Below are 57,442 nucleotides of genomic sequence, written 5' to 3'. Positions count from 1 at the left end.
ACCGGTAAAGGCTCACCAGAAGCCGAACCCGCCACGCTTTTCGCTTCCTGCCCAGACAATTCGAACCCCTCTTCTGTCGATCTCGGGAGTGATCCATGGTCCATTCATTCGTTTCTCGTTGCGGCAAATCCCTGGCCTGCATCGGCCTGCTGGCCGCCAGCGTCGCCAGCGTCGCCAGCGCTCAGGCTGGCACGCTGTCTATCGGGCATACCACCTGGGTCGGCTACGGCACGCTCTACCTGGCCAGGGACCTTGGCTATTTCAAGGAGCAAGGCCTGACAGTGGAGCTGACAACCATCGAGGAAGCCTCCATGTACATGGCCGCCCAGGCGTCCGGAAAGCTGTCCGGCTCGGCTTCGACACTGGATGAAATCCTCAAGTACCGCCCGCAGTTCTGCTTCAAGGCCGTGGCGGCGCTGGATGAAAGCCATGGCGGTGACGGCATCGTGGTGGGCAAGGAGGTGAACAGCCTCAGCGACTTGAAGGGCAAGGCGATCGCCGTGAACGAAGGCTCGGTGTCGCAGTTCTGGCTCAGCTACCTGCTCAAGGACGCGGGCATGCAGATGAGCGACCTGAAGGTGCAGAACATGACCGCCGACGATGCGGCTACCGCCTTCATCGCCGGACGAGTGCCCGCCGCGGTGACCTGGGAACCACACCTGTCCATGGTACGCAGCAAGCAGCAAGGCAAGGTGCTGGTGGACAGCAGCACTACCCCGGGCGTGATCGTGGACGTGGTTGCCCTGAGCTGCGACGTGATCGACAAGCAGGCGGGCGACGTCAAGGCTCTGGTCAATGGCCTCTACAAGGCGGTGCAGTACACCAAGGATCATCCCGACCAGGCCTACGCCATCATGGCCAAGGGCGTTGGCGGCTACCTTGCAGACCCCAAGGAACTGGCCGCGGCCGCCAAGGGCGTGCGCTTCTATGACCAGGCGATGAGCGAGAAGCTGCTTGGCAGCGCCGGCCAGCAGGGCGATGCCGCCGGCGTGATCAAGCTTGCCAACGAAGCCGCCACTTCCCTCCAGGGCAAACCCTTCGACGTCAGTTTCGACGACCTGGTCGACAACCGCTTCGTCACGCCCAAGTAAGGAGCCTGCCATGTCCAAGCGATCCTCCTGGATCAATCGCTGCGCCACCCCCAAGACTGCCTTGCCCGCCCCGGTAGTCTGGGGTGCCAGCGCCCTGGCCTGGGCCCTAATGATCGGCCTGTGGGCCGGGCTGTCCTACGGCGGCGTGGTGCCCGCCATGTTCTTGCCCACGCCTGGCGCCGTGGTGGATGCCGCCTTGCGCCTGTCCCGGGACGGTGCTCTGGGCGAGCACGTATGGGCCAGTGTCGAAGTGGTGATGGTCGGGTTCATCCTCTCCTCGGTAGTAGCGGTCCCCCTGGGCTTGCTGATGGGCAGCTTCCGCGTGGCCCAGGCGTTCCTGGAGCCGGTGGTGAACTTCATTCGCTACCTGCCGGTGACCTCCTTCGTGCCGCTGTTCATCCTGTGGATCGGCATTGGCCTAGAGCAACGGGTCTCGGTCATCATCTTCGGCGTGTTCTTCCAGCAACTGGTGATGATCGCCGATGTATCCCGCGGCATATCCAAGGACCTGGTGGACGCCTCCTACACCCTAGGCTCCAGCCGCCGGGATGCCCTGGTGCACGTAATCGCTCCAGCCTCGGTGCCGGGCATCCTCGACACCTTGCGGGTGACCATGGGCTGGGCATGGACCTACCTGGTGGTGGCTGAGCTGGTGGCCGCGTCCAGTGGCCTTGGCTACCTGAGCCTGAAGGCCATGCGCGGTTTCCAGGTAGATGTGATCTTCCTCGCCATCGCGGTAATCGGCCTGCTCGGCCTGATCACCGACCAACTGTTCCGACTTCTTCGCTTGAGGGTAGCAGCATGGGCTCAATAACCGCCGCGACCGACCGGCTCACGTTTCCCACGCAAGCACCCGCGCCGGGTGCCACCACCTGCCTGAAGGTCGAGGGCGTCAGCTTGCGTTACCCCACCCCCGACGGCGGAGAATTTTACGCGCTGGAAAACGTCTCCCTTGAAGTGAAGGACCAGCAATTCGCCGTGCTGGTGGGGCCTTCGGGCTGTGGCAAGTCCAGCCTGCTCTACCTAACGGCGGGACTTGCCGAAGCCAGCTCCGGGCAGATCCTGGTCAACGGCCGCCCAGTGGACGGCCCGGGCCCGGACCGGGGCATGGTGTTCCAGGCCTATACCCTGTTCCCTTGGCTGACCGTACGGCAGAACATCGAATTCGGGCTCAAGCGGCGCAAGGTCGGCGCGGCTGAGCGCAAGGAGATTGTCGAGCATTACCTCGACGAGGTAGGCCTGACACGCTTTGCCGACAACTATTCCAAGCAGTTGTCCGGCGGCATGAAGCAGCGAGTGGCCATTGCCCGGGCCCTGGCCAACGACCCTCAGATACTGCTGATGGACGAGCCCTTCGGTGCGCTGGACAGCCAGACTCGGCTGCAGATGCAGCAGTTGCTGCTCAAGGTATGGGAACACAGCAAGAAAACCGTGCTGTTCGTTACCCATGATATCGATGAAGCCATTCTCCTGGGCGATCAGATCTTCGCCATGGGCGCCCGCCCTGGGCGAATAAAACAGGTACTGAATGTGCCTATCGAGCGGCCGCGCCATCTCGATATGGTGATGGACCCCAGCTTCATCGCCATGAAAAAGAACATCTTCCACTTATTGCATGATGGCGGTGCGCATTAAATCTGACTTCATGGCACAACCACAACTTACCGATACTTAGCTTAATCATATACAACGTCCAGCTTAATACTATTTTCCCTCGATGACGGCATCTCTTAGTCTGGCCTTGTCGAAATCGGCTACTGCACGGACACTTGAACATGAGCTTGGATGATACTGTCATAGATACCCTGATAGTGGGCGCGGGCCAGGCGGGCGTGGCCATGAGCGAACACCTGGGCAAATTGGGCGTGCCGCACCTGGTGCTGGAGCGCAGCCGCATCGCCGAAGCCTGGCGCACGGGGCGCTGGGATTCGCTGGTCGCCAACGGCCCGGCCTGGCACGACCGGTTTCCCGGTATGGAATTCGCTGAGGTGCACCCGGACGCCTTCGCTGGCAAGGATCAGGTGGCCGAGTACTTCGAAGCCTATGCCCGGCAAATCGAGGCGCCTGTCCGCACAGGCGTTGAAGTCAAGAGCGTGACCCGCAACCTGGGCCGCGCCGGCTTCACTGTGCACACCAGCGCCGGCACCCTGCAGGCTCAACGAGTGGTTGCCGCCACGGGGCCCTTCCAGCGGCCAGTGATTCCGGCCATCGCGCCCCTCGATGAAAAGCTGCTGCAGTTGCATTCGGCCGACTACCGCAACCCGCAACAGCTGCCCCCTGGAGCAGTGTTGGTGGTGGGCGCCGGCTCATCCGGCGTGCAGATCGCCGACGAACTGCGCGCCGCGGGCCGACAGGTGTACCTCTCCGTCGGTGCCCACGACCGGCCACCGCGCGCCTACCGCGGACGAGACTTCTGCTGGTGGCTCGGCGTGCTCGGCGAGTGGGATGCCGAGGTGCGCCAGCCGGGGCGCGAACATGTGACCATTGCGGTCAGCGGTGCCCACGGCGGCCGCACCGTGGATTTCCGCGCCCTGGCTCATCAGGGCATTACCCTGGTCGGCGTTACCCAGGCGTTCGAGCAGGGCGTGGCGCGCTTCGCCCCGGACCTGGCCGACAACCTGGCCCGTGGCGATGACAACTACCTGGCGCTGCTCGACGCCGCCGATGCCTATATTGCCCGCAACGGCCTGGATCTGCCCGAAGAGCCCGAGGCGCGGCGTCGCTACCCGGACCCGGCCTGCGTGACCCAACCGCTGTCGAGCCTGGACCTGGCCGCGGCCGGGGTCGGCACCCTCATCTGGGCTACCGGCTATGCAGTCGACTTCAGCTGGCTGCAAGGCCTTGGCCTGGACACGGCGGGCAAGCCGGTGCATCAGCGCGGCCTATCCAGCGAACCTGGCATCTACTTCGTTGGCCTGCCGTGGCTGGCGCGGCGTGGCTCGGCCTTCATCTGGGGTGTGTGGCATGACGCCCGCCACATCGGCGAACACATTGCCAAGCAGCGTAAATATGAAGCCTACCAGGGCGGCCCCCGATGCGTGGGTAGCGCCGTCCCGGACGAGGCGCCTCTCATGCCAAAACGTTCAGCCGCAGCAGGAGTGTGACCATGGCGCAGCCAACCCATACCCGGATTCGCATGTTCAACACCAAGGACACCTACCCCAACCAGACCCTGGACAATGACCTTTGCCAGGCCGTGCGAGCCGGGAATACCGTATATGTGCGTGGCCAGGTAGGGACTGACTTCGAGGGCAACCTCGTCGGTTTGGGCGACCCCCGCGCCCAGGCTGAACAAGCCATGCGCAATGTCAAGCAGCTGCTGGAGGAAGCGGGCAGCGACCTGAGCCACATCGTGAAGACCACGACCTACCTGATTGACCCACGCTACCGTGAACCGGTGTACCAGGAAGTGGGCAAATGGCTGAAAGGAGTCTTTCCCATTTCCACCGGCCTGGTGGTCTCGGCACTGGGCCAGCCCCAGTGGCTGATGGAAATCGACGTGATCGCGGTGATCCCGCAACAGATGGAGGCCAGATGACCTTTTCCATAGTCGCGCGCTGCGCTGAAACCGGCCAGCTGGGCGTTGCCATCAGCTCTTCGAGCATCGCCGTGGGCGCGCGCTGCCCTTGGCTGCGTCCGGGGGTAGGTGCGGTGGCCAGCCAGAACATCACGTTGCCGGCCCTGGGTCCTGAGGTGCTGGACCAGCTGCAGGCCGGCCTGGCGCCGACCGAAGCGGTTGATGCGGCACTCAACCGCAACGGCTACAGCCAGTACCGCCAGCTCACCGCCATCGACCATCTGGGGCGCACCGCGCACTTCAGTGGCGGACAAACCCTGGGTACCCATCATGCCGTGGCCGGGGAGCAGTGCGTAGCCGCTGGCAACATGTTGGCCAATGCCACAGTGATCGTGGCCATGGCCCAGGCGTTCGAGCAGGCCGAAGGGCAATTGGCCGACCGACTGCTGGCTGCCCTTGAAGCAGGCCAGGCCGCGGGGGGCGAAGCCGGTCCCGTCCATTCGGCCGCGCTGCTAGTGGTCGGCGAGCTGACCTGGCCCATCGTGAACCTTCGGGTCGATTGGGCCGACCAGCAGCCTATCGCCGAATTGGCCCGGCTGTGGGCGGCATATCGTCCGCAATTGCAGGACTATATCGACCGTGCCCTCGACCCCTCCGGGGCGCCAGGCTATGGCGTACCCGGAGACGATAGATGATCGCGATGCCCTTTGACAGCCGGGGCCTGCTCGAGCGATTGGTGGCCTTCGACACAACCAGCCGAGCGTCCAACCTGGCGCTGATCGATTTCATCGAGCAGTACCTGGCAGGTTTCGGGGTAACGGTACAGCGGGTATACAACGCCCAGCGCAGCAAGGCCAACCTGTTCGCTACCTTCGGCCCCGGCGATCGCCCTGGCATCGTGCTTTCCGGCCATACCGACGTAGTACCGGTGGACGGTCAGGCCTGGACGCTACCACCCTTCGAGCTCACCGAGCGCGACGGCCGCCTCTACGGACGCGGCACCGCCGACATGAAAGGCTACATCGCGTGCGTCCTGGCGTTGGTACCGAAGCTGGTCGGCGCATCCTTGCGGCTGCCTGTGCATGTCGCCTTATCGTATGACGAAGAGGTAGGCTGCCTTGGCGTACGCGACCTGCTCACCGCCTTGGCCAGCCGACCGGTGAAGCCCATGCTGTGCATCATCGGTGAGCCGACTGGGCTCACACCCGTACTGGGCCACAAGGGCAAGCTGGCCATGCGTTGCGAGGTTCGTGGCCATGCCTGCCATTCGGCCTATGCGCCCCAAGGAGTGAACGCCATCGAGTATGCTGCGCGGTTGATCACAGAGCTTGGCCGCATCGGCGTGGAACTCCAGGCAAAGCGGGACCCGCGCTTCGATCCGCCGTATACCACGGTGCAGACCGGCGTGATCAGCGGCGGCCAGGCGCTGAACATCGTGCCTGAGGATTGCCGTTTCGACTTTGAGGTGCGCGCCCTCCCCGACCAGGACCCGACCCAGGTCAGCGACCGCCTGCAGGGCTATGCCCAGTCCGAGCTGCTGCCGCGCATGCGCCAGTCAAGCAGCCAAAGCGCCATTCGCTTCACCCCTTTGTCGGCCTACCCGGGCCTGGCCACCGATCCGCATAGCCAGGCAGCGACGCTGATCGCACGGTTCTGTGGGTCCGATACGTTCGCTACCGTCGCCTTCGGCACTGAAGGCGGGCTGTTCCATGCCGCGGGAATTCCCACGGTAGTGTGCGGGCCCGGCAGCATGGAGCAAGGCCACAAGCCCGACGAATACGTCAGCCAGGACCAGCTCGATGCCTGTGACCTAATGCTGGAACGGGTGCTGGCCTATGCCTGTGAAAGCGGGGCCTGAGCGCGACTTGACTCGTCTTTTTCGCCATGGGCGTTGTTCGGCGAAGTAGGCATTCCGCCGTTGGGGTCAGCGGCAGATGAGGAACGTCGCCTTTCAGATGCCCATGCTTGAAGGGCATCGATCGAGGGCTATGGTATCTGCACTGTCTCTTGCACATGGCCCCGCCCCACTGCCAGTTCCCTCTGACAATGGTCCACGAACAGCTGCGCCGGCTTGGTCAGCGGGCTACGACGCAGCCAGGCGGCGGACAGGCCGGAGCCGGTGACGGTTTCCGCCAAGGGCACGCACACTACCCGCTTGCCATCGTAGGCGAACTCCGAGAAAGGCTTGGTCACCAGGATAGAGAAACCGAACCCTTGGGCCACCATGCCTCTGACCATTTCGATGGAGGGTGAACTGAACAGAATGTGGGGCGTGAGCCCCTGCTCCTGGAAGATGCTGACGAAGTAGTGGCGACTGGGAAGTACGTCAAGGAGGATCATCGGCTCCAGCACAAGATCACTGAGCGATACCTTGGCCTGCTGGGCGAAGCGGTGCCCTTCCGGAAGCAGCGCATGGGGCTGCTGTGGTGGCATCAACGAAACGGTTTCGATGGTAGCGTCCAGCTCGTGCTCATAGAGAATGGCCAGGTCGATGCTGCCGGCGGTGAGGGCCTGCACAAGTTCCTGTTGCTCACCGTCCCGAATGCGAATTTCGACCCCCGGCCAACGATCACGGAAGCCGGCGATCAGCCTGGGCAGGTAAAGGGGCGCCACGGTTTCGAAGCAACCAATGTCGATCTGCCCTGCTACCAGATCGTTGTCGGCCAGCGCGTTCTGCTCGAATTCATGGGCGACTCGCAACAGCTCCAATGCCTTGCGATAGAAACGGGAGCCGCTTGGCGTCAGTGACATGCCCTGGGCATGGTGACGAATGAACAATTGCACACCGAAACTTTCTTCAAGTTGCTTGATGGCGGTAGAGACCGAAGGCTGCGCGATATAGAGCTTGCGCGAGGCTTCCGCCACACTGCCGCATTCTACGGTGGCGATAAAATACTTGAGCTGGCGAAGATTATAGGCCGCCATTTCAACTCCCAGACAGGCCAACGAAAACGTATAGCGATTCTAGGCGCGCCCGCGGCCGCGTTAAAGATTTAAATTGGCTTGCGCGCATCCAGGGTCTTTTATAGTGCAGGCGCCCCCGGAAAGTGCGTACTGAAGAGCATTTTTATTGTTCTTCAATATATTTTTAATATTTTATCCGGCTCCCCCGTTGCGCCAATATTCGCTGGCGATCCAATGACTCGAGAGGATAGTGAGCCTGATGAAGCACGCAGACTGGCAACGCCTGGCCAAGAACCAGGCCTTTATCGATACTGCCCTGATTGGCGGACGTGCTCGAACTGCTGCCGATGGCCAAACCTTCGATGTGATCGATCCCGCCACTGATCGCCTGCTGGCGCGCGTGGCCGCCTGCGGTACAGCCGAAGCAGACGAAGCTGTCAGGCTGGCGCGGCGTACCTTCGAACAAGGAACCTGGGCGAACAGGCCGCCTCGCGAGCGCAAAGCCGTACTTCTCCGTCTGGCGGACCTGCTGATGGCGCACCGCGAAGAACTGGCCCTGCTCGACGCCATGAGCATGGGCAAGCCGGTCATGGATGCCTACAACCTTGACGTGCCCGGCGCGGCCGGTGTCTTCGCCTGGTACGGCGAAGCCTTGGACAAGCTTTACGATCAGGTGGCGCCCACCGCCCGCACGGCCCTGGCCACTATTACCCGAGTACCACTGGGTGTGATCGCCGCAGTGGTGCCCTGGAACTTTCCGCTGGACATGGCCGCCTGGAAACTGGCTCCGGCCCTGGCCGCGGGCAACAGCGTAGTGCTCAAGCCGGCGGAGCAGTCGCCTTTCTCTGCCCTGCGCCTTGCCCAGCTTGTCCTGGAGGCCGGCTTGCCGGAAGGCGTTCTCAATGTACTGACCGGCTTGGGAGAGCAGGCCGGCCGTGCCCTGGGGATGCACCCGGACATAGACGCCCTGGCCTTCACCGGGTCCACCGCCGTGGGCAAGCTGTTCATGCAGTACGCGGCCCAGTCCAACCTGAAGCAGGTGTGGCTCGAATGCGGTGGCAAAAGCCCTAATCTGGTCTTCGCCGACTGCCAGGATCTGGACCACGCCGCTGAAAAAGCCGCCTTTGGCATCTTCTTCAACCAGGGCCAGGTATGCTCAGCCAATTCGCGTTTGCTGGTGCAACGCGAGATCCATGATGAGTTCGTCGCGCGCCTGGTCGACAAGACACGGCAGTGGCAGCCCGGCGACCCGCTTGACCCGGCCAGCCCGATGGGCGCGATCGTCAACGCCCGGCAGACCGAACGCATCCTCGGCTACATCGCCGGAGCCAAGGCCAGCTCGGCGCGGCTGGTCATCGGCGGGGAGCAGCTGACGATCAATGGCTCGAACAACTTCATCCAGCCCACCATCTTCACCGATGTCAGTCCGCGGCAGGCATTGGCCCAGGAGGAGGTGTTCGGCCCAGTGCTGGCAGTGACCGCCTTTGACCATGAGGACGAAGCTGTGGCCCTGGCCAATGACCATATCTACGGGTTGGCCGCCTCGGTGTGGAGTGACGACCTCAATCGCGCTCACCGCGTGGCTCGGCGCCTGAATGCCGGCACGGTGTCGGTGAACACCGTGGATGCCCTGGATGTGACCGTGCCCTTCGGCGGCGGCAGGCAGTCGGGCTTCGGCCGCGACCTGTCCCTGCATTCATTCGACAAATACACCCAGCTCAAGACCACCTGGTTCCAGTTCCGCCAAGGCTGACCCCGGGTTATCCCCTGGCCCTGCCGGCCATGAGCGGCCGGCACCGATCATCCAGCAGGAGCGCCGAATGGACACATTCGACTACATCATCGTGGGCGCGGGCTCGGCCGGCTGCGTGCTGGCCAACCGCCTGAGCGCTGACCCCGGCACCCGCGTATGCCTGATCGAAGCGGGCAGCCACGACAACAACCCGCGCATTCAGACGCCGGCCGGCACCATCACGCTCTACAAGAGCAAAACCTATAGCTGGAATTTCTTTTCCGCGCCCCAGAAAGGCCTGAACGGGCGGAGCCTGCACACGCCCCGGGGTAAGATGCTCGGCGGGTCCAGTTCCATGAACAGCATGATCTACATCCGCGGCCATGCCAGTGACTATGACCGCTGGGCCGCCGCAGGCTGTCCTGGCTGGGACTGGAACAGCGTACTGCCCTACTTCAAGCGCTCCGAGTGCAATCTGCTGGGGCAGAGCCCGGAGCATCATGGCACCCAGGGCGAGCTGTGCGTCGATGCCCCCAAAGACCCGAACCCGGTGTCCCGGCTGTTCGTGAAGGCAGCCGAACAAGTCGGTATCCGGCGCAATGACGACTTCAATGGGGCCACCCTCGAAGGGTGCGGCCTTTATCACCTCACGCAGAAGGACGGCAAGCGCCTGTCCAGCTTCCGGGCCTTCGTGCAGCCCATATTGTCTCGGCCGAACCTGACGGTGCTTACGGATTGCAGGGTGCTGTCGCTTGCGCTGGAGGGCCGGCGGGTCACGGGGGTGAACCTGTTATGCGACGGCCAGGCGCAAACCCTCGGCGTGGCGCGGGAGGTCATTCTCAGCGCGGGCGCCCTGGGCAGCCCCCACTTGCTGCTGGCCTCGGGCATTGGTCCTGAAGAAGAACTCAGGGCCGCGGGTGTGACGACGCGTCACCACCTGCCCGGCGTCGGCAAGAACCTCCAGGATCACCTGGACGGCCTGGTCACGGTTCGCTCCAGAAGCCCGCTGACCCTGGGTTTTTCCTTGGGCGCGCTACCGAGCATCCTCAGCGCGCCCTGGCGCTACCTGCGCTCGCGAAAGGGCTGGCTGACCACAAACTATGTGGAGGCCGGCGGCTTCGCCCGTACCCCGCTGGCCGAAGACATACCCGACATCCAGTTCCACTTCGTTCCCGGCTACCGCAGCCATCGTGGCCGACTGTTCGAATGGGGCCATGGTTACGCCGTGCACACCTGTGTATTAAGGCCCAAGAGCATTGGCGAGCTGCGCCTGCGGAACGACGGGGACCTGGCCATCGATTTCAACTTCCTGGCCCATCCTGAGGACGCCCAGGTGCTGGTGGAAGGTTTGAAACTGGCACGCAAGGTCTTGGCCGAGCCGCTGTTCGATGGCATCCGGGGCAAGGAAATGCTCCCCGGCGAGCGGGTTCGAACCGATCAGCAATTGCTCAGTTATATCCGGGAGCATGCCGCCACTGTGTTCCACCCGGTAGGCACGTGCAAGATGGGCCAGGACCCGCTGAGCGTGGTCGGCCCCGACTTGAAAGTCCATGGCCTTGAAGGCCTGCGCGTGGCGGACGCCTCCATCATGCCGTCCCTGGTCAGCGGCAATACCAACGCGCCCTGCATCATGATCGGCGAGAAGGCTGCGGCCATGATCCTGCAGGCCGGCTAGGCCCGCGCACAGCGAGGGTCCTGCCCGCTGCGCTGCAACCCTGCGGCCACCGTACCGTCTTCCAACTTGCGCCGGGCAAAATCGCGCACATAGGCCGCCGCCGCGTCCCGCCCCTTCGGCACGGCCATGGCCTGACGGATACTGGTGAAACTGTCCTGCAGCACCCGCAGGCCGGACTGGGCAGCGGCGACCTCGGCCAGAGGCTGGCGGACGCCGGCGGCGGCATCCAGGGCTCGCTCCAGGAAAAGGTCCACGGCAGCTGCGGAGGTATCGGCGCGCTCCAGCCCCGCCTGCTGCAAGCTGCGGCTGAGGAACAGGTCGTAGGCGGCCCCTTCCCCCACGGCGATACGTACCCCCGGCTGATCCAGATCAGCGACGCGCTGGAAGGGCGCCTCCTGCCGCACCAGGTAGGTACCCTCGATGACCACGTAAGGTTCGCTGAAGCTGATCTGGGCCTCGCGCACCGGCTCAATGGCCAGAAACGCCAGGTTCCACGTTCGCTGCTCCAGGGCCGCGAACACTTTGCCGGCGGCATCGAAGGTAACCAGGTTCAAGCTCACATCCAGTTCCCCGGCCAGGGCAGTGGCCAGGTCCACGGAAACACCGGCTGGCCGGCCATCCGGGCCACGCTGGGCCAGCACAGGATTGCCGTAGTTGATGGCCGCGGTCAGCACGCCAGCTGGGGCCAACTGGTCCAATACAGTGGTAGAACGGTCGAGCATGAGAATCTCCAGGGTTGATCGAGGCGCTGTGCAGCAGCCTGCTGGCGTTTGGATGACATTCAGCGCTCATGTCCAAATGCCCATTCTTGTCATAGCTGACTTACCTGGAAAACACCATGCACACCGGGCTGCCCACGGCCTGCCGGAAGCCGGTGGCGCTCAGTGCTCCGGTATCGGGGTTTACCGCAAAGGCCACCAGGGTGTCGCTGTCCTCGTTGAGGGCGAAGAGGAAGCGGCCGTTAGGGGTCAGGGTGAAAAAACGCGGTGTCCTGCCACCGCTGGACATGAACTGGCATGGGCTCAGACGTCCGCTGGCCGGGGCGATGGCAAAGACCGCCAGGCTATCGTCGCCCCGGTTGGAGGCATACAGAAAGCGACCGCAGGGAGAGACTTCAACTTCGGCGGCGCGGCTGTTACCCGTGTAGGTATCAGGTAACGACGGCAGCACCTGCAGTGGCTCAAGCGAGCCATTGCGCGGATCGAAGCGATAAGCGGTGAGGGTCGAGTCGAGCTCGTTGATCGCATAGGCAAACCCGACCTCGGGGTGCATTGCGATATGCCGAGGCCCGGCGCCTTCCCGGCTGAGGGTGAAGGGCACCTCGGCTGGGGACAACCGGCCGCCGTCGAAGCGGAAGCTGAAAATGCGGTCAAGGCCCTTGTCCGGCACCAGGACGAAGCGGCCCGATGGGTCGAACGGGTTGAAATGAGGCTTGGCGAACCGCTGCTCCACCCGGTGCGGCCCGACAGGGCCTTCCAGGGCTACCAGCTGGACCAGCTCACCCAGGCGACCGTCCTCGGCCAGCGCCAGCACTGCGAGGGTACCGCTGATGTGGTTGGAGACCAGCAGATAGCGCTCGCTGGGGTCCAGTGCCAGATGCACAGGGTTCTTACCGTGGCAGCTCTGCCGGTTGAGCAGGCTGAGGCGGCCGCTGCCAGGCGCCACCGTGAAGGCACTGACCTCGCTCTGGTCACCGTGCACCGTGTACAGCCGCGTACCGGCACGGTTGAGAGCCAGAAACGAGGGATTCACCAGACCGTCGACCAGCTGGATCAGGTCCAGTGTGCCCTGCTCCTGATCCACGTGAAAAACGGTGATGCCGTCGCCACGGGCGTTGCGTTCGCGGGTGGTGCGTGAACCGACATAGGCGTACATGGAAAACTCTCGTGAGGGAATGGAGGAAGCCTGTAGTGCCGGCCGCTCACGCAGTAAGCGCTACCACCTTGCGCACCACATAGGGCAGTACGCCCCCGTGGCGCAGGTAATGAAGTTCCTGCTGCGAGTCGATAGGCAGCTGCAGCGCATGTTCACTGTATCGCCCAGCGTGCCGGCGCACTCTCAGCCCTACCTGGTTCAGACCTACAGTGAGCTCGTCCAGTCCGATGAAGTCCAGCTGCTCCTGCCCGGTGAGCTGGAGGTCCTCGGCGCTGGCACCCGCCGGAAACAGCAAAGGGAACACCCCCATGCCGATCAGGTTGCTACGATGGATGCGCTCGATGCTCCGGGCCACAACAGCCTTGACGCCAAGCAGCGCCTGGGCCTTGGCCGCCCAATCCCGGCTGGAGCCGGCACCGTAGTTGATCCCGGCGAACACCACCATGGGCGTGCCCGCCTGGGCATGGCTTCGCGCGGCCTCGAACAATGGCAGGCACTGGCTGTGATCGGCATTCCAGGCCCAGGCGCCCTGGCCCGGCTGGGCATCGCCCAACAGCAGGTTCTTCACCGAGCGGTTGGTGAACGCGCCACGCAGCATCACCTCATGGTTGCTGCGCCGAGTCGAGTACTGGTTCAGGTCTCGCGGATCTTCGCCCCGTTCCAGCAGCCACTGGCCGGCCAGGCTTTCGGCAGGAATGGCGCCAGCGGGCGAAATATGGTCAGTGGTCACATTGTCGCCCAGGAGCAGCAGCGGTCGAGCTCCCGAAATGGCCAGGGTGGAGGGCGCCGCCGGTGGTACCTTGACCAGATATTGCGGTCGCCGCAGGTAGGTGGATGCCGGGCTCCAGGGGAAGCGCACGCTGCCTTCGGCCGAAAGCGCCTGCCAATGATGGGTTCCGTCCCAAAGCGTGGCCAGCCGCTCCCGGAAGAACCCTGGCCGCACTACCCTGGCCAGCTCGCCTGCCACCTCGGTGTCGTCCGGCATCAGGTCGGCCAGGTACACGGCGTTGCCTTGAGGATCCTTGCCCAGTGGCTCGGTGGTCAGGTCCAGATCGATACGCCCTGCGATGGCATAGGCTACGCACAGGGCTGGGGAGGCCAGGTAGCCGGCCGGCACCTTGGGGTTGACCCGCCCTTCGAAATTGCGATTGCCTGAGAGTACTACCACGCCCTTTAGGCCCTGGTCGGCGAAGGCTTCCACGCGCGGTTCCAGCTGCCCGGAGTTACCGATGCAGGTCATGCAGCCGAAACCCGCCAGATCGAACCCTAGCGCAGCAAAATCCTCCAACAGGCCAGCGGCGCCCAGGTAATCGGCAACCACTTGCGAACCGGGCGAAAGGGAGGTCTTCACCCAGGGCTTGCGGGTCAGTCCCAGGCGACGAGCCCTGCGGGCCAGCAAGCCGGCCTGGATCATCTGCGCCGGGTTGGCCGTGTTGGTACAGCTGGTGATGGCGGAAATCACCACGGCGCCGTGAGTGATGGGCTCGGCGAAGGCCGGTTCGAAGAACTCACGGGGCGCAGGACCCGCGATCAACTGCCCACCGCCGAGCACGCCCTCCTTGAAGGAGGCCGCGGCGGCAGACAGGGGCTGCCGCTGGTGAGGCTGATGGGGCCCGGCCACGCTTGGCTCGATACTGGCCAGGTCCAGTTCGATCAATTCGTCGAAGCGTGGCTGCGGCAGGTCATCCCGACGCCACAGTGGCTGCGCACGCATATAGGCCTTGACCTTGTCGAGCAGCGCCTGGGGCCGCCCTGTCAACTCCAGGTAAGCCAGGGTTTCGTCATCGAAGGGAAAGAACACTACGGTGGCGCCATACTCCGGCGCCATGTTGGCCACGGTTCCGCGCGCGGCCCAGCTCAAGCCGGACAGGCCCGGCCCGGTGAATTCCACGAACTTCCCTACCATCGGGCGCTGCCTGAGCACCTGGGCCACGTGCAGTGACAGGTCGGTGGCGGTGACGCCGGGGCGTAGGGCGTTGGTCAGACGGATACCCACCACCTGGGGAAAACTGATCGGTACCGGCTCACCGACCATGGCTGCCTGCCCTTCCAGGCCGCCCACCCCCCAGCCCAGAACGCCGATGGCATTGATCATGGGCGTGTGGCTGTCGGTGGCTACCATGTCATCCGGATGCAGCAACGGCTCGCCTTCCGCCGTGCGCCCTTCCCATACCACCTGGGCCAGGGCTTCCATGTTCATCTGGTGGATGATCCCGGTGCCCGGAGGAATCACGCCGAAATTGGAAAGGCTCTTCTGCGCCCATTTGATGAAGCGATAGCGCTCGGCGTTGCGGCGGAAATCGATATCCAGGTTGCCCTCCACCGCGCCAGATTCAGCGTACCGCTCGACAATCACCGAGTGGTCGATGGTCAACACCGCCGGGATCATGGGGTTCATGGCCTGAGGGTCGCCGCCCAGCTCGGCGACCGCGTCACGCATTGCGGCGAAGTCGGCCAGGGCCGGCAGGCAGGTGGTGTCATGGAACATCAGGCGGTTAGGCAGGAAGGGCACCTCGCAGTCCTGCCCATGGCCTTCGGCCCGAGCCAGCACCGAGGGTAGCGCTTGTGGCGAACAGCGCGCCACGTTCTCGAGCAGGATGCGAATGGCATAGGGCAATGTCGAAAGTACCTCGGAGCGCACCAGCTTGTTCAGGTCGACATAGGCATAACGGTGACCGTCCACCTGCAAGTGGCTGATCAGGGAAGCAACAATCTGGGTCATCGGCGGGCTCGTCAGGGCTGGATGTCCGCTCGTTGGGCAAGCGGTCTTTTATGGCCGCATGGTAGAGCCAGGCTGTCTTCGTGAAAATTGATGGTTTGGCAAGCCAGCGTTCTCCAACGGAGAACGCTGATCAGGGCTCGGGCTGCAAGCTATCGATGAGCGTTTTCAGTGTTGGCGAGGCCGCGTCGTACTTACGGTATACCAGCAGCAAAGACCGATGCGCCCAGGGCTCCTGTAGCCCGAGGGTCTTCAGCTTATGGCTGCGCAGGTAGGGTGTGGCGATACTGCGCGGCATGACGGCCAGGCCCAGCCCCGCCGACACCATCCGGCACATGCAGTCGAAACTGCTGATACGCACCCGCAGGCGCAAGGGCTTATCCAGGCGCTGCGCTTCACTCGCCAGCAGGCGGTAGACCGAGCTGTCCTGATGAGCCCCTACCAGCTCATAGTCGAGGGTCTGGGCGAAGGTGACCTGACGACGCCCTTCCAAGGGATGGCCCGCCGGGATCAACACGATCAGCTCATCGCTGCGGTAAGGGGCGGTTTCCAGGCCCTGGGCTGGCGTCTGCTGCGCAATGATCCCCAGTTCGGCCCGCCCTTCGGCCACCGCCCGCACCACCGCACTGCCCACCTGTTCCTCGATATCGAACTTGATCTGGGGATACAGGCGGGCGAACCGGGCAATGTCATCGGGAAGGAATTGCGACAGTGCAGAGGTGATGGCGTGTATATGCACGTGGCCCTTGACGCCGGCAGCGTAATCCTCCAGTTCATTGGCCAGGACGTCGAGGGTTTGCCTCAGTTGACGAGCATAGAAAACCATGGACTGCCCCGCCGGAGTGAGCTCCACCCCACGGGCGTTGCGAACCAGCAAGGGCGCGCCGGCTTGCTGCTCAAGTTCGCTTACCCGCTTGCTCACGGCCGAGACCGCCAGGTGACGCAAGCGCGCGGCGCGGGTCAGGTTTCGCTCCTCGGCCACGGTCAGGAAAAGGTCAAGGCTGGTAAGGTCGTAGCGCAACGGTGACGTCCTTGTGGTCAGTAGAAGCAAGGCCGAGCAGTATACGCTTAGGCCAAGGCAGCGGCTGGACAGTGAGTGTCGCTCCGGCAGCGTTCGGCTGGAAGCCATGGGCCCCGGACCGAAAACCCGAGTACTCTGCGCCTCGATAGCGACGACCTTGCCCGCTGCCTACTACGGGCCTGCCCATGGCACGCCCCAAACGATCTGGTTTCAGACGCAGGAGGCCCTGTGAACTCTACCACGCCTCATTTCTGGCGAGACCCGCGCCTGCCGTTCATCGAGGCGCGTGCCATCGAGGATGGTCGCCAGTTGAGCTATGGCCGCCATGCCCACGCGGTGTTTTCCATCGGCGCGGTGACCGCTGGGCAGAGCTGGTACCTGCATGAGGATAAACGACTGCGTATCGCTCAGGGCACCGTGGTGCTGATGAACCCGGACGCGGTCCATGCCTGCAACCCGATCGAAGACCAGCCTTGGTCCTATGTAATGTTTTATGTGGATGCCGCCTGGTTCGGGGGGATACAGCAGGCCTGTGAAGGGCGAGGAAATAGCCGGTTCAGGCCCCTGGTTCCTGTGCTGAGCCACGAGGCTGGGCTGTTCCGGGGGCTGATTGCGCTTTATGCGGACCTGCTGGCGCCGGACCTGGACCTATTGGACAAGCACGAGGCCGCGCTGAAGTTCTTCATGCAAGTACACTACACCCTCGGCGGCGCGGCGCCACGGATGACCAAGGCTAGCCCCAGAGTAGAAAGGGCAGCGGCCTTTATAGATGCTCATTATCGAAGCAGCCTGACACTTGCCGACATCTGTCATGCGGCGAATCTCTCGGAGGGTTATCTGATTCGCGCCTTCGAACAGCGCTTCCACCTCACGCCACACGCCTACCTGGTCAACCGACGCATCCAGCACGCTCAGGCGCGGCTGCGGGAAGGCGCGGCCATCACCGATTGTGCGCAGGAAGCGGGCTTTGCCGACCAGGCGCACCTGCAGCGCGCCTTCAAACGGCACCTGGCGGTGACGCCAGGGCGGTATCGGGCGTAGCCAGCCATGCTTAACCATGCAGCAGTGACAACGCACAGCCCCCCAGCACTGCGGCCATGCAACGGTTGAACAGGCGCACCTGGCCGGGGTTGCGCAAGTGCGCGGTCAGGTAGGCGCCGGCATAGACCCAGCAGGCTACCGACAGGTAGCACACCAGGAAATAGATGGCCGCGAAGCTCCAGATCAACCACGCCTGGCCGTCGCCGACCAGGGCGCCCATGCCGGCGACGGCCGCCAGCCAGGCTTTGGGGTTGAGCCATTGGATGGCCGCGCCACGCCAGAAAGACGGGGACGGTGTAGCGGCTCCGGTGCCAAGCTGGCCATTGTCACTGGCCAGTTTCCAGGCCAGATAGAGCAGGAAGAGCACACCCGCCCAGCGCACCAGTTCGACCAGCAATGGCCACTGCGCCAGCAGTTCGCGCAAGCCGAAACCGGTGAACAGCAGTAGGCAAACGAACCCCAGGGTGGCACCCAGGACATGGCCCTGGCTACGGAGAAAACCGAAGCGGGCCCCGCTGGCCAGGGCGACGATGTTCACCGGCCCAGGTGTGATCGAAGCGGCCAAGGCAAAGGCCGCCATGGAAACCAACACATTCATCCCTGACACTCCCATTGAACGAAGAGGCCAGGCTAAGGCGGTGGCCAGCCGGGGTATTGAACGAAACACACCCATGCACGCCTTGGCACACCTCTGACGGTGGGGTTCTGTGAAGCAAGGGCGGTTGCTGCTAGGGTGGCCGACCACCAATCGAACGAGAGCCTCGATGCCCGACGGTTTCACCTCCCTACCCTCGCTCAACGCACTGCGCGTGTGCAGCGACAGAAGAGCGGCGTCATCATCAACATTTCCACCGCCTGGGCCTTCGAACCCAGCGAGTTGTTCCCCACGTCCGCGGTGTTCCGCAGTGGCCTGGCCGCCTTCGGCAAGCTCTTCGCCGACACTTATGCCAGGGACAACCTACGCATGAACAACGTACTGCCTGGGTGGATCGACAGCTTGCCGGCCACCGAAGAGCGCCGCCGGGCCGTACCCTTGCAGCGCTATGGCAAGGCTGAGGAAATCGCTGCGACCATCGCCTTCCTTGCCAGCGAGGGCGCGGGCTATATCACAGGGCAGAACCTGCGCGTCGACGGCGGCATCACCCGGGCAGTCTGACTCAACGCCAGTGAATCAAGGGCTGGCCCGCCACTGGGGAGCGGAAGCAAGGAATCCGGGTGCCCATCAGGCTTCCCAGGTAAACCGTGCGCAGGTCCGGGCCGCCGAAGGTGATACTGGCCATCCAGGGCGCCAGGCTGCCCCGGGCCGCCTGCATCACCTCGGGCGTCAGCGTCCTGGCTCGGTAGTGCGCGTTGAGCGTCGCGGTCGCCTGGGGGTCGCCGTCGTCTAGCAAGGTGAGCAGATCACCGTCCGGCGTGAGGGCGATGAGCAGGTCGCTCATGATCAAGGTTACCCAAAGGTTGCCGAAGCTGTCGAAAGCGAAGCCATCGGGGAAACCAGGCAGTTCACGGGGCCCGAAGATCTCCCGCTCGCCCAGGCTGCCGTCCGGTCGCAGCCGCAGCCGGGAGATACGCCGAGCGTTGCTTTCCACCACATACAACCACTGCTCCTTGTCATCGAAACGGATCTCATTGGTGCCGGCGAAACCTTCAGCCGCAACCCGTACGCCCTGCTCGTCCATCACCGCGATATAGCCATCCTGCACACCCGAGTTTATGGAATCGGTCCAGGGCTGCTGGGTAGTGGTGACGGTGAACCAGAGCCGGCCGTGACGATCGAGCAATGGGAAATTGGTCTTGCCCAGGGGCTTGCCGTCCAGCTGGTCACAGAGCACTTGCAGGTTCCCTTGGCGATCCAGCTGTTCGACCCGGTCCAGCCCCCAGTTGCAGATGATGAAATCACCCGCTTCGGTAAGGGCCAGCCCATTGGGCAAGGAAGCCCCCGCGGACTGCACATAGCGCTGGTTGAAGTCGGCTGCCCCCTGGGTGGCGTTCAGTGGGGCCAGCAAGCGCTGCTGACCGTTGGGAGAAATCTCCATGACCCCGCCACGCGCGTCGGCGGTGAACAAACTGCCGTCCGGCTGGGCAATGATGCACTCAGGGCGCTCCAGGTCGTGGCCAACGAAGTTGATACGCTGGCGGTCCACCTGCCAGCCGTTGAGAGGGTTGGAATTCATGAGCACGCTACCGATGCCTTGGGTGTGCGCACTCTAGCCAGGCGACTACGGGATGGAACAATGTTTTATGGCGATGGCTTGCATCGTGTTGGCCGATACTTGCGGCCTGTCAGGCAGGCCACCCGTTGAAGGCGGGTCAGCCGCGAGCGTAGCCCTCGGTGGGAGCCAGCGGCAGCTGGCGAACCGGCCTTGCCGGCAGGGCAGACACAGTGCTCCCTAGCGACGACCGCCTGCTACATCCAGGAAGGTACCGGTGATGAAGCTGGCGTCATCACCGAGCAAGTAGAGGATCGCGCTGGCTACCTCTTCGGCGGTGCCCGGCCGCCCCAAGGGCGTATGCACACCCAGGGCCCAGGCGCGGTCTGGGCGCCCACCGGAAGCGTGGATCTCAGTATCGATCAGCCCAGGGCGCACCGCGTTCACGCGCACTCCTTCCGGGCCGAGCTCTTTGGCCAGGCCAATGGTCAGGCTGTCCACCGCGCCCTTGCTCCCGGCGTAGTCTACATATTCACCGGGAGAACCAAGCACCGCGGCCATGGACGACACCAGTACCAGGGAGCCGCCCTGCCCACCACGGCTGGTCATCATCCGCCGCGCAGCTTCCCGCGCACTCAGGTAGGCCCCAAGGACGTTGACATCGAACATGCGCCGCAGACGTTCCAGGGGCATGTCCGCCAGCAGAGCGCCAGGCGCAACTATGCCGGCGTTGGCCACCACGCCCGCCAATGTGCCCCGTCGCTCGGCCTCATCAAAGACCTGCAGCACATCGGCCTCGACAGCGACATCTCCCTGCACGGCCCAAGCCTGGCCGTCAGCGGCTCGTATCTGCTCGACTACTGATTCGGCAGCGACCTGATCATGCTGGTAGTTTACCACCACCCCCCAGCCTTGCTTGGCAGCACCCAGCGCGGTAGCCCGGCCGATACCTCGGCTGGCACCGGTGATCAATACAGTTTTGGCACTCATCCTTCGCCCTCTTTATAGTTGCCTCACTCGAACTCGGCAGGCGTCCACGGTCTGCTCACGCTTGTATCACAACTGCATGCCCGGGCGCTCGTCGCGGCAGGCGGGGCTGGGGCGTCAGCCTGGCGACGCGGTCGGGGCGAAACCGGCAATTGTCACAATCCTGTGCTGCACTGACAGGTCTCACTTTCCATCGAGAGGCCGCACCGTGCCGGATTCCGTTCTGAACATCGACCTAAACCACCGCCCGCGCCTGGCCGACCTGCGCCCGCTGGTGCCAACGCCGGCCTCGGTTTCTCCCACCGCTACCCTGCTCGAGGCCGCGGCTGGACCGCGGGTAACGCCGGCAACCTCGTTGAAAGACCGCGAAGGCTACCAGGAGGATTTCCTCGGCGACTTTCAAGTGCCCTGGCCTAGCCCAAGCGAAGCCTTGGCCGGGGATGTCCTTGCCCTGGCCGATGGCGGCAGCCGGCTGGACTACACCCATTTTTCCATCACCTTGTCCCGCGCCCGCCGGCTGGCCTTGTGCGTGGGGGTGAACATTGACGGCAGCCAGGCAGTGGAAGTGCCGCGCAGCCGCGACAGCTGGGCCTATGATGGTCGGGTACCGATCGAGGCGCAGATAGGCGACTCGCTGTATGCCAACAATGGCCTGGATCGTGGGCACCTGGTTCGCCGCCAGGACCCGAACTGGGGCAAGCAGGCCACCACCGCCAACGCGGATACCTTCCATTTCACCAATTGCTCGCCACAGATGAGCGCGTTCAATCAGAAGACCTGGCTGGAGCTAGAGGACTACATTCTCGACAATACCCAGCGCTGGAAGGGCCGGGCCACGGTATTCACCGGCCCGGTATTCAGCGACAGCGACCGCGTGTACCGGGGCGTGAAGATCCCCCAGGCCTTCTGGAAGGTAGTGGCCTATCTGGGCGACGACGGCAAGCCATCGGCCAGCGCCTACATGATCGACCAGAGTCGCGAACTGGACCAGCTGGACCTGGTGTTCGGCGCCCTGCGCACCTACCGCCGCAGCGTGCTGCAGATAGAACAGCTGACCGGACTGCGCTTTGGCCAACTGGCCAGCTATGACGGCTTCAGCAACGAGGAGCTGGCCACCGGCACCCGGATCGAAACCCTGATCACTGGGCCCGAGAGCCTGCGCCTTTAGGCTTTACAACACCCGCACGCCGGGGCGTCCAGCCTCCACCTGGAAACGTTTGAGCGTGGCCAGGGTGGCGGCCGGGTCGCGACGCTCGGAGATCGCCTGGAAGCGAACATCCATGACCTGGTCATCCAAGGTGACTGACACGTAGCCCCGGGGTCGACTGTCGAAGAACTTCACCTGCGGATTGAGCGGCAGCAGCGCGTTGAACGCCTCGAAAGGCGGGCCATCCGAAGTCACCGAGCTGGTGACGAACTCGGTGGCGACCACCTTGCCGTCGCCGACCTTGTCACCGAGGTACAGGTCCGTGGCCCAGAAGGAATGAATGTCCCCGCCCCAGAACACCGGGTTGCGCGCCCGGGTGTGCTCGATGGCCGCCAGCAGCCGCTGACGGGTCGCGGCATAGCCATCCCAGCCATCCGTCCAGTGCCCCAGGCCGCCGCTTGCAGGGTCACGCTGGAGCAAGGGTGACACCAGCAGATCCTGGGCGAACACATTCCACAGCGCCGTGGATTGCGCCAAGCCCTGGTGGACCCAGGCTTCCTGTTCCCAACCCAGCATGCTGCGGGCCGGGTCCTGAAGGTCGCGACAGTCGGCGCTGGCGACATGCCCACGGTGGCTGCCACTCGCTGGGATACAGGGTTGCTCGCTGCGGTACTGGCGCCCGTCGAGCACATGGAAACGGGCCAGACGGCCGTAGTCGAGCCGGCGATAAAGCCGCATGTTCGGGCCGCGGGGTGCATGGCTTCGACGTAGCGGCATGTGCTCGTAGAACGCCTGGTAAGCGGCTGCCCGTCGGCGCAGGAATGCCTGGGGGTCGACACCGGCGTCCTGGGACCAGCGATTGGCATAGTCATTCTGCACCTCGTGATCATCCCAGGTAACCACGCAGGGGGCTGTGGAATGCAGCAGTTGCAGGTCCGGGTCCCGCTTGTACTGGGCGTAGCGGCGTCGGTAGCCGGCCAGGTCAGTGGCTTCCGGCAGGTCATGGGCGCGTAGCAACTTGGCCGACCCGGGCGCCAGGGAGTACTCGTAAATGTAGTCTCCCAGGAAGAACACCAGGTCCGGCTGCTCCGCCGCCAAGTGCCGGTAGGCGCTGAAATGGCCCAGCTCGTAGTGGGAACAGGAGACGAACCCGAATCGCGCTGGCGCCAGGCTGCGGGAGCTTGGCGCGGTATGCGCGCGGCCTACGGAGCTTAGCTCGCCAGCCGCCTCGAAACGGTACCAATAGGGGCGGCCAGGCTGTAGGCCTGCCACTTCCACGTGCACACTGTGGGCCCCGCCTGGCTCGGCAATGACCTCGCCTCGCTTGACCACCTGCCGCATGTTTTCATCGCTGGCGACCGTCCAGCGCACCGGGACGGCCGAGGGTAACGGAACCTCAAGCCCCCCTGCCCCTACCGGCGCCAGGCGGGTCCAGATCACGAAACCGTCGGGCAACGGGTCGCCGCTGGCCACGCCCAGCGAAAAGGGAGAGTCCAGGCCGCTGGCCCACGCACGGCTGCCCAGTAGCGCCAAGCCCGCCCCGGCTACCATGCCACCGAGGAATTGCCGGCGGGCCGGGTCGAAAGGCGAAGCTTTGCTGGTCATCACTGTTATCCGCTCAGTCAAATGGCCCGAGCATGGCCAGGCCGGATTGCTGCTTGATGACAACTTCAAAGGTTCACGAAAACGTCGCCAAAGCCTGCTGCAGAGCCTTTTAATCGTAAATTTCTGTTAACAAATTTTTCATGAGCCATTGCTAGTGTCCCGGCTTCATTCAGAGCAAGGGGGCCCTATGAGAGCCTGGGACGAGCCAGAAAAACGCAAGGCCCACATCGAACTGATTCCGATGATCGATGTGATGATGTTCCTGCTGGTGTTCTTCGTGCTGGTCAGCCTGAACGTGATTCCGGCCCTGGGCATGAAGACCCAGCTTCCCGCCGCCAGCAGCGCGCAACAACTCAAGCCTCAGAACAAGGCGATCCTCACCCTGGGCGTTGATGGCCAGCTTCAGCTCGACGGCCAGGCTATGACCGTGGAGGGCCTGGTGCCCGCCCTCAAGGCGCAGCAGAAGCCGGATACCAAGACCACCATCATCGTCAACAGCGACAAGGGCGTGGATGTCGATCGCCTGGTGCAGATCATGGACACCCTGCGCGCGGGTGGCTTTACCTCCGTCTCCATCGCTACTCGTAAGTCATGAGCCTTTATCTTTTCTATCGCAATCGCCAGTGGCTGGGCGCCATGCCTGCGGCCATTGCCGTGGCTGCGAGCCTGATGGTCCTGCGCACCACACCGCTGAAGATCGAACCGGTCTACGACGAATCCGCCGTACAGCTTGCCCTGGTCGAGCCCGAGCCCGTCAGCGAACCGGCGCCTCTGGAGCCCCCACCACCGGTGGCGCCGGAGCCGCCACCGCCGCCTGTGGAGGAAGAACCGGAGGCCGCCTTGCCGCCACCGCCAAAGCCGGTAGCCAAGCCAGAACCCAAGCCCAGACCCAAGCCCGAGCCGGCCAAGCCTACGGCCAAGCCCGTGCCGCCCCAGCCCAAGCCCACGGCGGTGGCCAGGTCGACACCGGTCAGTCCGGCGCCAACTGTACAGACGGCTCAGGCCACGCCCGCGCCCTCTCCGGCGCCAGCCAAGCCGGCACCCGTGGCGCCGCGGGTCGACAGCGCCGCCTTGGATGGCAGCTACATGCAGGGGCTGCGCAGTGACATCGACCGCTTCAAGCAGTACCCCACCGGCCGCCAGGCCTCCCTGGAGCGCCCGAAGGGCGACGTGGTGGTGTGGCTGCTCGTCGACCGCGCCGGCAACGTACTGGATTCAGGCATCGAAACACCCGCCTCGAGCATGCTGCTCAATCGGGCGGCGGCCGGGAGCCTCAAGCGCATCAAGCAAGTCAAGCCTTTCCCTGAGCAAGCCTTCGGTGGCCGCAACCAGCAGCGCTTTACCGCCACCTTCAACTACAGCGTGCAATGAAGCACGGACGGCATAGGAAGCATGTGATGAAGTTCAGCAAGACTACCCTGGCCCTGGTGACCGCTGGCCTGGCCCACGGCATGGTGTTCGCCGCCGATACCGAGGACGCCGATATCGGCGCCATCAAGGTCGAAGGCAAGGCTACCCAGGGCGGCGGTTACATGGTGCCAGAGGACAGCGCCAAATCCCGCTCCACGGTGACCAAGGAAGCCCTGGACAAACAGACGGCCACCGCCAATGCCATCGACAAGCTCAAGTACACGCCAGGCCTGAACATTTCCAGCGAGGATGCCACGGGCCTCTCGGGCTTTCGCTTCACCATGCGGGGGATGAACTCGGACCAGGTCGGCATGAGCGTGGACGGCATGCCCATCAACGACTCCGGCAACTACGCGCTTTATTCCAACCTGCTCGGCGACCCTGAGAACATCGACCAGATCTTCGTCACCCAGGGCGCGTCTGAAGCGGACGCGCCTCACATCGGTTCCAGCGGTGGCAACATCGGTATCGTGACCCTGCGGCCAACCAAGGATGCGGGCGTGTTCGTCAAGCAGACCGCCGGCAGTAACGCCACCTACAAGACCTTCGCTCGGGTCAATACCGGTGAGTTCAACGGGCTGAGCAACTGGCTTTCGGCGTCCCACGAGGAAGGTCAGAAGTGGCGGGGCAATGGCGCGGTACGCGCTGACAAGGTGGAATGGAACAGCTTCTTCGAAGCCGAGAACGGCAATACCGCCAACCTCATCCTCAAGTACCACAAGCAGGAAAACAACAGCTACAGCCAGCTGACCAAGGCCCAGTACACCCAGTATGGGCGCGACTACGACCCCTACCCGGCCGTGGCCACCCGCAATGCCAATGGCAAGATCACCAGCTACTACGGCCTGGCCCAGAACCCCTTCGAGACCTTCACAGCTGTACTGAACACGCATTTCAAGCTGGCCGATAACCTGTCCATGGACGTTATCCCGTATTACTACTACGGCAACGGTGGAGGCGTGGGCAGCTCCAGTTATGCGCTCAACAGCGGCTCCAGCAGCAGCGGGGTGTATGACCTGAGCAACCTCGGCTCAGCAGCCGACTACAACGCTGACGGCACCGCCAATAGCGGCGTGTATTACCGCTCCTCACGCACACAGACCTGGCGCCCGGGGGTCACGACCAAGCTGAACTGGGACCTCGGCGACCATAGCCTGCAGTTCGGCTACTGGTACGAGGATGCGCGGCAGCGGCAAACCCAGCCCTTCATCGGCATCGACAGCAGCGGCAATCCAGACAGCATCTGGCCTGATAGCGATGAGGTGACAGACGCCAACGGCAACATCGTCCAGGGCCGCAACCGCTTCACCGAAACGCCGGCGCAGAAGGTCTGGGCACAGGACACCTGGTACCTGGCATCGGACTGGACCCTCAACGCGGGCCTGTCTTTCCTGAACGTCGAGCGTAAAGGCACCAACCACGGCAGCCTCACCGAGGCGCCGGAGAAGCGGAACAAGACCTACGATAAGTTCCTGCCCAACGCCGGCTTGAAATACCAGCTCGATGACCGCAACCAACTGTTCTACAGCCTTTCGCGGAACATGCGGGTGCCGCAGAACTATGCGCTCTATGACGCCTCCGAAGACGCCATCGACCTCAAGCCGGAAATCAGCTGGAACCACGAACTGGGTTGGCGCTTCGTCGAACCGGACATGACGCTCTCGGCCAGCCTGTTCTACATGCACTTCAAGAACCGCCAGGTTTCCTCCAAGGATGTCAACGGCGACGCTACCGACATCAACGCCGGTACGGTCAACAACTACGGCCTGGAACTGGAATGGAGCGGGCTACTGCCCCACGACTTCAATTACTACACGTCCTACACCTACACGCGGGCCCGCCAGCAGGACGACCTACAGGTCTACAACAATGGAACCCTGGTCACCCTGCCTACCTCCGGCAAGCAATTCGCCAACGTGCCCGAGCATATGCTCGCCGCCAACATTGGCTGGGACAATGGCCTCTACTACGCAACCTTCGGCGGCAAGCTGACCAGCAAGATGTACGGTGACCTCACCAACGACGAAAGCATCCCCGGACGAACGGTGTTCAATCTGGGCGCTGGCATCTACCTGCCGGTGGACAAGCGCGTATTCAAAAGCGCCACCTTGCGCCTGAACGTGGACAACCTGTTCGACAAGGAATACCTGGACGGCGTGTATACGGTGAAAACCAACTCCGCCACCTATAACGGGTTCCGTGACGGCGACCCGGCGTACATAGTCGGCGTCGAGCGCACCATTACGGTCGCCCTGGAAGCCAATTTCTAGTTTTGCCTCTGGAGGCTTGAATGAATACCAACCTGCTCCATGATGTAACGTTCTACGTGATGTACGGCGCCGTCGCCATCGCGCTGTTCATCATTGTCGAACGCGGGCTCTACTTCGCCTATGTGAAGCGCCAGGCGCGTCAGCTCTATGAGCAACTGGGCCCGGCGGGCAATGACGATGCTGGCCTGAGCCCTGGGCAGCGCGGCCGACCCAGCCTGCCGCTGACCATGGTGGAAGAAGTATTGCGGCAGAAAAGCGCCGGCGGTACCAGCAAGGATCTGGACGATGTGATCGAAACCCAGTACCTGAGCTCACGGGCGCCGCTGGCCAGAAGCCTCTGGATCATCGAAACCATCGTGACAGCCGCGCCCCTGCTTGGACTGCTCGGTACCATTCTCGGCATCATCGATACCTTCAAGGCATTGGCCAGCGCCGGCGTGTCTGACCCGGGCCAGATAAGCGCGGGTATCGGTACGGCCCTGTATGCGACGGGTCTCGGTATTGCCATCGCTCTGTTCTGCGTGGTCTTTCACAACCTGTTCCAGGACCGCCTGGCCCGCATCAATGATCAACTCAAGATGCTACTGATCCGGGCCGCCATGGGGGGTGTCGACGATCAACCGGCGCAACGCCCGCTACAAGGCGCCCAGTACCGTACCGCCTGAGAGTAGGCGCCCCTGCTCGAGGGGCGCCTTGGCTACGCTTCGTACCCTCCCCTGAACAAACCGCGGCCTTTTCATGATGAAGATGCTTTATCCCCGCCTGGCGGGCTTGTTGCTGTCCTTGCTCGCCGTCGGCTGCAGTCGGACACCAAGCGAACCACCGGTGCCTGTACAAGTGAATATCGTCGCCATCAATGACCTGCACGGGTACCTGCAGGCCAATCCCTGGCGAGTCAGCGACCCGCAGGGGAATCAGCGCACCCTGAACCTGGGTGGCATCGCTACCCTGGGTGGCATGCTCGACCAGCTGCGCAGGCAGGACCCGCAACTATTGTTCATCGGCAATGGCGATCTGATCGGTGGCAGCCCGGCCATTTCCTCCATGTGGGCCGACGAGCCTACGCTGCTGGCCTTGCATGCGATGGGCTTGCGGTTGAGCAGCCTCGGCAATCACGAACTGGACGCAGGCAAGGTCGAGCTTCTACGCCAGGTCAACGGTGGCTGCCAATCTCCCCGGCCGCGCAAGGCCTGCAGTTTCCGAAAGGATTACCCAGGCAGCGGCTTTCCCTACCTGGCCGCCAACCTGATCGATACCGATACAGGCAAGCCCTTGCTACCAGCCTACCGTGTCGAGGAAAGTCATGGAGTGAAAGTCGCCTTCGTGGGCGCGGTGCTCAAGGGTGTATCGGACGTTGTCAGCGCCGCGGGCATGAAGGGGCTGCGCGCCACGGATGAAGCCGAGGCCATCAACCGCCTGGTTCCTGAGCTCAAGGCACAAGGCGTCGATGCCATAATCGCCGTGGTTCATCAGGGCGGGGGAACCCCGGAGCCCTTCGACCAGGCCGATTGCTCACAGCTCAAGGGGCCGATCGTCGAGGTGGCGCAACGACTCGACCCGGCGGTCAACGCGCTACTGAGCGCGCACTCTCATCAGGGCTACCTGTGCAAGGTGGGCCATTTGCTGGTAACCCAGGGAGGCTCCTATGGCCATCTGCTGACGCGCCTGACCCTGACCATCGACCCCAGGGCGCATCGAGTGACCGCCATCACGGCGGCTAACCTGCCGGTCGACCCGCAGCGCTATGCGCCGAACCCTGCGTTGGCCGCGCTGCAACAGGAAGTGGAAGCACGCAGCGACAAGGTCTTGAAAGCGCCCGCCGGGCGTATCGCGGTGTCCTTGGTCAGCAGCCGCGTCGAGGCCAACGGCGAGTCGCCCATGGGGGACCTGGTCAGTGATGCCCAGCTTGAACAAACGCGGCCCTGGGGCGCTCAGCTCGCCTTCATGAACCTGGGTGGCATCCGCGCGGAGTTGTCCCAGAGTCCCGGCGGGTCGCTAAGCTTCGCGCAAGCCGCCAGCGTGCAACCCTTTGGCAATACCCTCGTGCTGGCGGACTTCACCGGTGAGCAGCTCGTTGCCCTGCTCAACCAGCAATGGCAAGGCAAGGGTTTCAACCCGTTGCAGGTGTCCTCGGGCTTTACCTACCAGTGGGATGCAGCCCGCCCGCTCGGCCAGCGGGTAGTCCCGCAAAGCCTGCGCCTGGACGGCAAGCCGGTCAGTCCAAGCGGTATCTATCGGGTGGTGGCCAATGCTTTCCTGGCCGAAGGCGGTGATGGTTTCACTCTGTTCAAGGCTGGCTCCGCCCGGCAGGACACGGGCCTGGTCGACGTGGATGCCCTGGTCGGTTACCTGCGTACCAGTGCCGAACTGAACCAGTCCGTAGGGCAGACGGACAGTGCCGGTCGTATCGTGCGGCTCCATTGACTGACTGACGACCAGCCAGGGTCTGCGGCGCTGCTGATGGAGCGCTGGCAGACGCTGGCATCGGCCCAAACATTGTCATACAAATGACATATTTCCGAAGCAAAATCGTCACGCTTGCCCTAGCGCACTGCCGCATCGCTCTGGGCGCCTGACGAACCCGCACACGGAGGTGGAAATGGATACATCCCTGGCCGAGCGCCGCGCCCGCATCGAGCGCGCACAACCCGCCTTGCAACACCTGGACGTGGCCATGCAACACCTGCGCTACGACCCCGCCCTCCCCGCCAGCGTCACCGCCGCCCGTGCCCAGGTGGAACGGCTGACCCAAGAGCTGCTGGCCGATTTCCACGAGGATCCTCTCCTGGGGCAGATTGCCGCCTCGCTCAAAGCTCAGTACCTGGACAGTATCCAGCCGGCACGGGCATCGGACCGTAGCGCGGCCTGATCCTTACCTAAAAGGTATTGCTATCGCCACTCGCCGTTTCGTCGGCACACCTGCCTCACAGCGTGGTCATTACTTCGACAACGTTCCGTTTGGAGGGCATTCGATGGCATTTACCGATGACTACGTGGCAACCATCCTGCGCCTGCAGGTGACGCTATGGGGCGCGCGCGCGCGACTGCGGGAAGGTTCGGACGCCGACGCCTTGCATGACCTGCGCATTGCGGTGCGCCGCCTGCGCAGCCTGCTGGTACCCGTGCGCAAACTAACGGAAATGGCGCCCCTGCGCGAGGCCGCCGCCGAGGTGGGGCGGCTGACAACTCCCTCGCGGGACCTGGAAGTAATGGCCGGTGAACTGAACGACCGTGGCTTGGACGAAGCCGCCGCGCATCGGCTGGGCAGGCTGGAAGCGGAATATCCCCGCATCGCCGCCTCCCCTACCCTGGACGCGCTCTTCAGCGCCCTTGACCAATGGCCGGAGCGCTTTCGCGCCAGCCCGCTGGGAGACGACCCCAAGGCACTGACTCGTACTGTGGTCAAGTCCCTGGACAAGCACCTGGCCAGGCTCCGGCAGGCCGTGGAAGATCCGACGTTCGACCGCCATCAACTGCGCATCCTGGTCAAGCGCACCCGCTACCTGACCGAAGCCTTCCCTCGATTGTCTCCACTCTCGGCCAAGGGCGCCAAGGCGCTCAAGGCGGTGCAGGGGGCACTGGGCTCCTGGCACGATCACCATCAGTGGTGCCTGAAAGGGGAAAGCGAACCCGATCTGCAACCCCTGCGCCCGCTCTGGGAGCAGGCTTCCGCTGCGGAACTGGCCCAGGCTGAAGTCGCCTTGGGTGAGCTCAAGGCGTTTCTGCCCGACCCGGCAGGCTAAGAGGATGCGCGCGGATCACTCGGCCTCGACGGCAAGGGACGGCCGCCTTTCGCGCTGGACGAAACTGTGACGCGCGGCTTCGATGCGGGCCTGAAGGGTGGCCACATAGGCCTGAGCCGCATCCAGCGACGGGAACGCGATAGCCTGCTGATTCAGCCACACGGTGACGCCGCCGGTGTCGGCGTTGGTTTCAATACTGACGTCCATCGTCCAATTCCTCCCAAAAAAGTGCGCGCAGGATAGCGCAGGAAGGATCGAGGTCAAATGAAATCGCTCTAGCACGCGGGTTCCAGAAACTCTACGGCGCCTCGGCGCCTAACAGATCGGCTACCTTCAAACGCCGCATCAGGTCGCGTTTCTTGCTGTGATGGGTCCGCATGCGCCCGAGCAAATCCTGCAAGGTGGCCAGGGCCCTGAGGATGTAGGGCCCTTTGTTCAGCATCACGCATTCGGCGCGGGCACTCATGGCGGCATCGGTGATCTCGGCCCGGGTGGGCGCCCCGTTTTTCGCCTGGGTTTCCAGCACCTGGGTAGCCCAGATCACTGGTACATGGGCCGCCTCGCACAGGCAAAGGATTTCTTCCTGCAATTCAGCGGTGCGTTCGAAACCTGCTTCCACCGCCAGGTCGCCGCGCGCGATCATCACGCCGAAGCGAGGGCCGCGCATGCCGGCCAATAACAATTCAGGAAGGTGCTCGAAGCCTTGGCGCGTTTCGATTTTCAATACGACGCCCAAGCGCTGGCCGCCCAGATCCTCGATACGTTGGTACAGCGCACGCACGTCCGCGGCCCGGTTGGCGAATGACAGCTGAACGATATCCGCATGTTCCACAGCGAAGGCCAGAGCCTGGAGATCCTCTTCGCCCAGGGCATCGAGCCCCAGGTCCGTGTCCGGGAAGTTGATGCCTTTGTCGGCCCTGAGCTTGGCACCACCGGGGGCATGGGTGATCCGCACCTGGATGCTGGCAGGGGTGACCGCGAGCACCTCGCCGCCGATCTTGCCGTCGTCGAACCACACCGGCTCACCTGGCCGCACGCGCTCGAAAGCCGCCGCCAGGCTGCAGCCGATACGGGCAGCACTGGGTCGCTTGCCCGCTTCGCTCTTGCGTACAGGCACGCCAGGCTCGAGGGCACGCGTCAGTACCAGGGTATCGCCCTCTTCGAGCTTGATCCGCTCGACGCTTGCCGGTACCGCAAGGATGCTGCCCTTGATCCGGGCACTGCCGCGCTTGAGTTTCAGGCGCAACCCGGCCGTGAGGTAGGCCGTCTTTACGAGTTCCGCCCAGCAGCCCTGCTCGTCACGCTCGATCACCTGCAACGCCCTCTTGGCGCCCCGGGCGTCACGAAAGCCCAGCGTATCCCCGGCCCGCAGTTCCGCCAGGAGCGCATCGGACACTTGCACAGCCGGCCCTTGGGGCTCCGCCTGCGCGCTCAGGTACAAGCGGGCAGGCATCAGCACCGCGCCTGTCTCTCCCCGCTTGGGCTTGACCTTGAAGGCCGCGCTGCCTGCTCCGATCGGGCCCGTGCGCAGTTTCGGGCCCGGAAGATCCATGGCGACCTGGCACGGCTTGCCGAGCTTGCGGCTGGCCAGACGCAGATGCTCGATCATCCGCTGCCACTGCTGCGGACCGTCATGGGCGCAATTGATGCGCTGGCAGGTCATGCCCGCCGCCAGTAGGCCCTCGACCAGCCCTGCATCGTCAGCCGCTTCGCTGGGCATGGTCACCATGATATGCCCATGATCGCCGCGTGGCGGCAGGCCGAACAGACTTTCCAGGTGCGCTACCAGTCGCCCTTCCATGTCTCCCCAGGGTGTTTGCACTGGGCCGGCGGCCTCTGGCGAGCCGCGACCGGAGAGTGCCTCGAGCACGCTGATGAGTTGGTCTACCGCGCGCAGCACATCGCTTTCGCAATGCCCGAGGGAAGCCAGGCCCAGCTCGCTCAGGCTGGCCTGGAGCAGGCGAATGTCATGCCGCCGCAAGGCGAGGTAGCCCAGCAGGTTGGCAGCGCTGGCCCTGAAGGTCGGCGCCAGTTGCTCTAGATCGATGGCACCGGCCGCGCCCAGGATTTCCTTGCGCAGGAAGCGCAGGGACCGCAGCGTGGATTCACTACCGGCCAGGTGGGCGACAGGGCTCAGGGGGGCGGATGCTTGCAAGGTAGTCATTCAAGGTCTCCAGGCGCCGGCAGGAAACCATCGCCTGCGGCCGCTCTACGCTAGCGCCCCGGCATGACGAAATTCTTACAGCAAGCAATCCAGTCCTGTCTCCATGCTGACACAAAGCGGAAACATCGCTTCGTTATACAGATCGGCCCGATACAAGGCACGAGGCCACTTCCGCATGTCAGTCAGCCCCCAACGGTCAGCGATCGCGGCCGCCGTCGCCGTCGTCATCGCCGCGCTCGGCGCGCCAAGCACCCTGGCCGTCACCCTCAGCGGCCCCAGCACTACCTCGCAGTCGCTCAGCGGTAGCGATAGCCTCAGCATTGCCCCAAGCGGCACGCTCAGCGTCAGCGGCGACCCCGCCGTGGACCTTTCAGGCGCCACCACCGGCGCTGGGGTGACAGTGACCAATCAGGGCCTCATCACTTCGGACGATCGCGCCATTGACAGTGACGGCGCGGCTTCTGCCATCCATCGAGTGACCATCGTCAACGCCGCGGGGGCAACCATCGACAGCCTGGATGACGCTGTCCGGTTCAAGGCCAACTACGCCAGCGGCAGCCTGACCTTGACCAACAGCGGCACTCTGCGCTCCAGCGAAGGCCGCGCGCTGTCCCTGGACAAGCTGCGCTCGGCGAACTGGACCACCACCCTGACCAATACAGCCAGCGGAGTCATCGCCTCGGAACTTGAAGACGGGATGAAAACCGGCGCCAACGCCACCATCCTCAACTACGGCAACATCACCAGTGGCGCCTTCCTGGATCCGGACACCAAGCCCGACGGCATCGACATTGACTCGGCCACGGGGGTGCGCATCTATAACTACGCAAGCGGCACCATCTCAGGCGGTCGCCACGGCATTACCACCGATGAAGGGGCATACCTGTACAACGAAGGCCTGGTCATCGGCCGAAACGGCTCGGGCTTCGGTTCGGACAATGACGGCACGGTGATCAACCATGGAACCATCACCGGTGCGGTGAATGGGCTCATGGCCACCGGCGACGGCGATGGCGTGGACATCGACAAGCTCGCCAGCATCGTCAACTACGGGACCATCGAAGGTACTGGCGCCGTGGGCGATGGCAACAACAGCGAAGGCATTGCCGCTGGCGGGGGTAGCCTGTACAACGCCGCCGGTGCCTTGATCAGTGGCGCCACCAATGGCGTCCTCATCGACGATGGCAACCAGACCAGCGCCTATTACGCCACTACCCTGGAAAACCACGGTCTGATTCAAGGGGTCAGTGGGTATGGCGTGAAGATGATCGGCGAGTTCGCTGATACGGTGATCAACAGTGGCGCCATCAACGGCGGCGACGGTCTTGCCCTGGACCTCGGCGGCGGCGATGACAGCCTTGCAGTACTCAGCGGAGGGACCTTTGCCGGCACCGTAAACGGCGGCAGCGGCGTCGATAGCCTGACGCTCTCGGGTGAACCCGGCGGCAGTTTCGGCGACAGTCGCAATTTCGAGCGCCTGACGGTGGCCTCGGGTAACTGGACACTGCAGGGTAGCGGTGACTTCAGCCAAGGCGGAACTATCCTGACCGGAGCCAGCCTGGTGAACTTGAGCACGATCACCGGTGCGGTCACCGTCGCCGAGGGTGGTCGTTATACCGGCGGTGGCAGCGTCGGCGGCCTGCAGGTGGACGGCGTGCTGGAAACCGGTACAACCTGGGGCAGCGCCCAGGTGAATGGAAACCTGGCTTTTGGGAGCACCGGTTCACTGGCCTATGGCGTCAACCCGGACGGCACCAGCGCGCCCCTGATAGTCAGCGGTACGGCCACCCTGAACGGCGCCGCCCTGAACCTGGTACCCGCTGCCGGCGACTATCCTTGGAAAAACCGCTACGTCGTGCTCCGCGCCGGGGCGATAGACGGTACCTTCGCCAGCGTCACCAGCGACTACGCCTTCCTAACCCCCACCTTGAGCTATACCCCGACCCAGGTAGAGCTCCAGTACGACCGCAATGACGTGCAATTCGCCCGCTACGCACGCTCGGCCAACGCGGCAGCGGCGGCATCGGCGGTATCCCTGGCCGGCACCGGTGCCCTGTACGACGCCGTGCTCAATACCTCCAGCGGGTCCGCGGGCACTGCTCTGGAACAGCTGGCCGGCGGTAGCACAGCCAATCTGAGCGCGGCGACCCTGGCGGGTACCGCCCAGGTAGGTTCCAGCATGCTGAGCGCCATGCGGGCCCTGGGCAGCAGCGGGGGGCTGTTGGTGGGCCTGACTGACACGGAGGCGCCCTACCTGGCCGCCGTGGGTGTACCCGCTTCGGCACGAAACCTGAACGATCCCAACGCCCAAGGGCGCCTCTGGCTGCAGGGCCTTGGCAGCTATGGCAAGCTGGACGGCAGCCACGGCAGCGACGCCACCGAGCAACGTAGCGGCGGCGCCGTGCTGGGCGCCGACTGGTCGCTCAACGAACGATGGCGAGTAGGCCTGCTCAGTGGTTATTCGCATACACGCCTGAGCAGTAGCGGTGCCGAAGGTGATATCGATAGCCTGCACCTGGGTGTCTACGGCAGTCGGGTAGCCGGGCCTTGGGCAGTGCGACTGGGCGCCGCCTATAGCCTGCATGATGGCGATAGCCAGCGTTCCGTGGCCTTCTCCGGGTTCACGGACCGTCCCAAGGGCGATTACCACGCCGACAGCCAGCAGGCCTTCGCCGAACTCGCCTATGCCACCGGCAGCGGACGGCTGGAAGTCGAGCCCTTCGTTGGCCTGAACTACCAGCGCTACCAGCGGGACGGTTATCGGGAAAAAGGCGGTGCCGCCGCGCTGGCCGTCGACAGTACCCGTACCGACAACCTCAGCCACAGCCTTGGCCTGCGCATCGCCAACCTCGCTACCCTGGACTCAGGCATGAGCCTTACCCCTCGTGCCAGCCTGGCGTGGCGCCATACCTATGGTTCGCTCAGCGATAGCACGCGACAAAGCTTCCTGTCCGGGGCTAGCGCTTTCAGCGTGGAAGGCAGCGCTCTGGACCGCGACAGCTTGCTCGCTGAAGCCGGGGTCGACGTCGGCCTTGGCCCGCGCAGCACCCTGGGAGTCGGTTACAGCGGCGAATACGGTGCCAACAGCCGGTTGCATGCGCTGGTCGGGCAGTGGCAGTTGCATTTCTGACCCACTTCATCAGGGTTCATAGCGCTGTCGCTTATCGCAGTGGCTTGCGACAATCTCGAGGCAGTGGCACAGGCCAACCTGGTAAGGCTGCGCCAGGACGTTGAAATCTAGCTGCCCGCAGGCAACCGCCGATATAGCAGTTCATAATGGGTCTCCTGCGCTGCATTCCACAATCCCACGGCCGCGCTGACCCATCCACCCCTGGAGGCCCCTTGGGCAAAGAGATCGAGAACCCCTGCATTTCCGAATGCAAGATCAATGATGGCGTTTGCCGGGGCTGTGGCCGTTCAAAGGAGGAAATCAAGGCCTGGAAGAAGCTCAAGCGACCGGAACGGGCGGCGGTTGTGCAGCGCGCCCGGGAGCGCCTGAAGGGCATGGAGAAAAAGAAAGCAAAAGGCCGTTAGCCAGCCCGGCATGGCGCGCCATCGGCCGGGACGCTAGACTCTGGGCTTTCCCGCCCCGCCGAGTGTCCCATGGCTACCGATACTTCCAAACTCGACCGCATCCTTGCCGAAACCCAGCGCGAGCGCGAGCGCGGTTACCGCGACAAGGCCCTGAAAATGTACCCCCACGTGTGCGGCCGCTGTGCCCGGGAGTTTTCAGGCAAGCGTCTGAGCGAGCTGACGGTCCACCATCGTGACCATAACCATGACAACAACCCCCAGGACGGCTCTAACTGGGAGTTGCTGTGCCTGTATTGCCACGACAACGAACACGCCCGCTACACCGACCAGCAGTACTTCACCGAAGGTTCCCTGAGCAGCCCCTCCGTAGCCAAGGCGACCCACAATCCCTTCGCGGCACTGGCCGGCATGCTGAAGAAGGATTGACCCCTCCGGAATTCGCCGTGCCGTATTCAGTAGGAGCCAGCGAAGCTGGCGAACATGCCTGAGCTTCACCCCAGAGCCAGAGCCATTCGGCAGCTGCCGCTGCCTCCCACCGGCTGGTCGAGTTACATCCTTCAGTAGGTTACATCCTTCAGTAGGAGCCAGCGAAGCTGGCGAACATGCCCTGAGCTTCACTCCAGAGCCCTGAGCCATTCGGCAGCTGCCGCTGCCTCCCACTGGCTGAGTCGAGTTACATCCGAGTCACCCGCCACACGGTGTTGGCCAGGTCATCGGCGATGATCAGGGCGCCTTTCGGGTCCAGGGTCACGCCCACCGGGCGGCCGCGGGTCTTGCCATCCTCGCCGCGGAAGCCCGTGGCGAAGTCCACCGCCTCGCCGCTTGGCTTGCCATTGGCGAACGGCACGAAGACCACCTTGTAACCCACCGGATTGTCTCGGTTCCAGCTGCCGTGCTCACCCACGAATACGCCGTCGGCGAACTGCTGCCCCATCACTGGGCTGGAGAAGGTCACCCCCAGGGCCGCCACATGGGAGCCCAGGCCATAGTCCGGCTTGATGGCCGCGGCGACCATGGCCGGATTCTGAGGCTGGGCGCGGGGGTCCACGTTCTGGCCCCAGTAGCTGTAGGGCCAGCCATAGAAAGCGCCTTCCTTAACCGAGGTCAGGTAATCAGGCACCAGGTCCGGCCCGAGTTCATCCCGCTCATTGACCACTGCCCACAACTGGCCGGTACCCGGCTGGATCGCCAGGGCCGTGGGATTGCGCAGGCCGGTGGCATAGGGGCGATGGGCACCGGTCGAGGCGTCGATCTGCCAGACACGCGCGCGCTCGAGCTCCACTTCCATGCCCCGTTCGGTGACATTGCTGTTGGAGCCGATACCGACATAGAGGAAGCGCCCATCTGGACTAGCCGCCAGGGCCTTGGTCCAGTGATGATTGATCTCGGCGGGCAGGTCGGTCACCTTCACAGGCGCGCCGCTGGCCTTGGTCTGGCCGTCTACGTAGTCGAAACGCACCACCGCGTCCTGATTGGCCACATAGAGCTTGCCATTGACGTAAGCCAGGCCGTAGGGCGCATTGAGCCCCTCAGCGAACACTTCCTTGACCTCATAGGTGCCATCGCCGTCGGCATCTCGCAACAGCGTCAAGCGGTTGCCGCCCTTGACCTGGGTATTGCCCTTGGCCTTGATGTAGCCAGCGATCACATCCTTGGGCTTGAGTTTGGGCGCGCTGCCCCCTCGGCCCTCTGCCACCAGAATGTCACCGTTAGGCAGCACCAGGGTCTGCCGTGGAATCTTCAGGTCAGTGGCGATCGCGGTGATCTTGTAGCCCTCTGGCACCTTGGGCGTGCGATCGCCCCATTGCTCAGGCTCGGCGATCTTCATGCTGGGCAATAGACCGCGCTGGGCTTCGGGCAGCTTGGGATCCGGGCCAATGGCCTGGGTACTATCACCCTCCCCACCACAAGCAGTAAGCAGCAAGGCCAGGCTCAAGGCCGACAGTGTAAAGAGGGTCTTCATGCTTCAACCTCCGAGCGCAGGTTGGTCAGGCCAGTCCAGGCCGCCACCAGGGCCAGCAGCGTGACCACCACCGACAACGCCAGCCCCGCGGGCATGACTGCCCAGGCATCCTTGGCATGCTGGAAGGCATTGATCAGCCCCAGCACCCAGGCCGCCAGCGAGAGCAGCACATACACCAGCGGGCGGCCGGCCTTGTGTCGAGCGCGGGCAAGATTGGCCAGGGCGAACAGCCCGGCCAGGCCACTGAACAACAAGGCTCCGGCGATCAGCCAGGAAGCGAAGTTGCTCCATTGGATTTCATAGGTTTGGTAGTAGGCGATATCGCTGAGCAATGCACCCAGAAACAGCGCGACGCCGCCGCCCAACAGGATCGCATGCAGCGGGCCTGGGCGGCAGCGGTAGACAGCAGAGGCGGTAACGGTCACGGTGGCTCCTTGTCATGGGCATGCCCGGGCTTTCACGAAGGCGAAGGCGCCAGGACTTGCGCAGGATGCGCCATGAGAATGATCACCGTACCGCTACCTTAGTTCACGCAAATATGCGACGCGGCCCTTGTCTAGGTAAACGCGCTTCTAAGCCGCCGAGGCTCTGCTAGCCTGATCTCCTGCCCGGATCGTTCAACCTGCCTTATTCATTCACTGCGAGCGCTTCGCGGCAATGGAGATAGCCATGGCTATGCAATTGAACGTAAGGGATTTCGGCGCCCGTGGTGACGGCGTCACCGACGACACCCAGGCCATTCAGGCCGCCATGGATGCGACGGTAGCGGTCGGAGGCGGCGAGGTGGTGCTACCGAAGGGCATCTATCGCGTCAGCCCCAGCGCTGACGCCCAGGGCGGCTGCCTGTTGTTGGGCGCCAATGTGACACTGGTAGGCGCGGGCATCGGCGCGACGGTGATCCAGCTGGCCGATACCGAAGGTGATGTGGCTGGCATCGTGCGTGGCAACGGCGACAACATAGGCGCTCGCGATCTGACCCTCGATGGCCTGGGCGACCAGGTGACCGGCTCGGTGGATTGCTGGGTCAGCGCCGACAGCGACCAGGTGCGCCTGGAAGCGGTGGAGGCGTTCCGCGGGCGCGGGTATGGGTTCGACCTGCGCAGCCCGGATAACACGGTCACCCTACTGGACTGCATTGCCCACCAGAATGGGCGCGATGGCGTGATATCGGACAACTCCGGCAGCAGTGTGATCCAGGATACGGTCGCTTCCTGGAACCAGGGCTCGGGGTTCAACCTGGCGGGTTCGGTGCAGTTGCTCGACAGTGACGCCTTCCAGAACGCCATCGCCGGAATGCGGGTGACCGAAGGTGCCTCTACCGACCAGGGCGGGGTCCGCATCCGTGGCGGCAGCGTTCACGAGAATAGTCAGGACGGGGTTCACATCGAACGTACCGACACTTTCAACGTGAGCGGCCTGGACATCTACGGCAACGTCAACTTTGGCGTCCATGTAGACCTGAGCGCCAACGGTGTGCTCGAGTACAACAGCGTGCACGGCAACTCGCTGGAAGCCCCGTTGGCCGAGATCTACCTGGAAAACGTAGCTCCTGGCCTCTCGGGCGCGGTCATCGTGCGAAATAACCTGGTAGTGAGCGAACAGGCCTACAACGGCGCTATCGTGCAACCCGGGCATGCGTCCGGGGCGACCCTGGTATACGACAACATTGCCAGCTCAGACGGGGCCAATGTCATTCTGCAGCCGCCCTCCGCACAGGCGCGCAACAACACCGAGTTCGTCCGCCTTCAAGGTACCTCGGGCAACGACCTTGTCGAAGGAAGCTTGACCCGCGACATCCTGCACGGCGACGCGGGCGCCGATCAGCTATCAGGGGCCGGCAACGACGATGTGTTGATGGGAGGCACCGGCGCGGATCGCCTCAGCAGTGGTAGCGGTCGTGATGTGTTCCGCTTCGATGCACTGACCGACAGCTATCGCACCGGCAGCAGTGGCCATGCCGACCGCATCCTGGATTTCGACCTGGGGAGTGACCGCCTGGATCTCTCCGCCCTCGGATACAGCCGCTTGGGTAATGGGCATGGCGATACCCTGCGTCTGATGTACGACGCCAGCCGAGATGTCACCTACTTGAAGCACCTGGACACCGACGCCAGCGGCAACCGCTTCGAGCTGGCGCTGTCAGGCGACTACCGGGGTCTTACCGACGCTCATCTGCAAGCCCTGGTGAAAGGCAGCGGCAGCGCTGATAGCCTTCAAGGCAGCGGGACCGCCGAGACGCTGCAAGGCCTGGCCGGCCGGGACCGGCTCGACGGGGCGGGGGCAGATGACCTGCTCTGGGGCGGCGCCGGTGGCGATGAACTCCACGGCGGCGCGGGTGCCGATACCTTCGTTTACCGGCAATTGAGCGACAGCTTGCGTAACGCCAGCCTCAGTGACGACCCCGCCCGCGATACCCTGACCGACTTCAACGGCAGCGACGGCGACCTGATCGACGTCTCAGCCCTCGGCTTTACCGGGTTAGGCGACGGCCACAACGGCACACTCAAGCTGAGCTTCAACGCGGCCGGTAACCGCGCGATCCTTAAATCGCTGGACGAAGACGCCGCAGGTTACCACTTCGAACTCGCAATCACCGGCGCCCAGGTGGCTTCAGTTGGCGAGGCCAACCTGGTCTTCGCCCGATCCGCGGGCAGCGAAGTGACCAGCAGCGCCCCCAGTCGCGACCTCAAGCTTGCCGGCACGTCGGGCAGCGATGCGCTCCATGGGGGCTTAGGGCAGGACGTGCTTGAGGGGGCGGCTGGGGCCGATCGCCTCGAGGGCAACGTAGGCAGCGATCTGCTGATCGGCGGACTGGGCGCTGACCGCCTTACCGGGGGTTCGGGTGCTGACCGGTTCCGCTTCGTCAGCCTGGCGGACAGCGCGCGTACCGACGCTGAGCTATCGGTGGATACCATCACCGACTTCTCAACCGCACGGGATGTACTGGACGTTTCCCGCCTCGGCTTCATCGGCCTGGGCGATGGGCACGATGGCACGCTGCGCCTGAGCTACGACGCGGACCTGAACCGAACCTACCTCAGCAGTCTGGACAGCGGTGCCCAGGGCTTGCGCTTCCAGGTGCGGCTGGTCGGCGACCTGACCGATAGCTTCAGCGAAGACAATCTGATCCTGGCCAACTCCGCCGACGTCGAGGCGCTACAGTTGCTGGGCGCATCCATCAGCACCTAGGATCCGCGGTAGGTGCTGAACCCGAACGGGCTCAGCAACAGGGGGATGTGGTAATGCTGGTCCGTCTGGCGAACCTGGAAAATCACCGGAATTTCCGGGAAGAAACTGTCCTGGCGCAGGTTTCGGTAGTACGCGCCTGTCTTGAACACTACCCGGTATTCCCCTGGCTCGATGGCTTTGTTGGCTGGGAAGAGCTCAGCGATGCGCCCCTGCTCGTTGGTGGTGCCCTCGGCAAGGGGTTGCCAGGTGGTCCCCGCATGCCGTTCCAGGGTGACCTGCACCCCTTGGGACGGCGTGCCGGTTTGCAGATTGAGCACATGCACGCTCAATGGATTGGGCGCGGCCTGGGCAAGGCACGCCAGTGAGGCGAGGCCCAGGGCGCAGAACAGTTTGGTCAGGGTCATGGAAAACTCCTTGAAATCGAGGTTCAGGGTATGGGAAAGACTCAGGGATGCAGGCCAAGGCCCAGCTTGGCGGCCGCCTCGGCCGCGCACTGTTCGTCCTGCCGGGGGCCGCCGGCACCAGCCACGCCCAACGCGCCGACCAGCTCGCCACCTTGGTAGAGCGGCACCCCACCTCCCAGGAGCAACAGCCCAGGCACGGTCGCCAGATTGGCCGTTTCCGGGTTTTGCCCGGCACGCTCGGCCAACAGGCGCGTCGGCGTCTTGGTGGAGAGCGCGGTATAGGCCTTGAGCCGCGCCGCTTCCAGGTTATGGGGCCCGGTCAGGGCCGGGCGTTGCAGCAACAGCGGATTGCCGCCCCGGTCAAGGGCCGCCATGGCTGCGTTACAGGAGGCTGCGGCCAGCAACTGGCGGGCGGTCGCCAGGTCAAGCTCCGGGTGTTGCGGCAACGCGGCCTGGGCCTGAAGCGCCAGCAAGGTGGTGAGTGCTGCGCAAAGGGTTTTACCGATCATGGAGAGTCCTTGCAGGGGTGTTTCGAAGATGCGCTCTACCCTAACCAAGCGCCCCGGTCGAACACCGCTCACGCGGATTACAAGTTTGTAATGGGCAATACCGGCCAATGCGCTTAGCCTGTCAGCCTGCTGATGAGGTGGTGGATGCGTGTACTGCTGGTGGAAGACGAAGCCAAGACCGCGGGCTTCCTGGCCAAGGGCCTGAGCGAAGCGGGCTACGGGGTGGACGTGGCCCTGGAGGGCTTCGAGGCGCGGGACCTGATCGAACATGAGCGCTACGATCTGATCATCCTGGATGTCATGGTGCCTGGGCTGGACGGCTGGCAGTTGCTCAAGCTGGTACGCCAGCGGGCCGACACGCCGGTACTGTTTCTCACCGCCCGGGATTCAGTGGAAGACCGGGTCCAGGGCCTGGAGCGCGGCGCTGACGACTATCTGGTCAAGCCCTTCGCGTTCATCGAGCTGCTGGCCCGGGTACGCACCCTGCTCCGGCGGGGCCCACCCCGGGAACTGGACCATTACCGAGTCGCTGACCTGGAGGTGGATGTGCTGCGCCGCCGCGTCATCCGCAACGGTCAGCGGCTGACGCTCACCAACAAGGAATTTGCCCTGCTGCACCTGCTCATCAGCCGGCGCGGTGAGGTGCTTTCCCGGACGCTCATCGCTTCCCACGTGTGGAATTTCAATTTCGACAGCGATACCAATATGGTCGATGTGGCCGTACGGCGGCTTCGCGCCAAGCTGGACGACCCCTACTGGCCCAAGCTGATCCACACGATTCGCGGCGTTGGCTACCAACTGGACAGTGAAGACAACGAGACGCGTGCAGATGCCACCGACTAAGCCAGGACGACGCACCTCTATCGCCTGGCGGGCGGCGCTGGCCTTCGCGGTGGTGGCCGCCGGGGTCCTCAGCGCCGCGGGCGTCTACCTCTACGGTAGCCTGGAAGCCGAGCTGGCTTACCGGGACGACCTGGCCCTCATGGGCCGCCTGGAGCAGGTCCGCGCCCTCCTCCAGGACGCCGACAGCCTGGGTGCGCTGCAACAGCGCCCGACGCTGTACCAGAACATGCTGGGCAACCAGGACAGCCTCCTGCTCGTGGGGCGAGGCGCAGCCGATGACCTTATCGCCATCAACCCTCACGCCGACCGGCTCCCGGCGCTCGATACCCTGCCGGCGAGCCCCATGGGCGAAATGCCCACACGAGGTCAGGTAAGGGCCTGGCGGCCCGAGCAAAAGCCTGGGCTGCTGCTGCTCGCCGGCCAGGCCCGAGGGCGCAACGGCGAAGCTTTGCGGGTTACGGTGGGCAAGCGTCTGGCTGAGCGCGACGCCATGCTGGCCAGCTACCGGCTGCGGCTGTATGCCACCGTGGCCGCCGGCGCGCTCAGCGCGTTCCTGCTCGGCCTGATGCTGCTTCATCGCGCGCTCAAGCCGGTGCGGGACATTGCCATGCGAGTCGCGCAGATCGGTCCCCGAACCTTGGGGCAACGCCTGAGCCTGGGGCCAGTACCGCGGGAACTGCATGAACCGGTTCAGGCGCTCAACAGCATGCTCGAACGCCTGGACGACAGCTTTGCCCGGCTGACAGGTTTCTCGGCCGACCTGGCCCATGAAATGCGCACGCCCTTGCATACCCTGCTCACCAGTACCGGCCAGATGCTCAGCCAGCCCCGTGGCGCGGAAGAATACCGGGAGCTGTTGGCGTCGAATATCGAGGAGTTCGAGCGCCTCAACCGGATGGTCGCGAACCTGCTGTTCCTTGCCCGCGCCGACCATGGGCAGTGCCTCCTGCAGCGGGAAGGCATCGACCTGGCGCGCCTGGGGGATGAGCTGTGCGATTACTTCGAGGCCTTGGCGCAGGACCGCAACCTGAACCTGGCCCACAGCCTGGACGGGCCGCTCTGGGCCGACCCTGCGCTGGTCCAGCGGGCCCTGGCGAATGTGCTAGCCAATGCGGTACGCCACGCCAGCGAAGGCAGCACCATCACTATCCAAGGCCAGCGCGGCGCCGATGCCGTGACCCTGACCGTGCGCAATCACGGCAAAACCCTGCCTGCCGACGTAGTGCCACGGCTGTTCGAGCGCTTCTACCGGGTAGACGAACCTCGTGCCGACCCCAGCGATTCCGGCGGGCTGGGCCTGGCCATCGTGCAATCGATCATGCATCTGCACGACGGCCGCGCCAGCCTGGAGAGCGAGGCAGGAATCACAGCAGTTTCGCTGCGCTTTCCCTTGGTCACGCCAGCCTAGGCGCCGGAAGGCACTCCCGTGGTAGCCGTGGTCGGCGCCCTGGCCGCCGGCTCCTTCAACAGGGCGTAATAGGCAAAGGCCGAGCAGGCCGCCACGCCGGCGCTGATGACGAAGGCCGATGAGAACGAGCCGCTTTGTTGCACGCTGAAGCCGGTGAGGATAGGGGCGATGGACCCGGCCAGGTAGCCGCCGAAGTTCTGGATCGAGCCGAACGACGCGACCCGCTCCGAAGGCACCAGGGTATTGACGATCATCCAGGCGGTGGCGCTGGAAATGCTGATGAAGAACATCGTAAGGCACAACAGCACCACGCAGGCCACCACATTGGTGGTGAAGGCCACGATCAGAGTGAAAAGCGCGCCGCCGATCAGGCCGAGAATCACCATGAGCTTACGACTGGCCAACACCTTCATGCCCCGCGCCACGAGCCGGTCGCAGGCCTTGCCCGCCACTATGGTACCCAGGGCACCGAACAGGTAGGCCAGGGAGACCACCCAGGCGGTACGGTACAGGTCCAGGCCATGCTCGCGTTCGAAGTAGCCCGGCAGCCAGGTCAGGTTGAGCCAGATCATGTAGATCACGCCCATGAAACCCAGGAAGGCGCCCCAGGTATTGCGCTCCTTGAACAGCGCCGTCCACGACATCCGCGGCCCGGTGGTGGCGCGCTGACGAGGAGCGGGCTCGGCGCGGCCGGTCTGGGCCATGTACTGGGCCTTGCTCTTGTAGAAGGCGAACCAGCAGGCGGCCAAGACCAGGCCTATGACACCAGTGAGGATAAACATCCCGCGCCAGCCTAGGTGCACCATGAATAGCGTCAGCAAGGGCGGCGCCAGGCACGGCCCCAGGCAGGTGGACGACCATACCCAGCCGGTGGCTGTACCGCGTTCCTGGGTATCGAACCATTCGGACAACGCCTTGGCCGCCGAAGGAAATACCGGCGCTTCGCCGATGCCCAGCAACACACGAAGCCCGACCAGCTGCTGGAAGCCACTGAACAAGCCAAAGGCAGCCTGGGCCAGGGACCAGAGGATCAGCGAACCGCCAAGGGCCAGCTTGCTGCCCAGGCGGTCGATGAGGGCCCCCATGGGCAGTTGGGCGAAGGCATAGGCGATGGAAAAGGCGGACAGCATCATGCCCATTTCCAGCGGAGTGATGCCCAGGTCTTTCTGTACGGAGGTATTGGCGATGGACAATGCACTGCGGTCGAGGTAGTTGACCACGCCAATCATGAAGAGAAACCCGATGGTCATTGTCTTGTAGGCTTTTATTGTTTTCATGCGCGCCTCGGTGAGCGTTAGGGGCCTGAACCCTGCTGACTCTAGCCGCGCCACGAGGCCGCGCCCAATGACGGCTTTGGATCAAGCGATAACTACCCGTTATCGGCCGGTCTGCCATCGTGGTTGCGAGCCTGTACGTCGCTGCGCAAGGCCTGGATGAACGCCTGGGCGGCCCAGCCGGGTGTTTCCTGACGGCGAGTGATGATGCCGTAGTCGGCCAGTACCAGTGGAAACGGAAGTGCCAGCCGGGTCAGCCGCCCCGCCTGGACGTCGGGCGCCACCATGGCTTCGGCCAGCATCGCTACCATGGGTGCGGTTTGCAGCAGTTGCAGGGTGGTCTGCAGGGAGATGGTTTCCACCGTGTTCTCAGGCGTGCGCATGCCGGCCTCGGCGAAGGCCCGCTCCAGGCGCGCACGCATGGGCGTGCCAGTGGGAAAGACGATCCACGGCCAGTTGGCCAGCTCGGCCAGAGGAAGGTCATCAGCCCCCGCCAGCGGATGCTGGCTGCCAGTCACCAGGCACAACGGCTCCGGTGCCAGGGGCTGGAACTCGAACAATTGACGGTGACGATCCAGGGTGAAGCGGGCAATCACCAGATCCAGCTCTTTGTGCTCGAGCATGGCCAGCAGGCTTGCGCTGGTACCTTCCAGGACCTCCATCGTCAGTAGCGGCCAGCGGGTTTTCACCGCCACTATGGCTGCGGGTAAGGCCACCGATGTAGGCGCGAAAATGCTCCCGATCTTCAACAATCCATGGCCACCCTGACGCAGGTGGTTGACCTGCCCCACGAAGTGCCGGGCGTCATTGAGGGCGATCTGCGCGTAGCGCGCTACCTGGCTACCCAGGTCGGTCGGGGTCATGCTGCGTGGAAGCCGCCGAAACAGGTCGAAGCCCAACTGGTGCTCGATCTCACGCAGCATCTTGCTCACCGCCGGTTGGCTGATGTTCATTTCGGTCGCGGTGGCGTGCATGTTCTGAGTGCGCGCCAGCGTATCGATGAGCACCAAATGGCGGAACCGCAGCCAGTTGCTCAGCTGAGCGAAGCCCAGATCAGCCATGTGATAACCCTCGGTTATTGACCATTGAGAATATCTCATTGGCGCTTATCGAGTGCCCATTCTAGGGTAAAGCGGCGTTTCGTTAACAGAATAAGAACAAGGGGCACGCCCATGGACCAAGCAACCCTCAGCCTCGCCAATAAGCGGGTGCTCGTGACCGCCGCCGCTCAAGGCATCGGGCTGGCCTCGGTATTGGCCTTCCAGAACGCCGGCGCCGAAATCGTCGCCACAGATCTCAACCTGGAGCCGCTGCGTAAGCTCCCGGGGGTGCGAGCTCTTAGGCTGGACGTCACTGACGGGGCGGCGATCGAGGCCGCTCGCGAGCAGGTCGGCCCTGTAGACGTGCTGTTCAACTGCGCAGGCTACGTGCATGACGGCCCACTGCTGAATTGCGATGAAAAAGCCTGGCAGCTCTCCTTCGACCTGAACGTTACCGCCATGTACCGGATGATCCGCGCTTTTCTGCCGGCCATGCTGGAGGCCGGGGGCGGCAGCATCATCAACATGGCGTCGGTGGCCTCCAGCGTAAAGGGCGTGCCGAACCGCTTCGCCTATTCGGCCAGCAAAGCCGCGGTAATCGGCCTGACCAAATCCGTAGCCACCGATTACGTCAGCCAGGGCATACGTTGCAACGCCATCTGTCCCGGCACTGTGGACTCGCCTTCCCTGCGCCAGCGCATCGCCGCCCAGGCTCTGGCACAGGGGCGAAGCGAAGCGCAGGTCTATCAGGCCTTCGTGGAACGCCAGCCCATGGGCCGGCTCGGCAAGGCCGAAGAGATCGCTCAACTGGCCCTTTACCTGGCCAGCGATGCCAGCGCCTATACCACCGGCGCGGTGCATGTGATCGACGGCGGAATGAGCGTCTGAACCCTAGCCTTGTACCTTCCGAATCCTAGTTGAGGACACCCTATGAAACTGCTGCGCTTTGGCGAACCGGGGCAAGAGCGCCCTGCCCTGCTGGATTCACGTGGCGGCATCCGCGACCTTACCGGGCATATTCCGGATATTGCGGGCGCCGCCCTGGAAGCCGCCAGTCTGGAGGCCTTGGCCACGCTGAATCCGGACTCCCTGCCCTTGGTCGAAGGCAACCCCCGTATCGGCCCCTGTGTGGGCCAGGTAGGCAAATTCATCTGCATAGGCCTGAACTACGCCGACCATGCTGCCGAATCCAACATGGCCGTTCCAACCGAGCCGGTGGTATTCAACAAGTGGACCAGCGCCATCTGTGGTCCCAACGATGACGTGCAGATTCCGCGTGGGTCGCGCAAGACCGACTGGGAGGTGGAGCTCGGCGTAGTCATCGGCAGGGCCGGACGCTATATCGACGAGCGCGACGCCATGGCCCATGTAGCCGGTTACTGCGTGATCAATGACGTATCCGAGCGCGAATGGCAACTGGAGCGCGGCGGCACCTGGGACAAAGGCAAAGGCTTCGACACCTTCGGCCCCATTGGGCCCTGGCTGGTGACAAAGGAGGAAATTCCGGACCCGCATCAACTGGACCTGTGGCTGGAAGTGGACGGCCATCGCTACCAGAACGGCAACACCCGCACCCTGGTGTTCCAGATTCCCGCACTCATCGCCTACCTGAGCCGCTGCATGTCGTTGCAACCTGGCGACATCATTTCCACGGGCACGCCCCCCGGCGTAGGCCTGGGCGTCAAGCCTGAACCGGTGTTCCTGCGCGCCGGCCAGGAAATGCGCCTGGGTATCGCCGGGTTGGGCGAACAGCGCCAACGCACCGTCGACGCCGACTGAATCCGCATCCGAAAAAGGACATTCCAATGCGCATACTCATTACCGGTGGCACCGGCTTCATCGGCAAGCAGCTGGCCCAGCGCCTGCTCGACCTGCATTCGCTCGCCTTCGAAGGTCAGGCGCCTCAGGCCATCGAACGTATTGTCTTGTTCGATGCTTTCGAGGGTGAAGGCGTGCCCAAGGACGCCCGCATCGAAGTGGTGACCGGCGACATCGCCGACCCCAAGGTGGTCGCTCGGGTGGTGGATGGTGTCGACATCATCTGGCACCTTGCCGCCGTGGTCAGCTCCGCCGCGGAAGCCGACTTCGACCTGGGCATGCAGGTGAACCTGCACGGCCTGTTGAACCTGCTGGAGACTGTCCGCCGACAAGGCAACCGGCCTCGCTTCATCTATGCCAGCGGCTTCGCGGTGTTCGGGGGCACCTTGCCGCCGATGGTCGACGACGACACCGCGCTGACGCCGCAATCCTCCTACGGCATGCAGAAAGCCGTGGGCGAATTGCTGGTCGCGGACTATGCGCGCAAAGGCTTCATCGACGGCCGCGTGCTGCGCCTGCCTACCGTGGCGGTGCGCCCCGGCAAGCCGAACAGGGCGGCGTCCACCTTCTTCAGTTCGATCATCCGCGAGCCTCTGGCAGGCGAACCGGCGGTGTGCCCCGTACGGCCGGATACCCAGGTCTACCTGACCTCGCCTCGGCGAGTGCTGGAAGCCATGCTGCAGAGTGCGACCCTGGCTGCCTGGACACTGGGCGAGCAGCGGGTGATTCCCCTGCCCGGTATCACCACCACAGTGGCGGAGATGATCGCCGCCCTGGAGCGGGTCGCCGGCGCCGAGGTGACCAGGCTCATTCGCTGGGAACCGGACCCTACCATCCAGCGCATCGTCGAAAGCTGGCCGAGCCAGGTGCGAACACCGCGGGCCCGCGCTCTGGGATTCACCGCTGACCCGGATTTCGACGCCATCGTGCGCGCCCATATCGAAGATACCGCCGTCTCGCCTTGAAAACGGCGGCATTCAGGGTTCCGTACCCCTTGCCCGGTATGGAACCGCAGCTGTCCTCACAACAATAACAAGCCGAGGCCGTGCATCATGAACACCCCCCACCCCGCCGTATCCGAGCTCGAAACCCAAACCATCAGGCGCGTCACCCGCCGCCTGGTGCCCTTTCTCATCCTGCTGTTCGTGGTTGCGTTCCTGGACCGCAACAACGTCGGCTTCGCCGCCCTGCACATGAATGAGGACATCGGCATCAGTCAGACCATCTATGGCCTGGGCGCTGGCATCTTCTTCCTGGGGTATTTCCTCTTTGAAGTGCCGAGCAACGTGTTGCTGCACCGCTTCGGCGCCCGCGTGTGGCTGGCCAGGATCATGGTGACCTGGGGCATCATTGCAGGGGCCATGGGCTTTCTGCAGACGGCCGGGCACTTCATCACCCTGCGGGTACTGCTGGGGATCGCCGAGGCCGGATTTTTCCCTGGCGTGATCTATCTGCTTTCACTGTGGTTTCCCAGTCGCTACCGGGCGCGCATGATCGCGACGTTCTACCTGGGTGTGCCCATCGCGCAGATTGTCGGGGCGCCCCTCTCCGTGGGCCTGATGCAACTGGGCGACAGCCTGGGCATGGTGGGCTGGCGCCTGATGTATATCGTCGAGGCCGTACCGGCGGTGATCCTCGGGGTGGTCTGCTATTTCTACCTCACCGACCGTCCGGCCGACGCGCACTGGCTGACCGCTGAACAGCGTAAATGGCTCATGGACACTCTGGAGCAGGAAGAGCGTGCCAAGCCACTGGTAGTGGGCGTGGTGCCAAGCAAGGGGCAGATGATCCGCCGTGCCCTGGGCAATCGCCAGGTCTGGATGCTGGCCCTGGTGTATTTCGGCATTACCTCCGGTTCCAATGCGATGAACTTCTTCCTGCCCACGGTACTGGCTTCGTTCCGAGCCTCCTTCGGCCTGGAAATCGGCCTGATGCAGAACGGCCTGATCACCGCCATTCCCTATGCCGTGGCAGCCGTGGCCATGATCGCCTGGAGCCGCCGCTCGGACCGGCTGCAGGAGCGCCATCGGCACGCTGGCGGCGCAGCCTTGCTGGCCGCCGCCTCCATCGCCCTGGCCCTGCTGATCAACCAGCCGTGGATCATCGTAATCGGCTTCGTACTCCTGGCCGTGGGCGTGTACAGCGCGATCAACGTGTTCTGGGCGGTGCCAGGGCAGGTACTGACCGGCGTCGGGGCCGCGGCAGGCATCGGCCTGATCAACTCCATCGGCAACCTCAGCGGCTTCAGCGGCCCCTACCTTACCGGCTTTCTGTACAACGCTACCGGCAGCTACACGCCAGGCTTCCTGGTGATCGCCGCCCTGGTCGCCATGGGTGGGCTGATCATGCTGTTGATGCCCCGCAACCAGGCCGTCATCGTCGGCCCCGAGGCGGTTGCCACTCCAGGTATCGGAGGCAAGGCATGAGCGTCAGCGACAGCCACGTAGCCTTCATTGGCACCGGCATCATGGGCCTGCCCATGGCCGGTCATCTGCTCAAGGCCGGTTACCCGCTGCGGGTGTGGAACCGCTCCGCGGGCAAGGCCGCAAGCCTGGGCGCTGCGGGGGCTTGCCTGTGCTCAGGTCCGGCGGAGGCCGCCGAGGGCGCTCAGATTCTGGTGTGCATGCTCAGCGATGGCCCCACCTGCGACGACATCCTCTTCGGTGAACAGGGCGCGGCGCACGCCCTGGCCCCAGGTGCCCTGCTGATCGTCATGAGCTCTATCCCGGTAGCCACGGCCACCACACAGGCCCAGCGCTGCGCCAGCCTGGGGCTACGCTATCTGGACGCCCCGGTGTCCGGTGGCGAGCGCGGCGCTCGCCAGGCCAGCCTGGCCATTATGGTGGGGGGCGAGGCCGAGGCCTTCGCCGCTGGCCAGCCATTGCTATCGGCCATGGGCCGTCCGGTTCACGTGGGGCCGCCTGGCACGGGTGAGCTGGCCAAGCTGGTGAACCAGCTGATCGTGGCCAGCACCATCGCCACGGTTGCCGAAGGCCTGCTGCTGGCTGAGCGCGGCGGCGCCGACCTGGCCAGGGTCCATGAAGCGCTCATGGGCGGTTTCGTCGATTCGCCCATCTGGCGCCAGCATGGCGAACGCATGCTGCGCCAGGACTTCACCCCTGGCGGCCCGGCCAAGTGGCAGCTCAAGGACACCCATACCGCCCTGGCCCAGGCACGCGAGCTGGGGCTGGCCCTGCCGGTGGCCGAGCGGGTGGATGCCCTCTTCGCCGCCATGGTCGAGGCCGGCGACGGTGACCTCGACCATGCCGGGCTGATTCGTCAGCTACGCCGGCTCAATCACCTCTCGCCTTCTTTTTCCGGAGTCACTCCATGACCGACACCGCGCCGCGCCGCTTGCGCAGCCAGCAATGGTTCGACGACCCGAGCCATGCCGATCTCACCGCGCTCTACGTAGAGCGCTATATGAACCAGGGCCTGACACGGGCGGAATTGCAATCGGGGCGCCCCATCATCGGCATCGCCCAGACCGGCAGTGACCTGACCCCCTGCAACCGCCACCATCTGGAGCTGGCCAAGCGGGTCAGGGATGGCATTCGCGACGCCGGCGGCATTCCCATGGAATTCCCGGTGCACCCGATCGCCGAGCAATCGCGCCGGCCGACCGCCGCGCTGGACCGCAACCTGGCGTACCTGGGCCTGGTGGAGGTGCTGCATGGCTACCCCCTCGACGGGGTGGTGCTCACCACGGGCTGCGATAAGACCACGCCGGCCTGCCTCATGGCCGCGGCCACCACGGACCTTCCGGCCATCGTGCTCTCCGGCGGTCCGATGCTCGACGGCTGGCACAAAGGCCAGCGGGTAGGCTCCGGTACCGTGCTGTGGCATGCCCGCAACCTGCTCAGCGCCGGGGAGATCGACTACGAGGGGTTCATGACCCTGACCACCGCTTCCTCCCCATCGGTGGGCCACTGCAATACCATGGGCACTGCACTATCGATGAATGCCCTGGCCGAAGCCTTGGGCATGTCCCTGCCCGGGTGCGCCAGCATCCCGGCCCCTTACCGGGAGCGGGGACAGATGGCCTATGCCACCGGGCTGCGCATCGTCGACCTGGTGCGCGAGGACGTGCGCCCTTCCCAGATCATGACGAAAGCGGCGTTCGAGAACGCCATCGCCGTGGCCTCGGCCCTGGGAGCATCAAGCAACTGTCCGCCGCACCTGATCGCCATCGCCCGTCACAGCGGCATTGACCTCTCCCTGGAGGACTGGCAACGCATCGGCGAAGAGGTGCCTTTGCTGGTCAACTGCATGCCGGCCGGTGAATACCTGGGCGAAAGCTTCCACCGCGCTGGCGGCGTACCGGCGGTGATGCACGAACTGGACAAGGTCGGCCGATTGCACCGTGAATGCCGCTCGGTCAGCGGCAGGAGCATCGGCGAGATCATCGCTGGCACCGTGACCAGTGACCGCGACGTGATTCGCGACTACCAGACCCCGCTCAAGCATCGGGCAGGGTTCATCGTGCTCAGCGGCAACTTCTTCGACAGCGCGATCATGAAGATGTCGGTGGTGGGCGAAGCCTTCCGCAACACCTACCTCAGCGATCCGCAGCGGCCTAATTGCTTCGAGGCCCGCGCCATTGTGTTCGAAGGGCCGGAAGACTATCAGGCGCGCATCAACGACCCGGCCTTGGACATCGACGAGCGGTGCATCCTGGTGATTCGCGGCTGCGGCACTGTCGGTTACCCCGGCAGCGCGGAAGTAGTGAACATGGCGCCTCCGTCGGCGTTGATCAAGGCCGGCATCGACTCGCTGCCCTGCCTGGGCGACGGCCGCCAGAGTGGTACCTCGGCCAGCCCGTCGATCCTCAACATGAGCCCGGAAGCAGCGGTGGGCGGAGGCCTGTCTCTCTTGCGCAGCGGGGACCGGCTGCGCGTGGACCTGAACGCACGCCGGGTAGACCTGCTCGTCGACGAAGCCGAGCTACAGGCCCGTCGGCAAGAGCCGCTGCCCGCTCCGCCCGCCTCGCAGACGCCCTGGCAAGAGCTCTATCGCCAACTGGTAGGCCAGCTGTCCACCGGCGGCTGCCTGGAACCGGCCACCTTGTATTGGCGGGTGATCAGCGAAAACGGCCAGCCCCGACATTCCCATTAACCGAACAGGACGTATTCATGCCTGAGGTTCGATTGACCCTTGAAAACTCCCTTCCCCACGACTGGCAACGGGCGACCCTGGTGGGTCGAGTGTGGCTGCCAGGCGAAGCGGGCGGCCCGGCGGTGGTCGTGCTGCGCGATGGCCAGGTGATCGACTGCACCGCCCAATGGCCTACCTTGAGCCAACTGCTGGAGAGCCCCTCGCCCCTGAATGCGGCCAGGCAGGCCCAGGGGCGGCAGGTAGCGGACCTGTCCGCGCTGCTGGCCAATAGCGGCGAAAACCCGGACCCGAGCAGACCGCGTTTGCTCGCGCCCGCCGACCTGCAGGTGATCAAGGCCGCCGGCGTGACCTTCGCCGCCAGCATGATCGAACGGGTGATCGAGGAAAAAGCCGCCGGTAATGCGCAGCAGGCTGAGCGCATCCGCCACCTGGTCCATGAGGTGATCGGAAACAACCTGCGCGCGTTGCGCCCCGGCTCTGCCCAGGCCATGGCCTTGAAGCAGATGCTGATCGACCAGGGGATGTGGTCCCAGTATCTGGAGGTGGGGATCGGGCCAGACGCCGAGATCTTTACCAAGGCCCCGGTGCTGGCCGCGGTAGCCAGTGGCCAGGCGATCGGCATTCATCCCGGTTCGAGCTGGAACAACCCGGAGCCGGAAGTGGTGCTGGTCATGGACAGCCAGGCCCGGGTGCATGGCGCTACCCTGGGCAACGACGTGAACCTGCGGGATTTCGAGGGCCGCAGCGCCCTGCTGCTGAGCAAGGCCAAGGACAACAACGCCTCCTGCGCCCTGGGCCCGTTCGTGCGCCTGTTCGATGAAAACTTCAGCCTCGACGACGTGCGCCAGTGTGAAGTGACCCTCACCGTGGAAGGCGACGACGGCTACCGCCTGGAAGGGCGCAGCTCCATGGATCAGATCAGCCGCGACCCGCTGGACCTCGTCCATCAGGCCCTGAACGCCAACCATCAGTATCCCGATGGCTTCGTATTGTTCCTCGGCACTCTCTTCGCCCCCACCGAGGATCGGGACCAGCCTGGCCAGGGTTTCACCCACAAGGTCGGGGACCGGGTCAGCATCGCCACGCCCCTGCTCGGCGCCCTGCACAATCGCGTGGTCACCAGTGACCAGGCGCCGCCCTGGCGGTTCGGCGTAGGCGCGCTGATGGCCAACCTGGCCCGGCGAGGTGTGCTGGCACACGCGTGAGGGCGGCGAGGCCCGTTCGCCAGCCTGGCCAACAGGCTTGTCGGCTCCGGCGCTTGCACAGCCTGGATGCCATCGGTCGGCTCGCCAGGTGAAGCGCAGCTGCTGTGCTGTCCTAAAGGCTCCCTCCCATTCAAGGATTGACTCATGGCAACCTCCACTACGCACATCGTTCGCAGCGCACCGGGTCAGGTCTCGGTGGATCTGAGCGGGATGGGCGACGAGAGCAAGGCGATCACGGTACAGGCCGATGGCAAGATCCTGGTCGCCGGCTACTCGGATTACATCAGCTACAGCTACCCAGGGTCGCCGCTGGGCTACTACTCCACCCTGGAAAACTATTCGATGATCCGGCTCAATGCCGACGGCACCCTGGACACCAGCTTTGGCCAGGGCGGCGCGATCATCATTGACGGCGAGGTGGACGATGACCGTGCCTATTACCTGGCTGTGCAGCCCGATGGCAAGATCATCGCCACCTCGGACTCAGGCGTGGTGCAGCGCTTCAACATCGATGGCAGCCTGGACACCAGCTTCGGTGGCGGCACTGGCAAGGTCGCCATCAATTCCGGCTCCTATGACGGCGCCGCGGCCGTCACCCTGGCCGATGACGGTAGCCTGTACCTGACCCGAATCGTGGGTACCCAGTTGGATACCCTGGCCATCACCAAGCTCAATGCCGATGGCTCGGTCGCCACCGGCTATGGCGATCAGGGCACCTTCACCTTCGCCAATGCCAACGGCTTCGAAGGCGGCTATGCCATCAGCGCGATGCAAGCGGACGGCAGTGTGTTGTTCGGAGGCGACTGGTCGTTTTCGGACAAGTTCGCCTATCGCCTGGTGAAGCTGACCGCCACGGGCCAGTTCGACACCACCTTCGGTAACGACGGCACCCTGGTAGTGGACCATTTGGTGGATCTGTATCAATACTACAACTTTACCTTCCAGCCTGACGGCAAGATCATCATGGTCGGGCGCGATAACCGGTACGACGGCGTGATCCTGCGCCTGAACGCCGATGGCAGCCTGGACAGCAGCTTCGGCGACAACGGCCAGGTCCCCTTCGTGGCGGTGGAAGGGGCCAATGCCACCAGTGTGCCCAACGCCATTACCGTGCAGGAAGACGGCAAGATACTGGTGTCGGGCGCGGCCTCCTTCGAAGGCGGTAATTTCGCCGTTGTCCGCTATAACCCTGATGGCAGCGTGGATACCAGCTTCGGCAGCCCGGACGGCCAGCATCACCTGGATGGCTACCTGGGTAACGACAGTCTGCTCGGGAACGACGCGGCGCAGATCATTCGCGGCCTGGCCGGCGATGACGTGCTTGAGGGCGGGGGCGGCCGAGATGTGCTCTATGGCGGCAGCGGCGCGGACATCTTCCGCTTCACCAACCTGGAAGACAGCTATCGCACCGCCCAGACCAATGGCAGCGACCGCCTCCAGGATTTCGATGCCAGCGAAGACCGCATCGACCTGATTGGCCTGGGCTTCACCGGGCTGGGCAATGGCCTGAACGGCACCCTCGCGGTGCAGGTCAACGCCGAAGGCACCCGCACCTACCTCAAGAGCTACGAAACCAATGGCGACGGTGAGCGTTTCGAGCTGGCCATCGACGGCAACTGGCTGGGCCGGTTGAACGCCGACAATGTCATCTTCGCCCCGGTGACCGTCCGTGGCACCGAAGGCGCCGACCTGATCCAGGGCTCAGCCATGGCCGAGGTGTTGCAAGGGCTGGGCGGCAACGACCGGATCGACGGCGGCGCCGGTGATGACGTCATCCGAAGCGGGGCTGGCCGGGACATACTCGACGGCGGCGCGGATGCAGACACTTACCTCTATACCTCGGTGACCGACAGCTACCGCACCGCCACTGAAAGCTTTTCGGACGTGATCGTCAATTTCGATCGCAGCGAGGACAGCATCGATGTGTCGGCCCTGGGGTACACCGGCTATGGCGATGGCACCGACCATACTCTGAGCGTGAGCTACAACCCGGCGCTGGACCGCACCTATCTGAAGGATTTTACCGTCGATAGCGAAGGTCATCGTTTCGAGCTCACCCTGACTGACCGTTGGGACATCATCGCCTTGC

At 64.1% G+C, this 57,442-nt stretch carries 50 protein-coding genes (1 of these 50 cut by a window edge); 33 read left to right on the top strand and 17 right to left on the bottom strand.

The window, feature by feature from the left end; all coding sequences use genetic code 11:
* The first annotated feature begins 95 nt into the window (after positions 1–95).
* From BN1188_RS17305 to argE, 7 genes are all read left to right on the top strand, one after another.
* On the top strand, positions 96–1,091 hold the full coding sequence (locus BN1188_RS17305) for an ABC transporter substrate-binding protein (protein ID WP_040262638.1): 996 nt from the start codon (positions 96–98) through the stop codon (positions 1,089–1,091).
* Between the two features lie 10 nt (positions 1,092–1,101).
* Positions 1,102–1,905, top strand: coding sequence for an ABC transporter permease (locus BN1188_RS17300; RefSeq protein WP_040262636.1), 804 nt, complete (start codon positions 1,102–1,104; stop codon positions 1,903–1,905).
* Positions 1,893–2,726 (top strand): ABC transporter ATP-binding protein, encoded by an 834-nt coding sequence (locus BN1188_RS17295; RefSeq protein WP_040262634.1) that lies wholly within the window; start codon positions 1,893–1,895, stop codon positions 2,724–2,726. Before BN1188_RS17300 ends, BN1188_RS17295 begins: the two co-directional genes overlap by 13 nt.
* A 140-nt stretch (positions 2,727–2,866) precedes the next feature.
* A complete protein-coding gene (locus tag BN1188_RS17290; protein WP_052469335.1) occupies positions 2,867–4,195 on the top strand; it encodes a flavin-containing monooxygenase in 1,329 nt (442 codons plus the stop codon).
* 2 nt (positions 4,196–4,197) lie between these two features.
* Positions 4,198–4,629, top strand: coding sequence for a RidA family protein (locus BN1188_RS17285; protein WP_040262632.1), 432 nt, complete (start codon positions 4,198–4,200; stop codon positions 4,627–4,629).
* Positions 4,626–5,303: a DUF1028 domain-containing protein gene (locus BN1188_RS17280; protein WP_040262630.1), complete on the top strand. Its 678-nt coding sequence runs from the start codon at positions 4,626–4,628 to the stop codon at positions 5,301–5,303. The genes BN1188_RS17285 and BN1188_RS17280 overlap by 4 nt, the downstream gene beginning before the upstream one ends.
* The gene (argE, locus tag BN1188_RS17275) at positions 5,300–6,466 is read left to right on the top strand and encodes an acetylornithine deacetylase (RefSeq protein WP_232430938.1); all 1,167 of its coding nucleotides are present in this window, start codon (positions 5,300–5,302) and stop codon (positions 6,464–6,466) included. The genes BN1188_RS17280 and argE overlap by 4 nt, the downstream gene beginning before the upstream one ends.
* A 128-nt stretch (positions 6,467–6,594) precedes the next feature.
* On the opposite strand, the gene BN1188_RS17270 is transcribed toward argE, so the two are convergent.
* Positions 6,595–7,533: a LysR substrate-binding domain-containing protein gene (locus tag BN1188_RS17270; RefSeq protein WP_040262628.1), complete on the bottom strand. Its 939-nt coding sequence runs from the start codon at positions 7,531–7,533 to the stop codon at positions 6,595–6,597.
* A 238-nt stretch (positions 7,534–7,771) separates the two neighbouring features.
* On the opposite strand from BN1188_RS17270, the gene BN1188_RS17265 reads away from it, so the two are divergent.
* Positions 7,772–9,265, top strand: coding sequence for an aldehyde dehydrogenase (locus BN1188_RS17265; RefSeq protein WP_040262626.1), 1,494 nt, complete (start codon positions 7,772–7,774; stop codon positions 9,263–9,265).
* Positions 9,266–9,332: 67 nt separating this feature from the next.
* Positions 9,333–10,919 (top strand): GMC family oxidoreductase, encoded by a 1,587-nt coding sequence (locus BN1188_RS17260; protein ID WP_040262624.1) that lies wholly within the window; start codon positions 9,333–9,335, stop codon positions 10,917–10,919.
* Here BN1188_RS17260 and BN1188_RS17255 read toward each other — a convergent pair.
* From BN1188_RS17255 to BN1188_RS17240, 4 genes are all read right to left on the bottom strand, one after another.
* Complete coding sequence (locus BN1188_RS17255; RefSeq protein ID WP_040262622.1) at positions 10,916–11,641, bottom strand: transporter substrate-binding domain-containing protein; 726 nt, start codon at positions 11,639–11,641, stop codon at positions 10,916–10,918. The genes BN1188_RS17260 and BN1188_RS17255 overlap by 4 nt on opposite strands.
* A 100-nt stretch (positions 11,642–11,741) precedes the next feature.
* Positions 11,742–12,794 (bottom strand): lactonase family protein, encoded by a 1,053-nt coding sequence (locus tag BN1188_RS17250; protein ID WP_040262620.1) that lies wholly within the window; start codon positions 12,792–12,794, stop codon positions 11,742–11,744.
* Positions 12,795–12,840: 46 nt separating this feature from the next.
* Entirely contained in the window at positions 12,841–15,516 is a 2,676-nt protein-coding gene (acnA, locus tag BN1188_RS17245) for an aconitate hydratase AcnA (protein ID WP_040262618.1), read from the bottom strand.
* A 130-nt stretch (positions 15,517–15,646) separates the two neighbouring features.
* Positions 15,647–16,534: a LysR substrate-binding domain-containing protein gene (locus BN1188_RS17240; RefSeq protein ID WP_040262616.1), complete on the bottom strand. Its 888-nt coding sequence runs from the start codon at positions 16,532–16,534 to the stop codon at positions 15,647–15,649.
* A gap of 228 nt (positions 16,535–16,762) precedes the next feature.
* On the opposite strand from BN1188_RS17240, the gene BN1188_RS17235 reads away from it, so the two are divergent.
* Positions 16,763–17,575: an AraC family transcriptional regulator gene (locus BN1188_RS17235; RefSeq protein ID WP_232430937.1), complete on the top strand. Its 813-nt coding sequence runs from the start codon at positions 16,763–16,765 to the stop codon at positions 17,573–17,575.
* Positions 17,576–17,585: 10 nt separating this feature from the next.
* On the opposite strand, the gene BN1188_RS17230 is transcribed toward BN1188_RS17235, so the two are convergent.
* On the bottom strand, positions 17,586–18,173 hold the full coding sequence (locus tag BN1188_RS17230) for a LysE family translocator (RefSeq protein WP_040262614.1): 588 nt from the start codon (positions 18,171–18,173) through the stop codon (positions 17,586–17,588).
* 99 nt (positions 18,174–18,272) lie between these two features.
* Here BN1188_RS17230 and BN1188_RS17225 point away from each other — a divergent pair, with 99 nt between their 5' ends.
* Positions 18,273–18,731 carry an SDR family oxidoreductase gene (locus BN1188_RS17225; protein WP_325062747.1) on the top strand — a complete coding sequence of 153 codons (459 nt, stop codon included), beginning with the start codon at positions 18,273–18,275 and terminating at the stop codon, positions 18,729–18,731.
* Position 18,732: 1 nt separating this feature from the next.
* On the opposite strand, the gene BN1188_RS17220 is transcribed toward BN1188_RS17225, so the two are convergent.
* Both BN1188_RS17220 and BN1188_RS17215 read right to left on the bottom strand, forming a co-directional pair.
* Positions 18,733–19,749 (bottom strand): SMP-30/gluconolactonase/LRE family protein, encoded by a 1,017-nt coding sequence (locus BN1188_RS17220; RefSeq protein WP_040262609.1) that lies wholly within the window; start codon positions 19,747–19,749, stop codon positions 18,733–18,735.
* 216 nt (positions 19,750–19,965) lie between these two features.
* Positions 19,966–20,715 (bottom strand): SDR family oxidoreductase, encoded by a 750-nt coding sequence (locus tag BN1188_RS17215; protein WP_040262606.1) that lies wholly within the window; start codon positions 20,713–20,715, stop codon positions 19,966–19,968.
* 205 nt (positions 20,716–20,920) lie between these two features.
* On the opposite strand from BN1188_RS17215, the gene BN1188_RS17210 reads away from it, so the two are divergent.
* Positions 20,921–21,880, top strand: a complete 960-nt coding sequence (locus tag BN1188_RS17210) for a DNA/RNA non-specific endonuclease (protein ID WP_040262604.1) — start codon at positions 20,921–20,923, stop codon at positions 21,878–21,880.
* A 3-nt stretch (positions 21,881–21,883) separates the two neighbouring features.
* Here BN1188_RS17210 and BN1188_RS17205 read toward each other — a convergent pair whose 3' ends face one another.
* The gene (locus tag BN1188_RS17205; RefSeq protein WP_040262602.1) at positions 21,884–23,464 is read right to left on the bottom strand and encodes an alkaline phosphatase D family protein; all 1,581 of its coding nucleotides are present in this window, start codon (positions 23,462–23,464) and stop codon (positions 21,884–21,886) included.
* Between the two features lie 187 nt (positions 23,465–23,651).
* On the opposite strand from BN1188_RS17205, the gene BN1188_RS17200 reads away from it, so the two are divergent.
* The 7 genes from BN1188_RS17200 (at position 23,652) to BN1188_RS17170 (ending at position 30,887) form a co-directional block, all read left to right on the top strand.
* The gene (locus BN1188_RS17200; RefSeq protein WP_040262600.1) at positions 23,652–24,059 is read left to right on the top strand and encodes an ExbD/TolR family protein; all 408 of its coding nucleotides are present in this window, start codon (positions 23,652–23,654) and stop codon (positions 24,057–24,059) included.
* Positions 24,056–24,835: an energy transducer TonB family protein gene (locus BN1188_RS17195; RefSeq protein WP_040262598.1), complete on the top strand. Its 780-nt coding sequence runs from the start codon at positions 24,056–24,058 to the stop codon at positions 24,833–24,835. The genes BN1188_RS17200 and BN1188_RS17195 overlap by 4 nt, the downstream gene beginning before the upstream one ends.
* Positions 24,836–24,861: 26 nt before the next feature.
* Positions 24,862–27,144 carry a TonB-dependent receptor gene (locus BN1188_RS17190; RefSeq protein ID WP_040262596.1) on the top strand — a complete coding sequence of 761 codons (2,283 nt, stop codon included), beginning with the start codon at positions 24,862–24,864 and terminating at the stop codon, positions 27,142–27,144.
* Positions 27,145–27,164: 20 nt separating this feature from the next.
* Positions 27,165–27,809 (top strand): MotA/TolQ/ExbB proton channel family protein, encoded by a 645-nt coding sequence (locus BN1188_RS17185; RefSeq protein WP_040262594.1) that lies wholly within the window; start codon positions 27,165–27,167, stop codon positions 27,807–27,809.
* An 82-nt stretch (positions 27,810–27,891) separates the two neighbouring features.
* On the top strand, positions 27,892–29,568 hold the full coding sequence (locus tag BN1188_RS17180; RefSeq protein WP_408633631.1) for a bifunctional metallophosphatase/5'-nucleotidase: 1,677 nt from the start codon (positions 27,892–27,894) through the stop codon (positions 29,566–29,568).
* 175 nt (positions 29,569–29,743) lie between these two features.
* A complete protein-coding gene (locus tag BN1188_RS17175; protein WP_040262592.1) occupies positions 29,744–30,013 on the top strand; it encodes a hypothetical protein in 270 nt (89 codons plus the stop codon).
* A 103-nt stretch (positions 30,014–30,116) separates the two neighbouring features.
* Positions 30,117–30,887, top strand: a complete 771-nt coding sequence (locus tag BN1188_RS17170) for a CHAD domain-containing protein (RefSeq protein ID WP_040262590.1) — start codon at positions 30,117–30,119, stop codon at positions 30,885–30,887.
* A gap of 15 nt (positions 30,888–30,902) precedes the next feature.
* Here BN1188_RS17170 and BN1188_RS17165 read toward each other — a convergent pair whose 3' ends face one another.
* Both BN1188_RS17165 and BN1188_RS17160 read right to left on the bottom strand, forming a co-directional pair.
* Positions 30,903–31,094: a hypothetical protein gene (locus BN1188_RS17165; RefSeq protein WP_040262588.1), complete on the bottom strand. Its 192-nt coding sequence runs from the start codon at positions 31,092–31,094 to the stop codon at positions 30,903–30,905.
* A 91-nt stretch (positions 31,095–31,185) separates the two neighbouring features.
* Positions 31,186–33,051, bottom strand: coding sequence for a pyruvate kinase (locus tag BN1188_RS17160; protein WP_052469334.1), 1,866 nt, complete (start codon positions 33,049–33,051; stop codon positions 31,186–31,188).
* Positions 33,052–33,226: 175 nt separating this feature from the next.
* On the opposite strand from BN1188_RS17160, the gene BN1188_RS17155 reads away from it, so the two are divergent.
* The 3 genes from BN1188_RS17155 (at position 33,227) to BN1188_RS17145 (ending at position 37,011) form a co-directional block, all read left to right on the top strand.
* A complete protein-coding gene (locus BN1188_RS17155; protein ID WP_040262582.1) occupies positions 33,227–36,181 on the top strand; it encodes an autotransporter outer membrane beta-barrel domain-containing protein in 2,955 nt (984 codons plus the stop codon).
* A 212-nt stretch (positions 36,182–36,393) separates the two neighbouring features.
* Positions 36,394–36,585: a DUF1289 domain-containing protein gene (locus BN1188_RS17150; protein ID WP_040262580.1), complete on the top strand. Its 192-nt coding sequence runs from the start codon at positions 36,394–36,396 to the stop codon at positions 36,583–36,585.
* A 69-nt stretch (positions 36,586–36,654) separates the two neighbouring features.
* Entirely contained in the window at positions 36,655–37,011 is a 357-nt protein-coding gene (locus tag BN1188_RS17145) for a YajD family HNH nuclease (protein ID WP_040262579.1), read from the top strand.
* A 247-nt stretch (positions 37,012–37,258) separates the two neighbouring features.
* On the opposite strand, the gene BN1188_RS17140 is transcribed toward BN1188_RS17145, so the two are convergent.
* Positions 37,259–38,548: a PQQ-dependent sugar dehydrogenase gene (locus BN1188_RS17140; protein WP_040262577.1), complete on the bottom strand. Its 1,290-nt coding sequence runs from the start codon at positions 38,546–38,548 to the stop codon at positions 37,259–37,261.
* Positions 38,545–38,973: a DUF2231 domain-containing protein gene (locus tag BN1188_RS17135; RefSeq protein WP_040262575.1), complete on the bottom strand. Its 429-nt coding sequence runs from the start codon at positions 38,971–38,973 to the stop codon at positions 38,545–38,547. The genes BN1188_RS17140 and BN1188_RS17135 overlap by 4 nt, the downstream gene beginning before the upstream one ends.
* 244 nt (positions 38,974–39,217) lie before the next feature.
* Here BN1188_RS17135 and BN1188_RS17130 point away from each other — a divergent pair, with 244 nt between their 5' ends.
* The gene (locus tag BN1188_RS17130; RefSeq protein WP_052469333.1) at positions 39,218–41,737 is read left to right on the top strand and encodes a M10 family metallopeptidase C-terminal domain-containing protein; all 2,520 of its coding nucleotides are present in this window, start codon (positions 39,218–39,220) and stop codon (positions 41,735–41,737) included.
* On the opposite strand, the gene uraH is transcribed toward BN1188_RS17130, so the two are convergent.
* Both uraH and BN1188_RS17120 read right to left on the bottom strand, forming a co-directional pair.
* Entirely contained in the window at positions 41,734–42,141 is a 408-nt protein-coding gene (uraH, locus tag BN1188_RS17125; protein ID WP_040262573.1) for a hydroxyisourate hydrolase, read from the bottom strand. The two genes, BN1188_RS17130 and uraH, sit on opposite strands and share 4 nt — an antisense overlap.
* 41 nt (positions 42,142–42,182) lie before the next feature.
* A complete protein-coding gene (locus tag BN1188_RS17120; RefSeq protein WP_040262571.1) occupies positions 42,183–42,650 on the bottom strand; it encodes a heme-binding protein in 468 nt (155 codons plus the stop codon).
* Positions 42,651–42,794: 144 nt separating this feature from the next.
* Between BN1188_RS17120 and BN1188_RS17115 the strand changes: the two genes are divergently transcribed.
* Positions 42,795–43,493: a heavy metal response regulator transcription factor gene (locus BN1188_RS17115; protein ID WP_040262569.1), complete on the top strand. Its 699-nt coding sequence runs from the start codon at positions 42,795–42,797 to the stop codon at positions 43,491–43,493.
* Positions 43,480–44,901, top strand: a complete 1,422-nt coding sequence (locus tag BN1188_RS17110) for a heavy metal sensor histidine kinase (RefSeq protein WP_040262567.1) — start codon at positions 43,480–43,482, stop codon at positions 44,899–44,901. The genes BN1188_RS17115 and BN1188_RS17110 overlap by 14 nt, the downstream gene beginning before the upstream one ends.
* On the opposite strand, the gene BN1188_RS17105 is transcribed toward BN1188_RS17110, so the two are convergent.
* Both BN1188_RS17105 and BN1188_RS17100 read right to left on the bottom strand, forming a co-directional pair.
* The gene (locus tag BN1188_RS17105) at positions 44,898–46,178 is read right to left on the bottom strand and encodes an MFS transporter (protein ID WP_084596262.1); all 1,281 of its coding nucleotides are present in this window, start codon (positions 46,176–46,178) and stop codon (positions 44,898–44,900) included. The two genes, BN1188_RS17110 and BN1188_RS17105, sit on opposite strands and share 4 nt — an antisense overlap.
* Positions 46,179–46,270: 92 nt before the next feature.
* Positions 46,271–47,236: a LysR family transcriptional regulator gene (locus tag BN1188_RS17100; RefSeq protein WP_040262566.1), complete on the bottom strand. Its 966-nt coding sequence runs from the start codon at positions 47,234–47,236 to the stop codon at positions 46,271–46,273.
* A 111-nt stretch (positions 47,237–47,347) separates the two neighbouring features.
* Here BN1188_RS17100 and BN1188_RS17095 point away from each other — a divergent pair, with 111 nt between their 5' ends.
* The 8 genes from BN1188_RS17095 to BN1188_RS17060 form a co-directional block, all read left to right on the top strand.
* Positions 47,348–48,103, top strand: coding sequence for an SDR family oxidoreductase (locus tag BN1188_RS17095; RefSeq protein WP_040262564.1), 756 nt, complete (start codon positions 47,348–47,350; stop codon positions 48,101–48,103).
* Positions 48,104–48,145: 42 nt separating this feature from the next.
* The gene (locus tag BN1188_RS17090) at positions 48,146–48,994 is read left to right on the top strand and encodes an ureidoglycolate lyase (RefSeq protein ID WP_040262562.1); all 849 of its coding nucleotides are present in this window, start codon (positions 48,146–48,148) and stop codon (positions 48,992–48,994) included.
* 26 nt (positions 48,995–49,020) lie between these two features.
* Complete coding sequence (denD, locus tag BN1188_RS17085) at positions 49,021–49,998, top strand: D-erythronate dehydrogenase (RefSeq protein WP_040262561.1); 978 nt, start codon at positions 49,021–49,023, stop codon at positions 49,996–49,998.
* Positions 49,999–50,085: 87 nt separating this feature from the next.
* The gene (locus BN1188_RS17080; protein WP_040262560.1) at positions 50,086–51,459 is read left to right on the top strand and encodes an MFS transporter; all 1,374 of its coding nucleotides are present in this window, start codon (positions 50,086–50,088) and stop codon (positions 51,457–51,459) included.
* Positions 51,456–52,367 carry an NAD(P)-dependent oxidoreductase gene (locus BN1188_RS17075; RefSeq protein WP_040262559.1) on the top strand — a complete coding sequence of 304 codons (912 nt, stop codon included), beginning with the start codon at positions 51,456–51,458 and terminating at the stop codon, positions 52,365–52,367. Before BN1188_RS17080 ends, BN1188_RS17075 begins: the two co-directional genes overlap by 4 nt.
* Positions 52,364–54,148: an IlvD/Edd family dehydratase gene (locus BN1188_RS17070; RefSeq protein ID WP_040262558.1), complete on the top strand. Its 1,785-nt coding sequence runs from the start codon at positions 52,364–52,366 to the stop codon at positions 54,146–54,148. The genes BN1188_RS17075 and BN1188_RS17070 overlap by 4 nt, the downstream gene beginning before the upstream one ends.
* A gap of 17 nt (positions 54,149–54,165) precedes the next feature.
* Positions 54,166–55,353: a fumarylacetoacetate hydrolase family protein gene (locus BN1188_RS17065; protein WP_040262557.1), complete on the top strand. Its 1,188-nt coding sequence runs from the start codon at positions 54,166–54,168 to the stop codon at positions 55,351–55,353.
* 144 nt (positions 55,354–55,497) lie between these two features.
* Positions 55,498–57,442, top strand: the 5' portion of a protein-coding gene (locus BN1188_RS17060; RefSeq protein ID WP_040262556.1) for a hypothetical protein. The gene runs 83 nt beyond the window's last position; the window shows 1,945 of its 2,028 coding nt (coding positions 1–1,945); the start codon lies at positions 55,498–55,500; the stop codon falls past the right edge of the window.

Source organism: Pseudomonas massiliensis (assembly GCF_000826105.1).
Taxonomy (GTDB): Bacteria; Pseudomonadota; Gammaproteobacteria; order Pseudomonadales; family Pseudomonadaceae; genus Aquipseudomonas; species Aquipseudomonas massiliensis.
The sequence above is the reverse complement of the archived record's forward strand: the minus strand, read 5'-3'. Positions and strand labels throughout refer to the sequence as shown.

Excerpts from the sequence above, each read along its gene's own strand:
- BN1188_RS17305 (WP_040262638.1), top strand. The coding sequence starts at position 96 with ATGGTCCATTCATTCGTTTCTCGTTGCGGCAAATCCCTGGCCTGCATC.
- BN1188_RS17300 (WP_040262636.1), top strand. The coding sequence starts at position 1,102 with ATGTCCAAGCGATCCTCCTGGATCAATCGCTGCGCCACCCCCAAGACT.
- BN1188_RS17295 (WP_040262634.1), top strand. The coding sequence starts at position 1,893 with ATGGGCTCAATAACCGCCGCGACCGACCGGCTCACGTTTCCCACGCAA.
- BN1188_RS17290 (WP_052469335.1), top strand. The coding sequence starts at position 2,867 with ATGAGCTTGGATGATACTGTCATAGATACCCTGATAGTGGGCGCGGGC.
- BN1188_RS17285 (WP_040262632.1), top strand. The coding sequence starts at position 4,198 with ATGGCGCAGCCAACCCATACCCGGATTCGCATGTTCAACACCAAGGAC.
- BN1188_RS17280 (WP_040262630.1), top strand. The coding sequence starts at position 4,626 with ATGACCTTTTCCATAGTCGCGCGCTGCGCTGAAACCGGCCAGCTGGGC.
- argE (WP_232430938.1), top strand. The coding sequence starts at position 5,300 with ATGATCGCGATGCCCTTTGACAGCCGGGGCCTGCTCGAGCGATTGGTG.
- BN1188_RS17270 (WP_040262628.1), bottom strand. The coding sequence starts at position 7,533 with ATGGCGGCCTATAATCTTCGCCAGCTCAAGTATTTTATCGCCACCGTA.
- BN1188_RS17265 (WP_040262626.1), top strand. The coding sequence starts at position 7,772 with ATGAAGCACGCAGACTGGCAACGCCTGGCCAAGAACCAGGCCTTTATC.
- BN1188_RS17260 (WP_040262624.1), top strand. The coding sequence starts at position 9,333 with ATGGACACATTCGACTACATCATCGTGGGCGCGGGCTCGGCCGGCTGC.
- BN1188_RS17255 (WP_040262622.1), bottom strand. The coding sequence starts at position 11,641 with ATGCTCGACCGTTCTACCACTGTATTGGACCAGTTGGCCCCAGCTGGC.
- BN1188_RS17250 (WP_040262620.1), bottom strand. The coding sequence starts at position 12,794 with ATGTACGCCTATGTCGGTTCACGCACCACCCGCGAACGCAACGCCCGT.
- acnA (WP_040262618.1), bottom strand. The coding sequence starts at position 15,516 with ATGACCCAGATTGTTGCTTCCCTGATCAGCCACTTGCAGGTGGACGGT.
- BN1188_RS17230 (WP_040262614.1), bottom strand. The coding sequence starts at position 18,173 with ATGAATGTGTTGGTTTCCATGGCGGCCTTTGCCTTGGCCGCTTCGATC.
- BN1188_RS17220 (WP_040262609.1), bottom strand. The coding sequence starts at position 19,749 with ATGAATTCCAACCCTCTCAACGGCTGGCAGGTGGACCGCCAGCGTATC.
- BN1188_RS17215 (WP_040262606.1), bottom strand. The coding sequence starts at position 20,715 with ATGAGTGCCAAAACTGTATTGATCACCGGTGCCAGCCGAGGTATCGGC.
- BN1188_RS17205 (WP_040262602.1), bottom strand. The coding sequence starts at position 23,464 with ATGACCAGCAAAGCTTCGCCTTTCGACCCGGCCCGCCGGCAATTCCTC.
- BN1188_RS17200 (WP_040262600.1), top strand. The coding sequence starts at position 23,652 with ATGAGAGCCTGGGACGAGCCAGAAAAACGCAAGGCCCACATCGAACTG.
- BN1188_RS17195 (WP_040262598.1), top strand. The coding sequence starts at position 24,056 with ATGAGCCTTTATCTTTTCTATCGCAATCGCCAGTGGCTGGGCGCCATG.
- BN1188_RS17190 (WP_040262596.1), top strand. The coding sequence starts at position 24,862 with ATGAAGTTCAGCAAGACTACCCTGGCCCTGGTGACCGCTGGCCTGGCC.
- BN1188_RS17185 (WP_040262594.1), top strand. The coding sequence starts at position 27,165 with ATGAATACCAACCTGCTCCATGATGTAACGTTCTACGTGATGTACGGC.
- BN1188_RS17180 (WP_408633631.1), top strand. The coding sequence starts at position 27,892 with ATGCTTTATCCCCGCCTGGCGGGCTTGTTGCTGTCCTTGCTCGCCGTC.
- BN1188_RS17175 (WP_040262592.1), top strand. The coding sequence starts at position 29,744 with ATGGATACATCCCTGGCCGAGCGCCGCGCCCGCATCGAGCGCGCACAA.
- BN1188_RS17170 (WP_040262590.1), top strand. The coding sequence starts at position 30,117 with ATGGCATTTACCGATGACTACGTGGCAACCATCCTGCGCCTGCAGGTG.
- BN1188_RS17165 (WP_040262588.1), bottom strand. The coding sequence starts at position 31,094 with ATGGACGTCAGTATTGAAACCAACGCCGACACCGGCGGCGTCACCGTG.
- BN1188_RS17160 (WP_052469334.1), bottom strand. The coding sequence starts at position 33,051 with ATGACTACCTTGCAAGCATCCGCCCCCCTGAGCCCTGTCGCCCACCTG.
- BN1188_RS17155 (WP_040262582.1), top strand. The coding sequence starts at position 33,227 with ATGTCAGTCAGCCCCCAACGGTCAGCGATCGCGGCCGCCGTCGCCGTC.
- BN1188_RS17145 (WP_040262579.1), top strand. The coding sequence starts at position 36,655 with ATGGCTACCGATACTTCCAAACTCGACCGCATCCTTGCCGAAACCCAG.
- BN1188_RS17140 (WP_040262577.1), bottom strand. The coding sequence starts at position 38,548 with ATGAAGACCCTCTTTACACTGTCGGCCTTGAGCCTGGCCTTGCTGCTT.
- BN1188_RS17130 (WP_052469333.1), top strand. The coding sequence starts at position 39,218 with ATGGCTATGCAATTGAACGTAAGGGATTTCGGCGCCCGTGGTGACGGC.
- uraH (WP_040262573.1), bottom strand. The coding sequence starts at position 42,141 with ATGACCCTGACCAAACTGTTCTGCGCCCTGGGCCTCGCCTCACTGGCG.
- BN1188_RS17120 (WP_040262571.1), bottom strand. The coding sequence starts at position 42,650 with ATGATCGGTAAAACCCTTTGCGCAGCACTCACCACCTTGCTGGCGCTT.
- BN1188_RS17115 (WP_040262569.1), top strand. The coding sequence starts at position 42,795 with ATGCGTGTACTGCTGGTGGAAGACGAAGCCAAGACCGCGGGCTTCCTG.
- BN1188_RS17110 (WP_040262567.1), top strand. The coding sequence starts at position 43,480 with ATGCCACCGACTAAGCCAGGACGACGCACCTCTATCGCCTGGCGGGCG.
- BN1188_RS17105 (WP_084596262.1), bottom strand. The coding sequence starts at position 46,178 with ATGAAAACAATAAAAGCCTACAAGACAATGACCATCGGGTTTCTCTTC.
- BN1188_RS17100 (WP_040262566.1), bottom strand. The coding sequence starts at position 47,236 with ATGGCTGATCTGGGCTTCGCTCAGCTGAGCAACTGGCTGCGGTTCCGC.
- BN1188_RS17095 (WP_040262564.1), top strand. The coding sequence starts at position 47,348 with ATGGACCAAGCAACCCTCAGCCTCGCCAATAAGCGGGTGCTCGTGACC.
- BN1188_RS17090 (WP_040262562.1), top strand. The coding sequence starts at position 48,146 with ATGAAACTGCTGCGCTTTGGCGAACCGGGGCAAGAGCGCCCTGCCCTG.
- denD (WP_040262561.1), top strand. The coding sequence starts at position 49,021 with ATGCGCATACTCATTACCGGTGGCACCGGCTTCATCGGCAAGCAGCTG.
- BN1188_RS17080 (WP_040262560.1), top strand. The coding sequence starts at position 50,086 with ATGAACACCCCCCACCCCGCCGTATCCGAGCTCGAAACCCAAACCATC.
- BN1188_RS17075 (WP_040262559.1), top strand. The coding sequence starts at position 51,456 with ATGAGCGTCAGCGACAGCCACGTAGCCTTCATTGGCACCGGCATCATG.
- BN1188_RS17070 (WP_040262558.1), top strand. The coding sequence starts at position 52,364 with ATGACCGACACCGCGCCGCGCCGCTTGCGCAGCCAGCAATGGTTCGAC.
- BN1188_RS17065 (WP_040262557.1), top strand. The coding sequence starts at position 54,166 with ATGCCTGAGGTTCGATTGACCCTTGAAAACTCCCTTCCCCACGACTGG.